The sequence below is a fragment of the Serratia sp. D1N4 genome (assembly GCF_054552755.1).
This window is the reverse complement of the sequence record NZ_CM137274.1, coordinates 2245615-2302561: the sequence shown is the minus strand read 5'-3', so window position 1 is coordinate 2302561 and position 56947 is coordinate 2245615. Positions and strand designations below refer to the sequence as shown.

Annotated in this window: 58 protein-coding genes and 1 riboswitch (2 of these 59 running past the window's edge); of the genes, 21 read left to right on the top strand and 37 right to left on the bottom strand. The window is 50.5% G+C overall.

Annotated elements, in window-relative coordinates; translation table 11 throughout:
- Both ACX1CU_RS09955 and ACX1CU_RS09950 read right to left on the bottom strand, forming a co-directional pair.
- Positions 1-459 carry the beginning of a fimbria/pilus outer membrane usher protein gene (locus ACX1CU_RS09955; protein WP_459402397.1) on the bottom strand. The gene continues 1593 nt to the left of window position 1, outside the view, so 459 of the gene's 2052 nt are visible here — the first part of the coding sequence; it begins with the start codon at positions 457-459; its stop codon lies off the left edge, out of view.
- Between the two features lie 132 nt (positions 460-591).
- Positions 592-1017 (bottom strand): hypothetical protein, encoded by a 426-nt coding sequence (locus tag ACX1CU_RS09950; protein WP_459402396.1) that lies wholly within the window; start codon positions 1015-1017, stop codon positions 592-594.
- Positions 1018-1646: 629 nt separating this feature from the next.
- Here ACX1CU_RS09950 and ACX1CU_RS09945 point away from each other — a divergent pair.
- The gene (locus ACX1CU_RS09945) at positions 1647-2171 is read left to right on the top strand and encodes an NlpC/P60 family protein (protein ID WP_459402395.1); all 525 of its coding nucleotides are present in this window, start codon (positions 1647-1649) and stop codon (positions 2169-2171) included.
- Between the two features lie 39 nt (positions 2172-2210).
- Here the strand turns inward: ACX1CU_RS09945 and ACX1CU_RS09940 are convergent, their stop codons facing one another.
- From ACX1CU_RS09940 to ACX1CU_RS09930, 3 genes are all read right to left on the bottom strand, one after another.
- Positions 2211-3251: an ABC transporter permease gene (locus tag ACX1CU_RS09940; RefSeq protein WP_459402394.1), complete on the bottom strand. Its 1041-nt coding sequence runs from the start codon at positions 3249-3251 to the stop codon at positions 2211-2213.
- Between the two features lie 17 nt (positions 3252-3268).
- Positions 3269-4753: a sugar ABC transporter ATP-binding protein gene (locus ACX1CU_RS09935; RefSeq protein WP_459402393.1), complete on the bottom strand. Its 1485-nt coding sequence runs from the start codon at positions 4751-4753 to the stop codon at positions 3269-3271.
- Positions 4754-4841: 88 nt separating this feature from the next.
- A complete protein-coding gene (locus ACX1CU_RS09930) occupies positions 4842-5771 on the bottom strand; it encodes a sugar ABC transporter substrate-binding protein (protein WP_459402392.1) in 930 nt (309 codons plus the stop codon).
- A gap of 498 nt (positions 5772-6269) precedes the next feature.
- On the opposite strand from ACX1CU_RS09930, the gene ACX1CU_RS09925 reads away from it, so the two are divergent.
- Both ACX1CU_RS09925 and ACX1CU_RS09920 read left to right on the top strand, forming a co-directional pair.
- Positions 6270-7112: a class I fructose-bisphosphate aldolase gene (locus tag ACX1CU_RS09925; RefSeq protein ID WP_459402391.1), complete on the top strand. Its 843-nt coding sequence runs from the start codon at positions 6270-6272 to the stop codon at positions 7110-7112.
- 110 nt (positions 7113-7222) lie between these two features.
- Positions 7223-7705: a RidA family protein gene (locus ACX1CU_RS09920; protein ID WP_459402390.1), complete on the top strand. Its 483-nt coding sequence runs from the start codon at positions 7223-7225 to the stop codon at positions 7703-7705.
- Positions 7706-7881: 176 nt separating this feature from the next.
- On the opposite strand, the gene ACX1CU_RS09915 is transcribed toward ACX1CU_RS09920, so the two are convergent.
- On the bottom strand, positions 7882-8265 hold the full coding sequence (locus tag ACX1CU_RS09915) for a hypothetical protein (protein ID WP_459402389.1): 384 nt from the start codon (positions 8263-8265) through the stop codon (positions 7882-7884).
- Between the two features lie 290 nt (positions 8266-8555).
- On the opposite strand from ACX1CU_RS09915, the gene ACX1CU_RS09910 reads away from it, so the two are divergent.
- Both ACX1CU_RS09910 and ACX1CU_RS09905 read left to right on the top strand, forming a co-directional pair.
- Positions 8556-8738, top strand: coding sequence for a hypothetical protein (locus tag ACX1CU_RS09910; RefSeq protein WP_459402388.1), 183 nt, complete (start codon positions 8556-8558; stop codon positions 8736-8738).
- A gap of 494 nt (positions 8739-9232) precedes the next feature.
- A complete protein-coding gene (locus tag ACX1CU_RS09905; RefSeq protein WP_459402387.1) occupies positions 9233-10042 on the top strand; it encodes a hypothetical protein in 810 nt (269 codons plus the stop codon).
- Between the two features lie 443 nt (positions 10043-10485).
- Here ACX1CU_RS09905 and ACX1CU_RS09900 read toward each other — a convergent pair whose 3' ends face one another.
- From ACX1CU_RS09900 to ftnA, 6 genes are all read right to left on the bottom strand, one after another.
- Entirely contained in the window at positions 10486-11067 is a 582-nt protein-coding gene (locus ACX1CU_RS09900) for a hypothetical protein (protein ID WP_459402386.1), read from the bottom strand.
- A 519-nt stretch (positions 11068-11586) separates the two neighbouring features.
- Entirely contained in the window at positions 11587-12039 is a 453-nt protein-coding gene (gene tolA / locus ACX1CU_RS09895) for a cell envelope integrity protein TolA (protein WP_459402385.1), read from the bottom strand.
- A 541-nt stretch (positions 12040-12580) separates the two neighbouring features.
- Positions 12581-12922, bottom strand: coding sequence for a YebY family protein (locus ACX1CU_RS09890; RefSeq protein ID WP_459402384.1), 342 nt, complete (start codon positions 12920-12922; stop codon positions 12581-12583).
- Positions 12923-12990: 68 nt separating this feature from the next.
- Complete coding sequence (gene copD / locus ACX1CU_RS09885) at positions 12991-13872, bottom strand: copper homeostasis membrane protein CopD (protein WP_459402383.1); 882 nt, start codon at positions 13870-13872, stop codon at positions 12991-12993.
- A 3-nt stretch (positions 13873-13875) separates the two neighbouring features.
- Positions 13876-14259 (bottom strand): CopC domain-containing protein YobA, encoded by a 384-nt coding sequence (gene yobA / locus ACX1CU_RS09880; protein WP_459402382.1) that lies wholly within the window; start codon positions 14257-14259, stop codon positions 13876-13878.
- A 270-nt stretch (positions 14260-14529) separates the two neighbouring features.
- Positions 14530-15048, bottom strand: a complete 519-nt coding sequence (ftnA, locus tag ACX1CU_RS09875) for a non-heme ferritin (RefSeq protein ID WP_459402381.1) — start codon at positions 15046-15048, stop codon at positions 14530-14532.
- 340 nt (positions 15049-15388) lie between these two features.
- On the opposite strand from ftnA, the gene ACX1CU_RS09870 reads away from it, so the two are divergent.
- Entirely contained in the window at positions 15389-15619 is a 231-nt protein-coding gene (locus ACX1CU_RS09870) for a DNA polymerase III subunit theta (protein ID WP_459402769.1), read from the top strand.
- A 34-nt stretch (positions 15620-15653) separates the two neighbouring features.
- Here ACX1CU_RS09870 and pip read toward each other — a convergent pair whose 3' ends face one another.
- Together pip and ACX1CU_RS09860 are read right to left on the bottom strand one after the other, a co-directional pair.
- Positions 15654-16607: a prolyl aminopeptidase gene (gene pip, locus ACX1CU_RS09865; RefSeq protein WP_459402380.1), complete on the bottom strand. Its 954-nt coding sequence runs from the start codon at positions 16605-16607 to the stop codon at positions 15654-15656.
- Positions 16608-16717: 110 nt separating this feature from the next.
- Positions 16718-17155 carry a TraR/DksA C4-type zinc finger protein gene (locus ACX1CU_RS09860; protein WP_459402379.1) on the bottom strand — a complete coding sequence of 146 codons (438 nt, stop codon included), beginning with the start codon at positions 17153-17155 and terminating at the stop codon, positions 16718-16720.
- A gap of 403 nt (positions 17156-17558) precedes the next feature.
- Here ACX1CU_RS09860 and exoX point away from each other — a divergent pair, with 403 nt between their 5' ends.
- Entirely contained in the window at positions 17559-18227 is a 669-nt protein-coding gene (exoX, locus tag ACX1CU_RS09855) for an exodeoxyribonuclease X (protein WP_459402378.1), read from the top strand.
- A 33-nt stretch (positions 18228-18260) separates the two neighbouring features.
- Here exoX and ACX1CU_RS09850 read toward each other — a convergent pair whose 3' ends face one another.
- From ACX1CU_RS09850 to dbpA, 5 genes are all read right to left on the bottom strand, one after another.
- Positions 18261-20294: a S9 family peptidase gene (locus tag ACX1CU_RS09850; protein WP_459402377.1), complete on the bottom strand. Its 2034-nt coding sequence runs from the start codon at positions 20292-20294 to the stop codon at positions 18261-18263.
- 71 nt (positions 20295-20365) lie between these two features.
- Positions 20366-21019, bottom strand: a complete 654-nt coding sequence (locus tag ACX1CU_RS09845; protein ID WP_459402376.1) for a tellurite resistance TerB family protein — start codon at positions 21017-21019, stop codon at positions 20366-20368.
- Positions 21020-21171: 152 nt separating this feature from the next.
- The gene (gene yqfB, locus ACX1CU_RS09840; protein ID WP_459402375.1) at positions 21172-21480 is read right to left on the bottom strand and encodes a N(4)-acetylcytidine aminohydrolase; all 309 of its coding nucleotides are present in this window, start codon (positions 21478-21480) and stop codon (positions 21172-21174) included.
- A 39-nt stretch (positions 21481-21519) separates the two neighbouring features.
- The gene (locus ACX1CU_RS09835; RefSeq protein ID WP_459402374.1) at positions 21520-21849 is read right to left on the bottom strand and encodes a YebG family protein; all 330 of its coding nucleotides are present in this window, start codon (positions 21847-21849) and stop codon (positions 21520-21522) included.
- 85 nt (positions 21850-21934) lie between these two features.
- Positions 21935-23317 (bottom strand): ATP-dependent RNA helicase DbpA, encoded by a 1383-nt coding sequence (dbpA, locus tag ACX1CU_RS09830; RefSeq protein ID WP_459402373.1) that lies wholly within the window; start codon positions 23315-23317, stop codon positions 21935-21937.
- A gap of 217 nt (positions 23318-23534) precedes the next feature.
- Between dbpA and purT the strand changes: the two genes are divergently transcribed.
- Positions 23535-24683: a formate-dependent phosphoribosylglycinamide formyltransferase gene (gene purT / locus ACX1CU_RS09825; protein ID WP_459402372.1), complete on the top strand. Its 1149-nt coding sequence runs from the start codon at positions 23535-23537 to the stop codon at positions 24681-24683.
- Between the two features lie 67 nt (positions 24684-24750).
- Here the strand turns inward: purT and ACX1CU_RS09820 are convergent, their stop codons facing one another.
- Both ACX1CU_RS09820 and ACX1CU_RS09815 read right to left on the bottom strand, forming a co-directional pair.
- The gene (locus ACX1CU_RS09820; protein ID WP_459402371.1) at positions 24751-24993 is read right to left on the bottom strand and encodes a YoaH family protein; all 243 of its coding nucleotides are present in this window, start codon (positions 24991-24993) and stop codon (positions 24751-24753) included.
- A gap of 63 nt (positions 24994-25056) precedes the next feature.
- Positions 25057-26064, bottom strand: a complete 1008-nt coding sequence (locus ACX1CU_RS09815) for a glycosyltransferase (RefSeq protein WP_459402370.1) — start codon at positions 26062-26064, stop codon at positions 25057-25059.
- Between the two features lie 424 nt (positions 26065-26488).
- Here ACX1CU_RS09815 and pabB point away from each other — a divergent pair, with 424 nt between their 5' ends.
- From pabB to ACX1CU_RS09795, 4 genes are all read left to right on the top strand, one after another.
- Positions 26489-27862 carry an aminodeoxychorismate synthase component 1 gene (gene pabB / locus ACX1CU_RS09810; RefSeq protein ID WP_459402369.1) on the top strand — a complete coding sequence of 458 codons (1374 nt, stop codon included), beginning with the start codon at positions 26489-26491 and terminating at the stop codon, positions 27860-27862.
- On the top strand, positions 27859-28437 hold the full coding sequence (locus tag ACX1CU_RS09805; protein WP_459402368.1) for a CoA pyrophosphatase: 579 nt from the start codon (positions 27859-27861) through the stop codon (positions 28435-28437). The genes pabB and ACX1CU_RS09805 overlap by 4 nt, the downstream gene beginning before the upstream one ends.
- A 511-nt stretch (positions 28438-28948) precedes the next feature.
- Entirely contained in the window at positions 28949-30313 is a 1365-nt protein-coding gene (sdaA, locus tag ACX1CU_RS09800) for an L-serine ammonia-lyase (RefSeq protein ID WP_459402367.1), read from the top strand.
- A 368-nt stretch (positions 30314-30681) separates the two neighbouring features.
- Positions 30682-32289: an EAL domain-containing protein gene (locus ACX1CU_RS09795; protein ID WP_459402366.1), complete on the top strand. Its 1608-nt coding sequence runs from the start codon at positions 30682-30684 to the stop codon at positions 32287-32289.
- Positions 32290-32296: 7 nt separating this feature from the next.
- Here the strand turns inward: ACX1CU_RS09795 and ACX1CU_RS09790 are convergent, their stop codons facing one another.
- Positions 32297-33841 (bottom strand): TerC family protein, encoded by a 1545-nt coding sequence (locus ACX1CU_RS09790; RefSeq protein WP_459402365.1) that lies wholly within the window; start codon positions 33839-33841, stop codon positions 32297-32299.
- Positions 33842-34409: 568 nt separating this feature from the next.
- Between ACX1CU_RS09790 and manX the strand changes: the two genes are divergently transcribed.
- The 5 genes from manX to mntP all read left to right on the top strand — a co-directional run bounded on the left by manX (position 34410) and on the right by mntP (position 38925).
- Positions 34410-35372, top strand: a complete 963-nt coding sequence (gene manX / locus ACX1CU_RS09785; protein ID WP_459402364.1) for a PTS mannose transporter subunit IIAB — start codon at positions 34410-34412, stop codon at positions 35370-35372.
- 55 nt (positions 35373-35427) lie between these two features.
- Positions 35428-36228 carry a PTS mannose/fructose/sorbose transporter subunit IIC gene (locus ACX1CU_RS09780; protein WP_459402363.1) on the top strand — a complete coding sequence of 267 codons (801 nt, stop codon included), beginning with the start codon at positions 35428-35430 and terminating at the stop codon, positions 36226-36228.
- Between the two features lie 15 nt (positions 36229-36243).
- Positions 36244-37086 carry a PTS mannose transporter subunit IID gene (locus ACX1CU_RS09775; protein ID WP_459402362.1) on the top strand — a complete coding sequence of 281 codons (843 nt, stop codon included), beginning with the start codon at positions 36244-36246 and terminating at the stop codon, positions 37084-37086.
- A 396-nt stretch (positions 37087-37482) separates the two neighbouring features.
- Positions 37483-37941, top strand: coding sequence for a DUF986 family protein (locus tag ACX1CU_RS09770; RefSeq protein WP_459402361.1), 459 nt, complete (start codon positions 37483-37485; stop codon positions 37939-37941).
- A 220-nt stretch (positions 37942-38161) separates the two neighbouring features.
- Positions 38162-38343: riboswitch (yybP-ykoY riboswitch) on the top strand.
- A 12-nt stretch (positions 38344-38355) separates the two neighbouring features.
- On the top strand, positions 38356-38925 hold the full coding sequence (gene mntP / locus ACX1CU_RS09765) for a manganese efflux pump MntP (protein ID WP_459402360.1): 570 nt from the start codon (positions 38356-38358) through the stop codon (positions 38923-38925).
- A 45-nt stretch (positions 38926-38970) separates the two neighbouring features.
- Here mntP and rlmA read toward each other — a convergent pair whose 3' ends face one another.
- Entirely contained in the window at positions 38971-39789 is an 819-nt protein-coding gene (gene rlmA, locus ACX1CU_RS09760) for a 23S rRNA (guanine(745)-N(1))-methyltransferase (protein ID WP_459402359.1), read from the bottom strand.
- Positions 39790-39937: 148 nt separating this feature from the next.
- On the opposite strand from rlmA, the gene ACX1CU_RS09755 reads away from it, so the two are divergent.
- On the top strand, positions 39938-40651 hold the full coding sequence (locus ACX1CU_RS09755; protein WP_459402358.1) for a polyphenol oxidase family protein: 714 nt from the start codon (positions 39938-39940) through the stop codon (positions 40649-40651).
- A gap of 66 nt (positions 40652-40717) precedes the next feature.
- Here the strand turns inward: ACX1CU_RS09755 and cspE are convergent, their stop codons facing one another.
- The 4 genes from cspE to ACX1CU_RS09735 all read right to left on the bottom strand — a co-directional run bounded on the left by cspE (position 40718) and on the right by ACX1CU_RS09735 (position 43336).
- The gene (cspE, locus tag ACX1CU_RS09750; protein WP_002221949.1) at positions 40718-40927 is read right to left on the bottom strand and encodes a transcription antiterminator/RNA stability regulator CspE; all 210 of its coding nucleotides are present in this window, start codon (positions 40925-40927) and stop codon (positions 40718-40720) included.
- A gap of 41 nt (positions 40928-40968) precedes the next feature.
- Positions 40969-41085 (bottom strand): DUF2627 domain-containing protein, encoded by a 117-nt coding sequence (locus ACX1CU_RS09745; RefSeq protein ID WP_002211058.1) that lies wholly within the window; start codon positions 41083-41085, stop codon positions 40969-40971.
- A 773-nt stretch (positions 41086-41858) separates the two neighbouring features.
- Positions 41859-42863: an MBL fold metallo-hydrolase gene (locus ACX1CU_RS09740; RefSeq protein ID WP_459402357.1), complete on the bottom strand. Its 1005-nt coding sequence runs from the start codon at positions 42861-42863 to the stop codon at positions 41859-41861.
- Positions 42864-43021: 158 nt separating this feature from the next.
- Entirely contained in the window at positions 43022-43336 is a 315-nt protein-coding gene (locus ACX1CU_RS09735; protein WP_459402356.1) for a phage protein NinX family protein, read from the bottom strand.
- A 96-nt stretch (positions 43337-43432) separates the two neighbouring features.
- Here ACX1CU_RS09735 and fos point away from each other — a divergent pair, with 96 nt between their 5' ends.
- The gene (gene fos, locus ACX1CU_RS09730; RefSeq protein WP_459402355.1) at positions 43433-43840 is read left to right on the top strand and encodes a fosfomycin resistance glutathione transferase; all 408 of its coding nucleotides are present in this window, start codon (positions 43433-43435) and stop codon (positions 43838-43840) included.
- A 60-nt stretch (positions 43841-43900) separates the two neighbouring features.
- On the opposite strand, the gene ACX1CU_RS09725 is transcribed toward fos, so the two are convergent.
- From ACX1CU_RS09725 to ACX1CU_RS09700, 6 genes are all read right to left on the bottom strand, one after another.
- Positions 43901-44176 carry a YebO family protein gene (locus tag ACX1CU_RS09725; RefSeq protein WP_459402354.1) on the bottom strand — a complete coding sequence of 92 codons (276 nt, stop codon included), beginning with the start codon at positions 44174-44176 and terminating at the stop codon, positions 43901-43903.
- Between the two features lie 330 nt (positions 44177-44506).
- The gene (locus ACX1CU_RS09720; protein ID WP_459402353.1) at positions 44507-44746 is read right to left on the bottom strand and encodes a DUF2766 family protein; all 240 of its coding nucleotides are present in this window, start codon (positions 44744-44746) and stop codon (positions 44507-44509) included.
- Positions 44747-44792: 46 nt separating this feature from the next.
- Positions 44793-45092: a chaperone modulator CbpM gene (cbpM, locus tag ACX1CU_RS09715; protein ID WP_459402352.1), complete on the bottom strand. Its 300-nt coding sequence runs from the start codon at positions 45090-45092 to the stop codon at positions 44793-44795.
- Positions 45092-46006: a curved DNA-binding protein gene (cbpA, locus tag ACX1CU_RS09710; RefSeq protein ID WP_459402351.1), complete on the bottom strand. Its 915-nt coding sequence runs from the start codon at positions 46004-46006 to the stop codon at positions 45092-45094. Before cbpA ends, cbpM begins: the two co-directional genes overlap by 1 nt.
- Positions 46007-46663: 657 nt before the next feature.
- Positions 46664-47641 (bottom strand): diguanylate cyclase, encoded by a 978-nt coding sequence (locus ACX1CU_RS09705; RefSeq protein ID WP_459402350.1) that lies wholly within the window; start codon positions 47639-47641, stop codon positions 46664-46666.
- The gene (locus ACX1CU_RS09700; RefSeq protein WP_459402349.1) at positions 47628-52205 is read right to left on the bottom strand and encodes a CHASE domain-containing protein; all 4578 of its coding nucleotides are present in this window, start codon (positions 52203-52205) and stop codon (positions 47628-47630) included. The genes ACX1CU_RS09705 and ACX1CU_RS09700 overlap by 14 nt, the downstream gene beginning before the upstream one ends.
- A 305-nt stretch (positions 52206-52510) precedes the next feature.
- Here ACX1CU_RS09700 and ACX1CU_RS09695 point away from each other — a divergent pair, with 305 nt between their 5' ends.
- A complete protein-coding gene (locus ACX1CU_RS09695; RefSeq protein WP_459402348.1) occupies positions 52511-52897 on the top strand; it encodes a helix-turn-helix domain-containing protein in 387 nt (128 codons plus the stop codon).
- 8 nt (positions 52898-52905) lie between these two features.
- Here ACX1CU_RS09695 and ACX1CU_RS09690 read toward each other — a convergent pair whose 3' ends face one another.
- The gene (locus tag ACX1CU_RS09690; RefSeq protein WP_459402347.1) at positions 52906-53268 is read right to left on the bottom strand and encodes a DUF1304 domain-containing protein; all 363 of its coding nucleotides are present in this window, start codon (positions 53266-53268) and stop codon (positions 52906-52908) included.
- A 474-nt stretch (positions 53269-53742) separates the two neighbouring features.
- Here ACX1CU_RS09690 and ACX1CU_RS09685 point away from each other — a divergent pair, with 474 nt between their 5' ends.
- The gene (locus ACX1CU_RS09685) at positions 53743-53922 is read left to right on the top strand and encodes a YdfD/YebW family protein (RefSeq protein WP_459402346.1); all 180 of its coding nucleotides are present in this window, start codon (positions 53743-53745) and stop codon (positions 53920-53922) included.
- A gap of 112 nt (positions 53923-54034) precedes the next feature.
- Here ACX1CU_RS09685 and ACX1CU_RS09680 read toward each other — a convergent pair whose 3' ends face one another.
- From ACX1CU_RS09680 to astB, 3 genes are all read right to left on the bottom strand, one after another.
- Positions 54035-55132: a porin gene (locus ACX1CU_RS09680; protein WP_459402768.1), complete on the bottom strand. Its 1098-nt coding sequence runs from the start codon at positions 55130-55132 to the stop codon at positions 54035-54037.
- 577 nt (positions 55133-55709) lie between these two features.
- Positions 55710-56693, bottom strand: a complete 984-nt coding sequence (gene astE / locus ACX1CU_RS09675; RefSeq protein ID WP_459402345.1) for a succinylglutamate desuccinylase — start codon at positions 56691-56693, stop codon at positions 55710-55712.
- An 11-nt stretch (positions 56694-56704) separates the two neighbouring features.
- Positions 56705-56947 carry the end of an N-succinylarginine dihydrolase gene (gene astB / locus ACX1CU_RS09670; RefSeq protein ID WP_459402344.1) on the bottom strand. Its footprint extends 1098 nt past the window's final position, so the window shows 243 of its 1341 coding nt (coding positions 1099-1341); the start codon falls outside the window, past its right edge; its stop codon occupies positions 56705-56707.

Genomic DNA, 56947 nt, shown 5'->3' with positions numbered 1-56947 from the left:
ACTGTAGTGACCGCTGTGTCGCAACATCCAGCCACTTAGGTTTGCCCCTGAGTCGAGCTGGTAATTCTCGCTGATGCGATTTTGATTATTGCTCTGCTCCTGTGACCGGTCGAGTTCATAGTTGATAAATGCAGCATCAATGCCTTGATCAATTTCATTATGTTGATGTTCCTCCTGAATTTTTCGGATCACCACCAAATTTAACTGACTGAATTGATCAATGCTAAACCCTGCGTCACTCAATTCGGTGAATGTGGTACAACTACGGTCCTTGGCAACCAGGTTTTTCAGGCCGGTAATGTTTTGCAGCGCGGTGTTGGCAATACAACCATCACCTTCGAGCGTGGTGAGAGTCGTTTTCCCCTGAGGCTCCAGCTCAAAGATCAGATTAACAATTTGTGAGGGAGTTGCAGATGCTGGGAGACTACAGAATACGAGCGTGATAAGTAAAGCCTTCACCCTAAATCCCTTTTTAATGCACGAAACCACCTTTTCGCCATCTGCCTAAATATTATTGACTGGCAAGGTAATAAAAGAGAACGAAGCTCCGCTAGGCTCTTCGTTCTCTGGCAATTAAATCACACCAAAGGTTTATTTAATGTAAGGTTTAATAATGGCAAGCTTGCTGGTACGAGTCTGGTTGATCTGGATAATTTTTTTATTATCTTGATCAAGCGTGTAATAACTACTCCACAACTTCATCCCTGTATTATCAAATCCTTTATCGAGATAAGGTTGAACTTTTTTCATCAGAACAGCCAACTCTTTCTCGTTAGATTGAATTGACGCATTATCGATAACCATTGCTTTTTCTGCTGCATTAACCGACATGGTACAGGTACCGCCGGGTACAACCAATACGTCTTTATTCTTTGCCGACACTGAAGCAGATGTCAGCGTATTAACGCAACTATTCAGGTTACTATCAGCCCACTCATAGCCACCCACGGCTGTTTTGGCCGCCGCGTTCATAGCAAAACCAGCAGCAATCAACGTCAATACTAATTTGAGTTTCATATCACACTATTCCATGTAGTTTAAATAAAAAACAGAGAAAACTCTCCGATCTGACAACCAATGACAGATTTTATAATAATAAAAGACTAATTTGCGTATATTAAAACATTAACTTTACGTGTCAATATACGATTTTAATTTATATTGCTAACTAATTTTTATATTGTATAGATCTACTCTATAACGCCGAATAGCCACACCAAAAAAATGATTAATCATTGCATCACCACTTAAGAAAACAGCTTAGGATTAATCTATAATTTGATGTATTAAATAAACAAACAACATTATTTCACTCTAAGATTCGAATTATTCCTACCATAAGCCAAGAAACTTCCTTTACTACACGAATGGGCTCTTTTTCCCAATATATATTCCTGGTCAATAACATGAATGCGATTTTCCTGAATATTCTCTGCGCCCCTTAGCTGAAAACCCGTCGATACTAAAAGACGATGTTGATAAAAACCTCTGAAAAATACAATAATAACAATTAGTTGAAACTTTAAGATTAAAAAATAACCATTTTTTGGTTTATTTTTGCGCTGTTTTTGTGTAGAGTCTCCCCATTCACAGGTTCCCTAACGGGAGTTAGCCCTACAAACAGCTACTTAACTTCAGATGTAACCATGCTAAAGATTTTTACTCCGTTGATTTTTGTTTTGACCTCGTTATTCACTTTCTCTGCCGCAGCAAGTACCAGCACCAAGTCGGATTTTTTTAATTCATCGTTTGCTCGTGAAAGCAACCCTGCAAAATCAGGGCATAACGACACGCAACGACTTAAAAAAATCCTGACTCATTATGATGAATGGGAAGGCGTAAGCTACAAGTTCGGCGGCAACTCACGCAAAGGGATTGATTGCTCTGCCTATATGCAGCGCATTTTTGCCGATGAGTTTTCACTCAGCTTGCCAAGAAGCTCGCACGAGCAGAGCAAGTTAGGTTCACACGTTGCCAAAGACGATCTTGCTACTGGTGATTTAGTGTTTTTTAAAACCTCTGCGCGCGAACGCCATGTTGGCGTGTACATCGGGGACGGCAAGTTCCTTCATGCCTCCACCAAAGTGGGCGTTACGGTTTCAGAATTAGATAATCAGTACTGGAAGACAAAATACGTTCAGGCACGGCGCCTCAATCATGCCGAAGCCTGAGTTCACTCTGCCGCCGGTTAAACCGGCGGCAGATAGTGGTTACGCTTTCTTGCGGTTACGGCGCATATCAATGGCGACTGCGGCCACAATGATGATGCCTTTGATGATGTCCTGAATGTAGGAATCCACGCCGATAAAGGTGAAACCGCTTTTGATCAGGCCAAGGATCACCGCCCCAATCAGGGTGCCGGTAATACGCCCCACGCCGCCCATCAGGCTGCTGCCACCAATCACCGCCGCCGCGATGGCATCCAGCTCATAAGAAACCCCCATGCTTGACTGCCCGCTGCTGACGCGTGCCGCCAGCACCACGCCAGCCAACCCCGCCAACCCACCCGCAATGGTATAGACCGTCACTAGGTATTTATTGACGTTGATGCCCGAAACTCTGGCCGACGTCATATTGCCGCCGATGGCATAAACATATTTACCGTAGCGGGTATGCTTCAGCGCAATATGGAAGATCACCGCGATCACCAGGAAAATAATCACCGGCATGGCACCCTGACCGATCGCTGTGAAACCATCAGACAGAAAACTGACCGGGTTACCCTTGGTGTAATACTGCGCCAGACCACGTGCCGACACCATCATCCCCAGCGTGGCGATAAACGGCGGAATGCCGGTGCGAGTGATCAGGAAACCGTTGATAAAACCACAGAGAATGCCGACGCCGATCCCGGCACCAATCGGGATAGCGGCAGGCAGATCGAGCAAAGCAGGATACATCGGGGAAATACTGTCTGAGGTTTGCGCCAGGCTGGCTGCTACCACCGCCGTCAGGGCAATCAGCGAGCCGGAAGACAGATCGATACCGGTAGTAATAATGACCTGGGTCACGCCCACCGCAATAATACCGATGATCGCCACCTGCAACACAATCAGCAGCAACCGGTTGGGGTTCATCAGAAAGGATTGGTCGCGTACGGTCCAACCAAGAATTTCGAAAATCAGCGCAATACCGATCATCACGACGAAAATGCCGGTGTCTTTCGGCATCTTGCCGCTCAAACCGGAAAGCAAAGTGGTTTTATGCGGCGGTGCCGCCGTGAACGTTTTTTCCAGATTTGCGTTACTCATTGTGGTCCACCTTTAGGTTATTCCGAGGCCAGCGCCATGATTTTTTCCTGATCGGCTTCGTCTTTATCCAAAATCCCGGTGATTCGCCCAGCGTGCATCACCATGACACGATCGCTCATGCCAAGAATTTCCGGCAACTCCGACGAAACCAAAATAATGGCTACGCCACGGTTCGCCAGTTCACTGATCAGCCGATATATTTCTGCCTTTGCCCCCACATCAATACCGCGCGTGGGCTCATCGAGGATCAATATTTTCGGCTGTGCCAACAGCCAGCGGGCAATTAATACCTTCTGCTGATTACCGCCGCTGAGATTATTAATAATCTGATCCATGGTCGGGGTTTTAATATTGAGTTTCTTAATCTGGTCCATACAGTCTTGCGCCATTTGCACGTGGCTGACAAAACCGTTTTTCCCAATATATTCGGAGAGGTTGACAATACTCATGTTCTCGACCACTGACAGCACCAGAAACAACCCGGACTTTTTGCGATCCTCAGTGAGAAAAGCCAGCCCCTGTTCGATGGCTTTTGACGGCGAATCTATTTTCACCGGCTGGCCTTCAATCAAGATTTGGCCTGCCTCTGCCGGGTGCATACCGAACAGGCTTTCCATCACTTCGCTGCGGCCTGCCCCCACCAGCCCGGCAACGCCCAGAATCTCACCGCGTTTGAGGTTAAAAGAGATATCCTGGAACCACCCGGCACGGCGCAAGCCTTCAACGCGCAGCACCTCTTCGCCGATGTTGTTATTGAATTTGGGGAACATTTGGGTTAATTCGCGGCCGACCATCATGGTGATCAGCGATTGCTTGGTCAGGTTTTCGGTTTTATCGCTGGTGATAAAGGTGCCGTCACGAAAGATGCTGACTTCATCGGTAATCGCAAAGATTTCATCCATCTTGTGACTGATGTAAATAATCCCTTTGCCCTGCTCTCGCAGTTCACGAATAATCGCAAACAGATGTACCACTTCACCTTCGGTTAATGCCGAGGTCGGTTCATCCATAATCAATACGTCGGCGTTATAAGAAACCGCTTTGGCAATTTCCACCATCTGCTGGCTGGCAATGCTCAAATCACCCACCATGGTTTCCGGCGCTAACTTAATATTCAGCCGCAGCAGCAGTTCGCGGGTTTTTTGATTAAGCTCGCCGTGATTCACAAAACCCCATCGGGCGGGCTCGCGCCCCAGCCAAATATTTTCTGCCACCGTCATATGCGGCACTAAATTGAGTTCCTGATGGATCATCGAAATCCCCGAGTGCAGCGCCTCCAGCGTATCGCTGAAAGTGATCGGCTGGCCTTTGATTTTGATAATGCCAGCGTCAGGACGATAAATACCAATCAGGCATTTCATCAGCGTCGATTTACCGGCACCGTTTTCACCCATTAATGCATGCACGCTGCCCGGTTTGATTTTAATGGAAACGTTATCCAACGCTTTAACACCGGGGAACTGTTTACTGATGCCCTCAGCCTCAAGTACATAGGGATGCATACCGCTTACCTCCGCCTTTATACCCAACACATCCGTACCTGATTTACCACTGCAATCAGGTACGAAGGGAAAATTCAGGAGCTAACCTTTATTTGTTGTTTTTACCAGCAAATTGCTGATAGTTGGCTTCGGTAATCAGTTGATAAGGGATCATCACGCTGCTTTCGACCTTTTCGCCTTTCACCAATTGGATGGCGGTTTGTACCGCGCCCTCACCCTGGCCTTTGGCATCCTGGAAGATGCTGAGGCTGAGATCGCCTTTCTTGATAAACTCCAGCGCATCCGGTGTGCCATCTATGCCGGCCACCAATACGCCGCTTTTTTTCGCCTGTTTCAGCGCCAGAATGGCTCCAATCGCCATTTCATCGTTGTTGGAAGCAATGGCATCAATCTGCTGACCGGAAAGGATCCAATCCGTGGTCACGTCCACCGCCTCTTTACGGAAGAACTTGGCCGTCTGTTTATCGACGATATGAATGCCTGGATATTGTGCTACCACTTCCTCAACGCCGCGAGTCCGATCGCGGGTGGCTTCGCTGGAAAGCTCCCCCAGCAGGATCATCACATTGCCTTTGCCGTTCATCAACTTGGCCAGTTCTTCCATTTGCAACTTTCCGGCCAGCTTGGAATCTGATCCCACATAGGCCATACCGGCAGGCAATGCGGCTTCGGGGCGTCGGTTAATAAACACCAACGGGATTTTGGCGTTTTCCGCCAGCTTGATCATCGGTTTCACCCCTTGGGTATCCACCGGGGTGAGGATGATGGCATCCACACCCTGGCTGACAAAGTTCTCCACCTGCTGGATCTGTTGAGCGATATCCCCTTTGGCATCTTCAAACTGGCCGCTGACGTTACCGGTTTCTTTCATTTTGCTTTGCATTGCCTGGCGCAAAATGGTGAGGAAGTTGTCATCAAAATGCGCCATCGATACGCCGATTTTAATGTCTTTAGCAAACACGCTGACTGGCAACATACACATCAACACCGAGGTGACGATCAATTTCTTCAGCTTCATGTTCTGTACCCTTTAATCGTTAGAATGAGAGGCCTGCTGATTTAGCAGTCAATGAAAAATATTTTTTACATTCAAACAACAATCTACCCGTACTTCTCTTTTTTAAACGGTAAATCACTGCATTTATCACCGTGAAAAGGAGGAGTTCGAACGCTTAGATGACACATAAAAATAGATTAAAAACAATATATTGAAGTTTAATCCCCGATCTAGCCTTAGTGCCCAACACGAAAATCAAATATTTATTTCATAATTTAGATTATTGAAATTTTTTAACCCAAACAAGCGAAACATGCATTTTGGTATCGGCGGGTAACAAAAACATGACATGGATCTAACAAATGACGACAAACGCATCCTATTCCCTGCGATCGCTTGATAGGTGCCGCCTGCTTCTTGCGTTAAATATGCGAACCTGAGCGCAATTAACGCATCCCACCTGTCGTAATCGCCACCGCTCGGTAATACTGAAATAACCACAGCATCAGGAGTATTGGCATGCAATTGAGCAGTAAAGTACGGATGAACCGCCTGTTTAATCAGGGAAAATGTCTGGATGTGGCGATCGACCACGGCATTGCTAACGAGCCTGATTTCTTGATTGGGCTGGAAGATATTGAACAAGTGATGCACAACCTGATTGCGGCCCAACCGGACGCCATTCAGGTCAACTATGGCCAGGCCGATCTGCTGCAGAGCATCCCTTTGCGTAACAAACCGGCGCTGGTGATGCGCACCGACATTGGCAACGCCTATAACGCCGCACGCCACCGTGAAATGTGGGCGGTGTTGCACAACCCGGAAGCACCCATTCTGGCCGCATTGCAGATGGACGCCGCCGCCGTGGTGGTGAATCTGTACATGATCCCCAATGAGCCCGGCATTTTCCGCCAGTGCGTAGAGAATATCGGCCGCCTGCGCCACGCCTGCGAGCGCTACGCCATGCCGCTGATGATCGAACCGCTGGTGATGGCCCCTGCGGGCTTGGGGGCTGCCTACAGTTCACTGGGGGATATCGAGAAAATGGTGCCGCTGGTCCGGTTGGCGCGGGAGTTGGGGGCGGATATCATCAAAGCCGATCCCACCGAGCGAGTGCAAGATTTCCACCGCATTGTGGAGGCGGCGCGCTGCCCAACGCTGGTACGCGGCGGTGGCAAAGGGGAATTGAGCGCGGTGCTGGAAAAATCCGCCACACTGATGGCCCAAGGTGCCAGCGGGATGGTGTATGGCCGCAATGTTTATCAGCACAGCAATCCGTCACGGGTGGTCAGCGCACTGATGGCGATCGTCCATCAAGGTGCCAGCGGCAAGCAGGCATTGGAGATTTATCGGCAGGGTTGATGCATTGAATGGGTGTGCGCAGAATTTCACTGACGTACACCTTCTTCTTATGGCCGGGTAAGTGCCAGTTTAAGACAACACGTTAGCGTACTCTTACCTTTTTAGGGGATATGATGAGCATTAAAGACCGTTTGTTACAACTAAATATTGAGTTACCGCAACCTTGGACTTTACCTCCAGGGATAAAGATTCCAGCGGTGTTTGTACGTGTACATAACCAACGCGTTCTCGTATCTGGTCACGTACCGATTGATCAACAGGGCCAAATTATTGGGCCATTTGGTAAGGTAGGTGATGCTATTTCACTTGAAGAAGCACAAACGGCAGCACATTTAACCATGCTGTCTATATTTGCCAGCCTTCAAAGAGAATTAGGCAACTTGGATCGTATTGCCGCTTGGGTCAGGGTCTCTGGCATGGTGAATTCCTCACAAAACTTTGTAGATTTTCCGAAAGTAATCAACCCTGCATCTCAACTCATTGAGGATGTTTTTGGAACGGAGATAGGTTCTCATTCTCGAATTGCTATTGGTGTCGCAGGTCTCCCATGGAATGTCCCAGTAGAGATTGAAGCGGAGCTGGAATTATTGTGATCTAACTTTGGAAATAATCCGCTAATCAGTTTAAAACATTAATTACCTCATTCCCTACTGGATAAAATAAAAAATGCACACTGTCAACTAATAGAGAATCAATGCTACACAGACAACAAAAAGCCCACAATAACTGGGCTTGGATACAGTGATTGAGATAGCAGGATCTATAACCTTTAATCAGCCCATCCTGTCTTGGTTTCGAGAGGTGACTCAACGATGGTGTACTTCTCAACCACGTCACCATTAAAAGTAATAGTAAGATCTTTTTGGGTGCCCTTCATCCCGTTATGGAATAAACCATAGAATGGGATGTAGGACTCCCCAGTGACCGTAGCTTCAACGTATTCATATATCCAGATTTCATTCTTGCTATCGGTAAAACTAACGTTATCCGGAGTACCCAGCATTCCTTTGATTTCAGTCTTCGTTGTTACACCCTCTTTAATCTTACTTTTTATGCTCGTTTGGGTTTCTTTATGTAGGTTTTCGTTACCAGCTGAAGATACGCAACCAGTCAGTAGCGATGCTAGCAGTACAGCGGCAAAAATCTTTTTCATTTCATCCCTTCCCATAGACAAGTAACAACTCATTACATGGTAGCAGAGCACAGAAGCAGGGCAATGAACATTCGCACCCTTTTCCCATTATCTCTTTCCAGCGCCGAACGTCATCTTCCATTACCTGGTCGTACTCTTCGCGGATGAGGAGTATACCGAATGCCCACACTGCAGATGCTCTGTGATGCAATAAAAGCCCTGGATTATGCCGAGGATCTTGTTTATTGATTTACTTGCGTGCCATCAAAAATGGATTGATATTGAACTTACCAACAAGAAAGGAAACTCTCATGACTAAAGCATCATTCATAAGGGGCTGGTTCATGTTTACAACCCTCTATACCTGCACCACTCTAGGTAATCAAATAGGTGACAACTACTTAGATGGTGCCAAGTGGCCTTGGTTCATCGGCGTTGTGCTCATGAGCACTATCATTTGGATTACCAGCCCAAAATTAAAAGAACTGAAGTAACCATGACAGACCGTGCTCGTTGAGTGCCATCTGTCATGGTGGTCATATTGGGAATACAAGAAAAAACCTGATTTCAGCCAATTCTTATTGACCGACTTGATTTAAATTGAAACTGGTATAAATTTATGTCGCGGGCTCAACAATGTGCTTAACATCGTTGCCGGTGGTTGCACCAAGCTCGCATACTCATTTCCCTGCATTATCCCGCTGCCACTTAATCAACCCATCGATACGAGAGGCACATACATCCAGTTCCCCCTGCCTCACCTGCAACGGCATAACTGCATCACCAAGCGTTTGCTGGTAAATGTCGTTTGCTCACATTGTTGGAACAGCACAGCTGGCAGTCACTTGCGCGTAGTGGGCCTAATAAGCGGCGAATAACGCAGCAATGTGTGCGAATGGCCCTGGCCCGAAAAGGCCCCCCAACGTTGGGTTACAAAAGCAACAACAATTTCTTTAAGATACAAGCAAAATAATTATCGGTGAACAGAATGAAACAAGCGAAAAGGTTTGGCCAATCATGCGTGATGACCTGGTGTAGGCAAGGAGTATTCGGGATCCTGGGGCTGGTACTGAGTACGGCATCTGTTTATGGGCAACAGGATCTTCTCCCCGTAAAATATCAGCCTGTAGTGCACTCTTTTATCGATGCGGCAAAAAATAAGGATCATCAGGCCATTGTCAACCGGATCGCCTACCCTTTAAAGCGAGAATATCCTCTTGCGGCAATCAGCGGGCCACAGGAGATGCTTGCACGCTTTGATGAGGTATTTGATAGCACCCTTCTCGACACCATTGCACAATCTCGTGCCGAACAAGATTGGCAGGCGATGGGATGGCGCGGCATTATGTTGGGTAGCGGTAAGATATGGATGGATTACGATGGTAATATTATTGCCGTCAATTATCAGGCAGCGCTTGAAGCCAAGCTAGCCAGCGAACTGATCGCCAAACAAAAAAATGCCCTGCACCCAAGCCTGAAAGAGTATCAACGTCCCGTGCTGATGTGGCAGACCGAAAAATTTACTATTCGCATCGATCAGTTGAACAATGGCAAGTATCGCTATGCCTCTTGGGCCAAGGGAAATTCGATCGGTGATAAACCAGATCTGGTGCTGAAAAATGGCGAGGTAAAATTCGATGGCAGTGGTGGCAATCACACATTTCAATTTCAAAGCGGCCCTTACCAATATGAATGCCAGGTGACGGTGGTAGGCACCAGTGATAGTCCGCCGGGTGTGCTGATGGTTTATAAAAATGGGGCATTAGTCGTGGATCAGCCAGTGCTCAAAGTACAATAGTCTTAATGCGGCAGAGCCCTTATTTGCACCAGCCCTAATTTTAGGGGGTGTCCCTTAACTGTCAGGGTGACCAGGCAAGCTCTGCTGATAGTTTTGCTTGCGCATTGCGCACCAGCCTCAGAAGGTTGCTATGTAATGCTAATAAAAAACTGCCCGTAGACGGTCGCATGAGCCAGAAATCACCTGATTATCCTTTTCCACAAAAATACCACCCGCCATCTTTAAATTGAGGTGTGACAGTGAGCTCATGAACATTATTTTTTAATTTTAATGCCTCGCAATTTCTGATGTTCGCCTTACAATAATCCATCTCACTTTTAGATGAAAACATCCTTAACTCGCCATAATCAGTGACTAACGGACACAGGCCAGTGTGAGAAACAGCCTAAAACAGGTTGCTTACAAAAATTATATACTTACTCATTAAATAGCCAAGGTTACTGTTATGGCGTAAAACATTTATCTGCCATGAAATCAAGAAGTTTAACCTCATTAATCAATAGACTTTCAGGAGCCTTTTGTAGAATATTTTCTTTGCTGTCACTTCTTATAAAGAATAGGGTAGAACCTGAAAAGTAGAATGGTGTGATAAGGTAAATAAAAACTCCCTCGTTGTACAAACCTATATACTTAGTGCCAAAAATTGTGTTTTTCTCAGCAATGACGGCATATTTCTTTGCAAGCACAGAACTGCCCAAGCCGAAAGAGTCTTTTCTGAATTTCAGTTGCAATGCAACCAAATTCTTACTTTCATCAAATAGTACTAAAACTTTGTCGAGATCTTCAGGGACGATATCCTTACGCACATCGTCGTTCAGGTTAGGAGTTAATAGGTAAATATTACCCTTCAGAACTTTATTAAAACCTACTTTTACTGATCTAGGATGTATTTTTTTAAACGCATCCTCTGTTGTTTCGCCAAACTTTATCGTAATTGTGCCTGTCTTGGCCGCACCTGCATCAGGACAAAATAGACAACTTAACAATGAGAACAAAAGTAGGCTTAGAATGAATTTGGTACCCACAATCGCTCCCCCCATGAAGACTTTAATTGGCCTTGAAATTATTAAATAAAAAACAATCATATAGCAATGTTTTTTTGCGGGATTTTTAACGCCTGTGTTACCAACGCATAAAATTAGATTTTCACAGTATCATACTGCACTCTTTCATTAGGCATGGGGATAAAGGGGGAAGGAAAGAAAGTTTCTGACCGCTGCCCCTCCCGATGTTTAACCCTAAAAAACATCACGAAGCCGGTACGGGGCAGCGTTAACTGCTATATAGTGGCGATTTTGGGGATTTCAACAGCCGATATCGCTATTTACCACTTGAAGTGGTTAATGAGCGTTTTATGAACTCCAACTTTGCTGTTTGTCGCCTGAGTTCTAAAATCCGTAACACATTATAAACCTCTTCCTTGGCGATCCCCTCCCCTAAAAGCATGGTGAGATCATCAAGAAATAGTGTGGCTTCTTCTTTGCTAATGTCACGTCCTTGTACTTATCGTAGCTAAACAATCACATTCAACCCCGATGCTTTTATCATTCAGTCGCTACAGGGCGAAAATCCAGTAAGGCATTTTTAAAAGCACTATAAACAGCTTGTGAAGGGGGTTTAGGAAAGCTCGTATTTGTTGTTGCTTTTATAGCTGCGCGACAAAGTGCAGGATCTCCATCTACAGCCTGAACATCCAAAAGCATCCCATCCGGAGCTAGCTTGATTCTTAAATCGCATTGCTTACCAGCATATGAATTGGCATCGTAAAAATTGCTTTGAATAGCGGTTTGGATCTGCGTAACGTACTTACTAATCTCCTCGTCAGGCTGCGGGGGTGTTTTGCCGTTGAGGGGGAGAAAAAGATCATCGACACCATCTCCCGATAGCCGGGTTTTAATCGCAGAATCTGTCTTCACACACCCTGCTAACAACGATGTGGCAATTACTAATGCCAATGTTAGCAAGCCTTTTTCAAATCCTAGATAGCCCCTCTTCATGCCCTGTTCCTTATGGAGTATTTGCAGCAAAGAATAATAAACTAACAGAAAAAGATTCAAGAGGTTAGAGCGATTTTTTGATATTTAATGAGTTTTGCCTGTTTCGGCCAACAGCGAACTACATTGAGAAGGGAAAGGAATTTGCGATGAAATTACTGGGGCATAAATCGGTGAAAATGACGGACAAGTATCTCGATACGAGGGGGAAGGAGTACGTAATGTTGTAAAAGACCGAATATCAAAATTCGTGGAAATTTCGTGTATTTTCGTGGAATTTATTTTTTATCCTTATAAATCAGTGACATAAAAAAAGACCGAATACGATTCCTATATTCGGTCTAGGGAAATGGCTCTTGGGAGAGAGCCGTGCGCTAAAAGTTGGCATTTGTGCAGGGCTTACTCAGCCATGCACTTTAAGAGTAGCTGAACATGCTACTTTTGCCAGCCAGCCGCACGGTAAGTGATAATTTCATGTAGAAATTAATTACGTAAATTTCACTCACTTCGTCAACCCTTTCATAACCCGTTGGTAGATAAGCGCTTAGTCAGCACAGAGCTTTTCTGCTCTTGCGTGAAAAATTTCAACGCTCATTTTCTTACCTGGGTTATTGGCATCATCCAGCAAGAGCACATCCAAAGGCTGAGCACGTTGCTGCCCTGCTTTCACTTGGGCCTGCGCCGCATCATTCAGCGGATACTGCATCAGGGTGCTGTTGTTGAGCACAAACAGCGCATTGCCCTTGCGGCATTGCAGCGTCACTTCCTCTTTGGTAAACGCCCACTGGTTTCCGTATTCCAGCTTAGTGACGTTAACCAGTTTATCCGCCGCCAATGTGCCGGTCGCCATCGCCAGCAGTGCGATGCCAAGAATTACAGATTTCATGATATTGCCTTATGTTGCGATTTGATTCGATTTTCCCGCAAGTCAGGGGCTCCCGGCAAGCTGCATTGTCATACCGGCGCATAGGTTGCAAACAAACTGACCAACAACAGGACTGCGGCCCCCAACACCACTTCACACCAGCAGGCCATGACTAACCCACGTTGTGCCAGCGTGGACGTGCTATGCATCGTTGGCACGATAACGTAACGGTTGACCAGCGCCACCAAAACCATCAGAGCCACCAACGCGATTTTAAGCAATAACAGACGCTGATAGGCCGAATCAACGTTCAACGGCCAATGACCAAGGATCATCAGGCTATTAACGATGCCGGTGAGGATCACCAGCGCTACGGCCACATGGCCCCAGCGGGAAAAGCGGATTAGCGTCGCCAGCGCATCGCTGCGCCACTGTGGCTGTGACAGGTAACGCAGGCAAACCAGCAGCGGTAACAAACAACCAAACCAATAGCTCGCTGCCAGCAGATGCAACGCATGGTTAAAACGGTGCGCAAGGCCCAGAGCACCATCGTGCATCGCGGCATGACCGATAAACGCCATACTGATTAGCAACAAGACCGAGCATCCGGTGAGCACATTGGCACGTTTAGGATCGGGCAAACGCAGCGCCAGTAAAGCCAACAACGCCACCGCCAAATGCCAGCGCCAGGCTTCACCAAACGTAGTACCTAGCACCACCCACCAGATTGCCAACTGCCAGGTATCGCCCCAACCTTCCCCCATTAGCCCAGCCTGTACCGCCAGCATCAACAGCGCGGTAAGCGCAGCGAACCAGGTCGATACCAGCAACAGCGGATGTAAATCGCGGGTAATGAGCGGAGAGAAACGCTGCGGCGACAGTAAGGCGGTGAACAGGCTGATGCCAAACATCAGCATCACCGCCGCAAAGTGCGCAAAGCGACACAGAGTAAAAAGAGTCGCCAGAGTCATCGGTCAGTTTACGGTAAAGCTGTATTGGCCTTTGGTTTTGTGGCCATCGACTGAAACGACATGCCAGCTGACGTTATATTTCCCCGCCGTCAGCTCCGTTTCAATCGGCACGTTGATCTGCGTGCTGTTATTCGGCTCCAGGCTCAATTTGCCGGTTTTCACTACCTTTTGCTCAGGGCCGGTTACTTTCACACCGCTGAAGCTTGGTTCGATACCTTCAGAGAAATTCAGCGTCAGCATTTTCGGAGCCGAACTGACAGTGGTATCTGCCGCAGGAGTCTGCACTTTAAGGTGGGCATGCGCCAGAGCCTGCTGGGAGGAAAGCCCGACAAACAGCACGAAAATGGTAGAAAGCAGGCGATAGGATGAACGAATTTTAGCGATCACAGAGGAATCCCTTTTATCATAATGAAGGTGATAAGAGGCGGGCCGTTAACCGGAGCGATGTTTCCGCAGCCTCACCCCACCACAATGATTGCGCTGCGGTTTTAGCAACGTATCGCGTTGAATCATAACGGTGGTGAATCAGCAAGTCGAGTACATCACTGGTATTTTGCTGTTTAGCAGCACGTATCGCTGAAAAACCATGATAAACACAGGGTATAAAAAACCGCGTGCTGTGAAGAACAGAACACGCGGTTTTTCAAAAAACTATCCTCAAGCCTGGCCGTTGCCGCCTGCGGAGGCTGGACCCATTTTCTTCAAATCTTTATCCACGAAGAACAGTGCCTTACCGCTGTTGCCCACCAGCGCCAACTTATCCAGCACGGATTTGAACAGTTTTTCTTCTTCGTGCTGCTCAGCAACATACCACTGTAGGAAGTGGAAAGTAGAGTAATCGCGGGTGGTCATTGCTACATGCGCCAACTCATTGATTTCACGAGTAATCAGCTGCTCATGCTCATAAGTTTGTTGGAAAACGTCAGCCAGCGATTCAAATTCTACCGGTGGTGCCGCAATACTGCCTAACAAAGGTAATGCGCCAGTGTCGCTCAGGTAATCAAACAGACGTTGCATGTGCTGCATCTCTTCCTGAGAATGCTCTTTCAGGAACCCGGCTGCGCCCTCAAAGCCTTTATCACTACACCAGGCGCTCATCTGCAGGTACAGATTTGCAGAATATAATTCCAGATTAAGTTGTTCATTCAGCTTTTTTATCATTTCTTGCGCTAGCATGATGATTCCTTTTATTTTTCGAGAAGATAAAATTGATTCGCCTGCATTATGCCCTGATTAAAACAAAATAAAAACCCTTGATTAACGCCCCTTTCACTATGAATTTTATTTATTTTTTCATGATGTTAAATAACCCTTCAGAGTAGTGGGTAATATGGTGAGAATACCCCCTTAATTTTATATTCCCTTGTAAGGAGAATGGTTACTATTTGATAAAAAATAATATCTTCCATACTGCTGAAAATAAAATAGCGATTTATGCCTGCTTCAGGCTTGCCAAGTGACCAAGGGTGAATTACCTTCTGCGCTGATTCAATGCAACAACCTGAAGGAAAATACCATGGGTTACAATCTGGCAGAGCTTTCCAAAGATGAGATGGACAAAGTGAACGTTGATCTCGCCGCCTCGGGTGTGGCGTTCAAAGAACGCTACAACATGCCGGTGATCCCTGAGATGTTAGAGCGGGAACAGCCCGCACATCTGCGGGATTACTTCCGTGAACGTGTGGCGCATTATCGTGCTGAATCGCACAAGTTCTCCCGCCTGCCGTATGAGCCTAAAGTGAAGTAGAAAAGCCCACCGATATGGCAGGCTTCCTGGTCAGCTACTTGCCAGCAAAGCGATCGGTAGCCAACATCAAGCGGTGTAGAATACCCGGTTCATCCGTTGCATGCCCAGCACCTTCGACAATATGCAGTTCTGCCTCTGGCCAGGCTTTCGCCAGATCCCAGGCATTTTGTAGCTGGCAGGCCATATCGTAGCGGCCATGGACAATGACCGCCGGGATATGGCGGATCAAGGATACGTTTTTCAGCAGTTGGTCATCACTGTCGAGAAAACCCAGATGGGTAAAGTAGTGATTTTCGATACGGGCGAAGGCCAGCGCAAAATTATCCTCACCGAAAGAAGCCGACGCACCATTCGGCAAAAGCGTGACCGTTTCACCTTCCCACACGCTCCACAGTTTAGCGGCTTCGAGCTGTACCTGGAGATCTGGCGACGTCAAACGCTGGCGATAAGCGGTGATAACGTCTTTCCGCTCTTCTTCTGACAGAATAGACAACACGCGCTCCCATTTATCGGGGAAGAAACGTGAAGCGCCATCCTGGTAATACCAACTGAGCTCCTGCTTGCGCAGCGTGAATATGCCACGCAACACCATCTCACTGACGGATTGCGGATGTGTTTGTGCATAAGCCAACGCCAGTGTGGATCCCCAAGAGCCGCCGAACACCAGCCATTGTTCCACGCCGATCATCTTCCGCAGCCGTTCGATATCTGCGACCAGATGCCAGGTGGTGTTGTTGTCCAGGCTGGCATGCGGCTTGGAACGGCCACAGCCGCGTTGATCGAACAGCAGCACCTGATAGCGCTCAGGGTCGAACAACTGTCGATGGTAGGGAGCAATCCCACCACCAGGGCCACCGTGGAGAAATACGGCAGGTTTGCCGTTTGGATTACCACTCAGTTCCCAGTAGATCCGGTGACCATCCCCGGTGTCCAGCCAACCGCTATCATAAGCTGATAATGGCGGGTACAAACCTCGTAATTGTTCCATGGCGCTTCCGTCTCTGTGAGTCATTCATTCATCAAAGCCGAAGCCGCGCATCAGGTCAACGTCAAAACAAGAAAATACTTAATTACACCAACATATTAGCGGGAATTTGCTTAAAATGACGTCGATTTACTTTTGCGCAAATGCGGTTCACGCATCTCTTGTGCCGTTTTAGCCTCAATACCCAACTCCGCCGTCGGGCGTAATAACAAGCGCCCCAAACCGATTGGTTCCCCCGTTTCCAGGCAGTAGCCGTAGTCACCATTTTCCAGCCGCGCTAATGCGGCGGTCATCTTCGGTAACAGGCGGCTTTCTCGATCCAACTGACGGAACAGCAACCGCAGATCTTCTTCACGCGCAGCTTTATCAGCCTCATCACCACTCACGTCACCGCTATCGATATCTCGCTTCAGCACGTCAATGTGCTGCCAGAGTTTTTGTTGTTCTTCCAGCAAACGCTGACGGAAAAACGCCCGCTGCTCAGCATTCATGTAATCAGATTCCGGCATCGCTAGCAGTTGCTGCTCGCTTAACAACGTCATTACAGTCATGGATATCTCCGATATGCATTTTTGTTATATTGTAACAGTTTTAGCTTATGGAATGTTAGTAATTAATAATCATTGGATTAACAACGCGTTAATGTCAGTTCACTCTTTGCTGCTTGCATATGATTGCCGTTATGGGGTTAATAGGACAGCAACCGACCCAACCATAGGTAACTGAGAGGCCATAATGAGTAAGGGAATGGATAGCAAGAAAAATGCAAAGAAGAAGCCGTTAAAAACCCCAGCAGAAAAACGTGCCGGTAAGCGTGCCAAGAAAGATCAACCCTCTGGTGAATAAGCGTACTTCCAAGCATAGTTAAACCCGCCGAGGCGGGTTTTTTGTTGTCTGAAAACACCAGTGTCACGTATCGTTATGCTAAAACAAGAGACTGTCACCGAGAAGAACATGAGCTTACGTGTAATAGATACCGAAACCTGCGGGTTGGATGGCGGCGTGGTGGAAGTGGCCTCTGTCGATGTGATCGATGGGCGTATCACCAACCCGATGAGCGACCTGATCAGCCCCGATCGACCGATTGGCCTGGATGCCATGGCCATTCACCATATCACCGAACAGATGGTTGAAGGCAAGCCACGCATCGCAGTGGCAATTGGTCGCTATCAGGGCAGTGAATATTATGTGGCGCACAATGCGGCGTTCGATCGCGGAGTATTGCCAGAAATGAATGGTGCCTGGATCTGTACCGTCAAGCTGGCGCGAACGCTCTACCCGGACATCAAATATGGCAACCAATACCTGCGCTATGCCCTGAACCTGGATGTCCAACTGCCGCAGGACACCACGCTCTACCCACATCGAGCACTGTATGACTGCTACGTGACCGCCGCACTGCTGCAACGCATTATGCGGGACTCAGGCTGGACGCCAGAGCAGATGGTGCAGATCACCGAACAACCGGTGTTGCTGAAAAAATTCAAATTCGGTAAGTATCGCGGCCAAGAGATTGAACGTGTGGCGCAGGACGATCCTGGCTATCTGCGTTGGATGCTGAAATCCATCGACGATCTCAGCCCGGATATGAAACATACGCTGAAGTATTATCTGATCGGATAACAACGCGGGCAGCTTGCACCGCCCGCGTTTTTACTACTCAGCCAGCGAAAGAATAAACGCATACTCCAACGCTATATCCTCATAGGCTTTAAAGCGGCCGGATTTACCACCGTGGCCTGCATCCATATCGGTATGCAGCAGCAGCTGATGATCGTCAGTCTTAAGTTCGCGCAGCTTCGCCACCCATTTGGCTGGTTCCCAGTATTGCACCTGTGAATCATGCAACCCGGTTGTCACCAGCATATGCGGGTAATCCTGCGCTTTCACCTGATCGTAAGGGCTGTACTGCTTGATATAGTCGTAGTAAGCCTTGTCGTTCGGGTTACCCCATTCATCATACTCACCGGTCGTCAGCGGGATCGTCTCATCCAGCATAGTAGTGACTACGTCAACAAACGGCACCTGCGCGACCACGCCATGGTACAACTGCGGTGCCTGATTGATGATAGCTCCCATCAATAGCCCCCCAGCACTGCCCCCCATGGCAAACACGCGTTGGTTATCGCCATAGCCTTGTGCCACCAGCGTTTCGGTCACGTCGATAAAGTCGTTGAAGGTATTCTGCTTTTTAAACAATTTACCGTCTTCATACCACAGCTGGCCTAGATCAGCACCGCCGCGAATGTGTGCCAGAGCGAAAACAAAACCACGATCCAGCAGGCTAAGGCGGCTAGCACTGAACGCCGGATCCATGCTGCTGCCGTACGAACCATAAGCGTAAACCAATAGCGGATTCGCGCCGTGAGCAAAACGATCGGGACGGTAAACCAGCGATACCGGTACCTCAACGCCGTCACGCGCCTTCACCCACACCCGCTCGCTGCGATAATTTTCCGCAGTGAAGTTTTTCACTTCCTGCTGCTTGAGTTGTACGCGCTCACCGCTGTCCAGATTCAATTCATACAGCGTGCTGGGGGTCGTCATTGAAGAGTAGCCATAGCGCAGCAGGGCAGTTTCTGGCTGCGGGTTGTACGCCAGCCAGGTGACATAGGTTGGATCGTCGAAGGCAATGCTCTTGTCTTCACCCGTGCGCCAATGGATTTGGCGTAACTGCGTCAGGCCAGCAATACGCTCCTCCACCACCAGCCAGTCGCGGAACAGACTGAATCCCTCCAGCATCACCTCGGCTCGTGGCGCGATCAGCGCCTGCCATTGCACCTCATCGGCTTGCTCGCTCTGGTAAAGACCAAAGTTCTTGCCGTCTTTATTAGAGCGAATGTAAAAATGCTGATGATAATGGTCGACGGCATATTCGTGATCTTTACGGCGCGGTACAAACATCTGCGGGGTGCTATCGGCATTATCCGCATCCAACAGCAGAATTTCCGATGTCGTGGTGCTGCTGAGATGGATCAGGATAAAACGCTCTGAGGTGGTTTTTTCCAGGCTGACGTAGAAGGTATCATCCTGTTCTTCATAGACCAGCACGTCTTGCTGCGGATCGCTGCCAACCACGTGTCGATAGACCTGATATGGCAGCAGCGTTTTAGCATGTTTGCGGACGTAATAGACGGTAGAGGAATCGTTCACCCACTCGAAATTGCCGGACGTGTTCTCCAGCACTTCTTCAAGCCAGCTATTATCATGCAGGTTTTTAAAACGAATATCGTACTGACGACGTGACAGGAAATCCTCCGCCACCGCCAGGCGCTGGTTGTCGGGACTTACCTCCAACCCACCCAGCGTGTAAAATTCGTGCCCTTCGGCCCGCAGATTACCATCGATCAAGGTGCTCCACTGTTCACTTGCCGCTTCTGGCTGGCGTACATAGAGCGCATATTCATTACCAGGCTCGTAACGGGTCTGATAGCGAAAACCGCGCTTAACGTATGGCACGGAATGTTCCTGCTGCGGGATACGCGCCACCATCTCCTGATACAGCGTTTCACGCAGCGCCTGCTGCGGCTTCAACTGTGCATCAGTGTAGGCATTTTCTGCCTGTAAGTAGTTCAGTACCTGGGGATCTGTGCGATCGTCATCACGCAACCAGTAATAGTCATCTATACGAGTGTCACCGTGAGTGGTGATCGGATAAGGACGTTTTTCTGCCTTAGGGGGTGTCATCATTGCTAAATCATCCGCTTACCTTGATTAAGGCAAGAGTGACACGATCCCCACCAGATTAACAAGCCGCAGGGCTACGCCAAATCGCGTTTTTTCTCGTGAACGTCACTTTCGATGCCCTGCTTGACATCAGCCGGAATTTTCAGCGATTGTGCCAAAGCATCAAGGTAGCTGCGCTCCATAAAGTGATCGACATCAATCACCATGCAGCTCAGGTAATACACTTCTAACGCTTCATCTTCATTTTTCACGCTTTGCGCGATGAGATCGGGATTCAGCGGTTGGTCGATGGCTTGCTGCACCCAACTTTGAGCCTCATCCCCCACCTGCAGTTGCTCCAGGCTATGGTCGATAGCTTGCTTTTCTTCTGCGTCAATGTGGCCGTCGCTTTTGGCGGCAAACACCAGCGCTTGTACCAGCCGTTTAGCACGCAAATCCGCTGGCGTGCTCTGCAAGCCAAACTGCGCCTCTTCCTGGTGCGTTTCTTTGACGCGCTGCTTGTATTTGTTCCACAGCACGGCGCCTAACGCGGCACTGCCACCGATAATCAACGCATTTTTACCAAACTTGCCCACCATCTTGCGGGAAGACTTGTTGGCTAATAGAACGCCTACCAGACCGCCCAGCGCGGTCGGGGCCAGTAATTTACCAATGCCTTCCGTACCGCCCATTGAGCTGGCTTTGTCACCGAGCATGGATTGAATCTGTTGCATCCAGTTATTTTTCATTGTCTACCTCTGAATAGGTGAAATTCAGGCGTGCGGGCGCGTACAGGCCAGATCGCCGATCAATCTTCAGATTAAGGGATTATTTGTCAATAAATGTATGAAAGATGCAAATCTGTGTCGCAGAGCCATTAAATACTCAGCCAGGCAAGGAATTAACGTTTACTGAAGGCAATCACAAACAGCTCATCCAGCCCTGGATAGATCTGTTTGATCACCTGTTTCAGTTCGCTCAGCGTCATATTCTCCTGCTGGGCATGCGCTTCGGTCAACGCCCCTAAACGAATCGGCGTGACCGATTGCACTTCAATAAAGCAGAAAAATACGCCATCTTCATTACGGCTCACGCGCAACACCTCACCGGGCTGGAAATGGGACTCACTGGCATCCCGAATGGTGATGGTTTTGCGCCCGGCCATAATGTCTTGCTCAAAGCGGCTGAAAAAGGTTATTTCACGGACCATTCCACTTCCTTGTTCATCATGAGGCGGTTGCATGACTGATTATGCAGCCTGCTGTTCTGACTCGGAGGTGGATTCTTCTTTCAGGATAGCGACCGGTTTTTCAGCTTTGGCTTTAGCCGGCTTTTTCACTGTTTCCTGTGGCGCTGCACCACGCAGGATCTGCGCCAACGCGTCTTTATTCTCTGCCAGGAAGAAGCTCAGCCCTTCACGCTGTTCATCTTCAAGGGTAATCGGTGCCTGTTGCAGCCACTCACCGAGGCTGTCGGCCAGATCCAGCATTTTGTCGTAGGCATCGGCATCTTTCTTGTTAGCGAAAGTCATTTTTTCCTCACCGTTTCTTACTACTACATATTTCACTTCAACAGCCATTTGCGCATTCCTCAAAGGTTAGAATACTGTAATTTCATACAGTATAATATCATATCGAGCAGGAGCGCAAGCGCTCCGCCGTTTATTATTTCAGCAGCCGCGCTTTGCAGCTTTTGCCTTTGATTTTGCCCTGCTGAAGCTGTTGCAGCGCCTTGCGTGCGCTGGCCTTGCGGATCGCCACGTAAGCATGCACCGGGAACATATCTATTTTGCCTACATCCGCTGCCGTCAGCCCGGCATCGCCGGTCAGCGCACCGAGAATATCGCCAGGGCGGATTTTCGCCTTGCGGCCGCCATCGATACACAAGGTGACCATTTCAGCCTCCAACGAGGCACTTGACGCACCGCTCAGCTCTGAAACCGGCACCCAGTTGGCGGTTATTTGCAGATACTCTTCGATCGCATGTACGCGCGCCATTTCCTGTGGCGTACACAGGCTGATGGCCAGCCCGCTCAAACCAGCACGGCCAGTACGGCCAATGCGGTGTACGTGCACTTCCGGGTCAAAGGCCAGTTCGTAGTTCACCACCAGTTCCAGATCTTTGATATCCAGACCACGGGCCGCGACGTCGGTCGCTACCAGTACGCGGCAACTGCGGTTGGCGAAACGCACTAATACCTGATCGCGATCGCGCTGTTCAAGATCGCCATGCAGCGCCAGCACGCTGATGCCGCGCGCTTCCAGCGCTTCAAACACGCTCTGGCAGTCACGCTTGGTGTTGCAGAACACCACGCAGGAAGCGGGTTGATAATGGCGGATCGCCGCCACCAGCACTGCCGGGCGTTGATCGCGCGTGGTTTCATAGAAACGCTGTTCGATGGTGGTGGGCTCATCCCCTTCATCCACTTCGACATTCAGCGGTTCACGCTGCACGCGGGCGCTGATGCGCTCAATGCCTGCCGGATAGGTAGCGGAAAACAGCAATGTCTGGCGTTGCGGCGGCGTATAGCCGATCACATCGTCGATATCATCGGCAAAGCCCATGTCCAGCATGCGATCGGCCTCATCCAGCACCAACACCTTCAAGTCGTCCAGAACTAGCGTTTTTTTACGCAGATGCTCCTGGATGCGCCCCGGTGTCCCTACCACGATATGCGGCGCATGCACCAATGAATCGAGCTGTGGCCCTACCGGTTGGCCGCCGCACAGGGTCAGGATTTTGATATTCTGGGTGAAACGTGCCAAACGGCGCAGCTCTTTGCTGACCTGATCGGCCAGCTCACGCGTCGGGCACAGGATCAGCGCCTGAGCCGCCACTTGGGCAACGTTGATTTTATCCAGCAGACCGATACCGAACGCCGCCGTCTTGCCGCTGCCGGTTTTCGCTTTGGCACGAACGTCCTGCCCTTTCAGGATAGCGGGCAGCGCTGCGGCCTGTACCGGCGTCATTTCGGCATACCCCAGTTCGTTGAGGTTGGCCAACTGTTCGGCTGGCAGCGGCAGGGAAGAAAAGGAAACTGTGCTCACGGCAATAACTCTTATAGCAAGTGGAAAGGCGGCGCGCCCGTGGGCTGGCACCGAATCAGGCGCAGATGATAACAGAGTTAGTGTGGATTCCGGATTTCAGCGGTAAAAAAACTGTTCCCAGCGGCAGGTTTCCGGGCCTTGTTATCTCACCCTCTGCACACGCAATCGTTTTCGTATATAATGCGCGCCTGTTATCAGACCGTATTGGTACGAAACTATGTTGACTATTGGAACCGCCCTACGCCCATCCGCCACCCGCGTTATGCTGCTCGGCTCAGGCGAGTTAGGCAAAGAAGTTGCCATTGAATGCCAGCGTTTAGGGCTGGAAGTGATTGCTGTCGATCGGTACAAAGACGCTCCTGCCATGCATGTGGCCCATCGCAGCCATGTGATCAATATGCTGGATGGTCAGGCGTTGAAAGCGGTAATTGAGCTGGAGCGCCCTGATTATATCGTGCCGGAAATTGAAGCCATCGCTACCAGCATGCTGGTCGAGTTGGAACAGCAAGGGCACAACGTGGTGCCCTGCGCCGAAGCTACGCGCCTGACCATGAACCGCGAAGGTATCCGCCGCCTGGCGGCAGAAACGCTGGGTTTGCCAACCTCAAGTTATCGCTTTGCCGACAGCGGAGAGGGCTTCCGTGCGGCGGTGGCCGAAATTGGCTATCCATGCATCATCAAGCCGGTAATGAGTTCGTCTGGCAAAGGGCAAAGCCTGATCCGCAGCGAGCAACAGCTTGGCAGCGCATGGGAATACGCCCAGCAAGGCGGCCGCGCCGGTGGTGGCCGGGTGATCGTGGAAGGACTAGTGAAATTTGATTTCGAGATCACTTTGCTGACCATCAATGCCGTTGATGGCATGCACTTCTGTGCCCCGATCGGCCATCGTCAGGAAGACGGCGACTACCGTGAATCCTGGCAACCGCAGCAGATGTCTGAGTTGGCATTAAGCCGTGCGCAGGCGATTGCAGAAAATGTGGTTAACGCATTGGGGGGCTTTGGTTTATTTGGCGTCGAGCTGTTTGTCTGTGGTGATGAGGTCATTTTCAGTGAAGTGTCACCGCGCCCGCACGATACCGGCATGGTTACGCTGATCTCACAGGATCTGTCCGAGTTCGCACTGCACGTACGTGCTTTCCTTGGGTTGCCAATCGGTAGCATCCGCCAGTTCGGGCCTTCGGCTTCAGCGGTGATCCTGCCGGAATTGAGCAGCGAAAACCTGCGCTTCAGTGGGTTGGATCGGGCGTTAAGCGGCCATAATCAGGTACGTTTATTCGGCAAGCCGGACATCAGCGGCAAACGCCGTCTGGGTGTAGCACTGGCCACAGCACAACACGTTGATCAGGCGGTAGAATTGGCTAAATAGGCAGCTGCCGCAGTGACAGTTCAAGGCTGATAACCTTGGGGGTTCGGCATGCCGAACCCCGGTAATCTCAATAATTCTCGTCGTCTTCAGCGTCGTCTTCCAGATACTCGGTCGGCTCTTCCTGCGGTTCTTCCTCTTCATCATCATCGAACAGGGCTGTCACCCGATCCCCTTGATGTTTTTCGCGGATTTCCTGTGCGACGCGCGCGATGGCTTCACCACTGCTCATGCCCTGCGCCATCAGATGATGGATACGTTCAGCAGCTTCCTGCTGTTCTTGATGACTCAGTGACGGCATACCTGCAAGCATGTGTTTCTCCCCAGCAAAATGGACGTGGATTATACGCCTTAAAACCGTGGAACCCTACGCCTGTTATTCTGGGGCCCGCAACGGGCAACGGCTGTTGCTCCGCCACTGCTTCAGACGATGTCGCCACAACATGACCTGCCATATCTGTTTGATACCGCGCATGTTGGCGATCATGGCTTGATCGATACCACGCCGATAGAATTCTTCAGTGATCTGCTGCTGTGCCTGTAACTCAGGTTCGCGGCGAATGCTGTGGCAGATCCCCAACGCCTCGCGAGTGATTTGCCAGTGAAATGCCGAGCAAAGCGGGATTTTCTGGCCGTAGCGCTGATTCAACGCCACCAGCATCTCCACGATCTGCATGTAATGACGCTGGTATTCAACGTTGGCCTGCCCGGTGCGGCGGCGATTGCTAATCGACCGATCGTGAACCCGCTGGCGATACAGTGGTTTACTGAGGTATTTCACCCGCTGGGCGTTAAACATCACTTCGGTAGTCCAGGGAATGTCCTGGTGATGCAGACCCGGTTCAAAATAGAGCTGATGCTGCCTGATAAAATCAAGACGGTAAACCGCCAGCCACACCACGTGAATAAAACGTCGGGATTTCAGCGCCTTTTCCAGCCATTGGCTGCCGCTGATAACCGCAGTGTCTTTCAATCGCTGCTGGGGAATGATCGGCTGCAACTCATCATTACTGGCGAAATAACGTTCGCCATTGCACTGCATCACATCTAATTGATGCCGTTCCGCCTGTGCAATCAGCGTTGAATACATTTCTGGCGCCAATAAGTCATCAGCATCAGGAAATGCGACATATTTCCCACGCGCGACGGCCAATCCGGCGTTACGCGCACTGGATACGCCTGCATTAGCTTGATCGATCACGCTAATGTGCTGATGCTGAGCGGCATAACGGTGAGCAATATCTCCTGAACCATCGGTAGAGCCATCGTTCACAATAATCACTTCAAGCTGTTGTTCCTGCTGCGCAAGCAGAGACTCCAGAAAAGGGATGAACAGTTCCCCAACATTATGCAGAGGGACAATAACACTCAGTTTTAATGACATATACGGCTCTTTGCTGGCAGAAGTAAAAGTGTTTAATTATTTTAATAAATTCAGGGTGCTGCTTTGCTGCAAGGCAATGAACTACAAGACTGACTGGGTGATTTTATTGAGTAATTTTGATATCCACAATCCATGTTCAGAATTAAATAACATATCGCCTCAGAAATATGGCAATAAAGAAATAATAACCATTCGTAATTAATAATAGAATGTTATTATATGTTCGCAAGTTTAGGTAACACTATGATCTCTATTTGCTAGCATCAAGGCTTCTTGCGTTTTTACATTTAGAAGAGGTGTAAAAGTCGCAAAAAATACTTGGCTTACTTTTCGCCTGGAGCCATGTGGGCTGCGCCCGCGCGTAGAATATGGCAGAATAACCAGCCAAAACCGCCATTCCTGTCAGCCAGGTCGATTGAAACCCATGAGTGCAACCGCCCCAAACCTTAAATCTTTGCCCTATGCCCGTGAATCACTGCTGGAGCTGTTTGCTCCATTGGCGCAGCAGCCCTGGGCTATGTTGCTACACTCCGGGTTTGCCGAGCACTCCCATAATCGCTTTGATATTCTGGTCGCCGAACCGCGTATCACTTTAACCACTCGTGGCTCAAACACCGAAGTTTGCCATGGCGCTGAGAGCAAGAGCTCATCAGAAGATCCGTTCCTGCTGTTGCAACAGCAACTGGAGGCGCTACACCTACGCCCGAGGCCGAATACGGACCTCCCCTTTCAGGGCGGTGCCTTAGGGCTGTTCGGTTACGATTTAGGGCGGCGAGTAGAAACACTGCCGCAGTGGGCTCAGGCAGATATTGCCCTGCCGGATATGGCGGTTGGTATTTATGACTGGGCGTTGATTGCCGATCATCAGCAGCAGACCTTAACGCTGCTCAGCTATGGCGATGTTGAACAGCGCTGGCGCTGGCTTAGCCAGCAACAGACCCCGTCTTGTACGCCTTTTGCCCTGACCGGCAACTGGCAGGCGAATATGACGCGCCAGCAATATGGTGAGAAATTTCGCCGTATCCAGGAATACCTACGCAGCGGTGACTGTTACCAAATCAATCTGGCACAGCGCTTTTCCGCGCCTTATCAAGGCGACAAATGGCAGGCTTTCTGCCAATTGAACGCCAGCAACCGTGCACCGTTCTCTGCTTTTCTGCGGCTGCCGCAAAATAGCGTGCTGAGCGTTTCGCCGGAGCGTTTTCTGTGGCTGGAGAATCAGCGGATCCAGACCCGGCCGATAAAAGGCACGCTGCCACGCTTGGCCGATGCGGCGGAAGATGCTGCGCAGGCAGAGAAATTGGCTAACTCAGCGAAAGATCGCGCTGAAAACCTGATGATTGTCGATCTGCTGCGCAATGATATCGGCCGCGTGGCGCAACCGGGTAGCGTGCGCGTACCCGAGCTGTTTGTGGTTGAGCCGTTCCCGGCGGTGCATCACCTGGTCAGTACCATCACCGCGGTGCTTCCCACCACCACGCCAGCCACCGAACTGCTGCGTGCCTGTTTCCCTGGCGGTTCCATCACCGGAGCCCCCAAAGTACGCGCCATGGCGATCATCGAAGAGTTGGAGCCACAGCGGCGTAATGCCTATTGCGGCAGCATTGGCTATATCAGTACCTGCGGTACCATGGATACCAACATCACTATCCGGACGCTGACCACCGAAAACGGCCGCATCTATTGTTCCGCAGGCGGTGGCATCGTTGCCGACAGCCAGGAACAGGCGGAATATCAGGAAACCTTTGATAAGGTAGGCCACATCTTGCCACAGTTGGGGGAGTTTACCGTTTCGTGAAATATCCGGACCATTCGGCGTCACTGGCCGCTTTCATCAGCCGTTTTCAATTGCAGCTGCCACAGGCCACCCAGGCCTCGCATAACGTGCGCCCGGCTGCGGTACTCATCCCGATTATCTGCCGGCCGGAACCGACCTTGCTGCTCACCCGCCGGGCTGATTCATTGCGTAAACACGCAGGCCAGGTGGCCTTCCCCGGGGGCAAAACCGATGCCGAAGATGGCTCAGCGATCGTGACAGCCTTACGTGAAGCGCAGGAAGAAGTAGCGATCCCGCCGCAGGCAGTGCACATACTGGGGCAACTGGCTCCGCTCGACAGCAACACCGGTTTTCAAGTCACGCCGATCGTTGGCCTGCTTCCGCCAGATATCGAATTCTATGCCAATGCCGACGAAGTGGCAGAGGTGTTTGAAATGCCGCTGCACGAAGCACTGACGCTATCACGCTATTACCCGCTGGATATTCACCGCAACGGCCATTCACACCGGCTCTACCTTTCCTGGTATCAAAACCAGTTTGTTTGGGGGCTAACCGCCGCCATCATCCGTCGTCTGGCGCAGCAAGTAAGCATTTAAGACCGCCAACTTCTGTGACTAATTTCACAATTTAGTGTTTATCTCTTACAGTTTTCACCTGTAAAGCGATCGCTATCACTTCATGGCCATTTTTTTTCAACTACTGTTCACCGCATCAGTCTTTTAAAAAAACCGTAAATACTCTCTTATGCCTTATGAAATACCTGTAAAATACCAACACCCGGAATAAACCACTAATACCATAGGGTTTAAACCCAGGAGCAACGCCACAGTCAGTTGCTGTAAAAAAGCTACCTGAGCCTAATGCCGGTCAGTTAAGCGCAAAACCGCATAATCATGCGCAATTGCTAAAGGAGTCGCCCCCTCTCCCCGTGGGAGAGGGCCGGGGTGAGGGGCTTGTAGTGCGATGATCATCCCCTCACCCTAACCCTCTCCCCAAGGGAGAGGGAATTGGTTAGCCTTAACTGACAAGCATTAGCCCCGAGCCTGATTTCCTGCACAGCTTAAACTGCCGCAGCCATAACAATATGCCTCTTTAAGGAGTTCTAGCGTGATTAGCGTTTTCGACATGTTTAAGATCGGCATCGGCCCGTCCAGCTCTCATACGGTTGGACCGATGAAAGCCGGCAAACAGTTTGTCGACGATCTGGTAAACGAAGGCCTGATGCCTTCAGTCACGCGTGTTGCCGTTGATGTATACGGCTCACTCTCATTGACCGGTAAAGGTCACCATACCGACATTGCCATCATCCTCGGCCTGGCGGGTAATGTGCCAGCGACGGTCGATATTGACAGTATTCCCGGTTTTATTCGTGACGTTGAACAGCGCCAACGCCTGATGCTGGCCAGCGGCCTGCATGAAGTCGATTTCCCGCGCGACGGCGGCATGGTATTCCGCAGTGATAATCTGCCGCTGCACGAAAACGGTATGCAGATCCATGCCTTCGCCGCAGACCAACAGATTTACAGCAAGACCTATTATTCCCTCGGCGGTGGTTTTATCGTTGACGAAGAGCACTTCGGTAAAGCCGACAGCAGCGAGGTCAGCGTGCCTTATCCGTTCCGTTCGGCCAGTGAAATGCTCGAACATTGCCACACCACCGGCCTTTCTCTGTCTGGTCTGGTGATGCAGAACGAACTGGCGCTGCACAGCAAGCAGGAGATCGAAAGCTACTTTGGCAACGTCTGGCAAACCATGCGTGCCTGTATCGATCGTGGTTTGAATACCGAAGGAGTGCTGCCAGGGCCACTGCGCGTGCCGCGTCGTGCTTCGGCATTGCGCCGTATGCTGGTCTCTTCAGACAAACTGTCCAACGATCCAATGAACGTGATCGATTGGGTGAACATGTTTGCGCTGGCGGTTAACGAGGAAAACGCCGCCGGTGGCCGAGTGGTCACGGCTCCTACCAACGGTGCCTGTGGTATCGTGCCCGCCGTGCTGGCCTACTACGATCACTTTATCGAATCCGTCAGCCCGGACATTTACATCCGCTATTTTATGTCCACCGGTGCCATCGGGACGCTGTATAAAATGAATGCGTCCATCTCTGGTGCCGAAGTGGGTTGCCAAGGGGAAGTGGGCGTTGCCTGTTCTATGGCCGCCGCGGGCCTGGCCGAACTGTTGGGTGGCAGCCCGGAACAGGTGTGCATCGCCGCAGAGATCGGCATGGAGCATAACCTGGGCCTGACCTGCGATCCGGTTGCTGGCCAAGTTCAGGTGCCGTGCATTGAGCGCAATGCCATCGCTGCCGTGAAAGCCATCAACTCGGCACGCATGGCGCTGCGCCGCACCAGTGAGCCCCGCGTTTCACTGGATAAAGTGATCGAAACCATGTACGAAACCGGCAAAGACATGAACGCTAAATACCGTGAAACCTCTCGTGGTGGTTTGGCAATCAAAGTCCAGTGTGATTAATTCAACCGCCCCGCCTTCCCGGCGGGTTCAGACTACTGACAAAACCCGTTATTAGGGGGAGCGTGCCGAAGGGGTCGTAGCGGCGTAAGCCGCCGGAGTGCCCCTCGGTGCGCTAGACCCGGGTATCTCGGGTTCACAAGCCACTTTGTCATCAACCTCGCCCCGCCTTCCCGGCAGGGGTTTTCTTGGTGCCAAATAAACCCTTTCCTGCCTTTCATTCTTCCCTCGGTTAACCCACTGACCTGCGCTTTATTGCAGATACGTGAAACTATTTGCTGAGCTACCATTAAGTTTCTACGGCGACAGACTAGAATTACCTCTTATTACAGCGTTAAGGCGTAGAGTGGCACTGAACAAGGATTTACCCGATGTTGATGACCCAGCTTGCCGCATCGAAATACCGCTATTACCGTTGGCTGCTGGCCTGTGCGGTTGGGTTGGTTATTTTTTTGATTTCAATGTATATCCGTTATTATCAGGAAATTCGCATCACTGAACAGAACCGGCAGGTTTTAACCACCCAAATCATCACCAAACTGAATAGGCTACTGCTACCGGCACAACAGCAGGCCGAACGCACCATGCCGCTGGTTGGGCAACCCTGTGAGCCGATAATGCCGACGCTGCGTTTTCGGGCAGCTCAGAATCAGGCCCTGCGCTCGCTGCTTTTGGTTCAGAACGGTGATATTTATTGTTCAAGCCTGTTTGGCCCACGTAATTATGTGTTTTCGATTATCTTCCCTGAGATGAATAATGAGGGTGTGCAACTGGCCCTGCGCCCTTCCCTGGCGGTCGCCAAAGGTGTGCCTACGCTGGTGATGTGGACACCGCAGGACAACAGCGCTACCAACGGCGTGCTGCACGTATTCAATATTGAACTGCTGGCCAATTTTCTGCTTGAGCCACAGGAGCCTTACGCTCATCGGGTGGTGCTTAACGTTGGCAACTACAGCCTGATGTACGGTCAGCGTGAAATTATTCTCGGCAGTACGCAGTCTGAAGGCCTGCAATATACGGCGAAATCAGATAAGTATCCCTTCTCTCTTTCACTGTTTGGCCCTAGCGCCAGTACGCTGGCTCTGGATGCCTTGCCGCGCCATATCCCATTCGCCTTGATGCTCAGCCTGCTGGCCGCTTATGTGGTGTATCTGGTTACCGCCAACCGCATGAGCCTGTCTTACTACATCGGCCACGCCATTACTCATCGTGAATTCCGCGTCTACTGCCAGCCGATCATCAAGAGCGACAATGGCCGCTGCATCGGTGTCGAAACGCTGCTGCGCTGGAAGAATAAACGTCAGGGCTGGATTTCACCGGATGTGTTTATTCCCTTGGCCGAGCAACACGATCTGATTATCGTGCTCACCCGCTATCTGATGACCACCGTGGTTGAAAACCTCAGCCTGTTCCCGCAGCGCCCCTCGTTTTATATCAGCATTAACGTCGCCGCCGAGCATTTCAACACCGTCAGTATTATTGATGATATTCGTCGCATCTGGTTGCCAGCAAACCCGATGCCCTCAATGATGCTGGAATTGACCGAGCGCACGGCGCTGTCGGAAATTCAGCATGAACAGATTAAGTCGCTCAAAGAGATGGGCATCATGCTGGCGATCGACGATTTCGGTACGGGTCACAGTTCACTAAGCTATCTGAAGAACCTGAGCCCGGACGTGTTGAAGATCGATCAAAGCTTTACCGCAGCCATTGGTACCGACGCGGTGAACGCCACCGTTACCGACACTATTATCACGCTGGCACAACGCCTGAAGATCAAGATGGTAGCTGAAGGGGTAGAAACCGAGGAACAGGCCGACTATCTGCGCTCCCGTAACGTCAATGCACTACAGGGTTATTACTTTGCCAAACCAATGCCGATCAAGGTGTTTCCGGTGTGGTTACAGCAATATGAAATCCGGCAGCAGGAAATGCACAACAAGCGGCAGCATCGGCCGGAGGAGAACCCTCCGGCCTGAATCATTACTAATGTTGTTCGTAGTCTGGCTTCACCTTGGTGATACCCACCAGCTCAATGCGGTAGTCAGATACCTCAAGGATTTCGAAACGCAGCGCGTTCAGTTCCACCACCTCTCCAACTTCCGGCATCTGGCCGTAATGGGAGAGCAGGAAACCCGCCAGCGAAGCATAATCCTCCGTCGGGCTGACCAGATTGTCGCAGTCCAACGCCTGTTCCAACGAGTGCAAATCCGCTCCGCCTTTCACCAGCAGGCGATCGCCTTCAGCGATAATGTCCGGCGTTTCGTCCTCGTCGGGGAACTCTCCGGCGATCGCTTCCAGCACGTCCAACGGTGTAATCAGCCCTTGCACCACGCCGAACTCATTGGTCACTACCACCAGGCGGCCTTTGGCACGGCGTAATACCGCCAACAGCTTGAGTACGTCCATGGTTTCCGGCACCACCATCGGCGGCGTGCGGGCGGCAAACTCAGCGATGTCCACGCCCCGATCCAGAGCAACCAGCAAATCTTTGGCTCGCACTACGCCAACGATCTCATCCAGTTCGTCACGGCACACCGGGAACAGGCTATGCGGGGTATCCAGCAGTTGCTCACGCACCTCTTCACGGGAACGTTCACAGTCCACCCAGGAGATTTCGGTACGCGGCGTCATCACGCTGCGCAAGGTGCGGGAAGCCAGCGTCAGCACGCCGCTGATCATATAGCGCTCTTCTTCAGCAAAGGTCTGATTCACTTCACGCGTTGCCGCTTCGTCCGGTTGCTGCTGCGCCCGCTCTTGCCCCATCAGGCGCATGATGGCTTGCGCCGTGCGTTCGCGCATCGGGCGACGCGCCTCATGCTTGATGAAGTTACGACGTGCAATCTGGTTAAACAGCTCGATCAGGATCGAGAAGCCAATCGCAGCGTACAGATAGCCTTTCGGAATATGCAGACCGAAACCTTCAGCAATCAGGCTCAGGCCAATCATCAGCAGGAAGCTCAGACAGAGCACCACGATGGTCGGGTGGGCGTTCACGAAACTCGTTAACGGTTTTGACGCCAGCAGCATCACCGCCATGGCAATCACTACCGCCGCCATCATGATCGGCAGATCGTTCACCATCCCCACGGCGGTGATCACCGCATCAAGGGAGAACACGGCATCGAGAATAACGATCTGTACCACCACCACCCAGAACTTGGCGTAACCGCGGTTAAGCCCGCCTTGGTGGCCTTGCCCTTCTAGCCGTTCATGCAGCTCCATAGTGGCCTTGAACAACAGGAAGACACCACCAAACAGCAGGATCAAATCACGGCCGGAGAAACTGAATTCTGCCACGCTGAAAAGCGGCGTGGTCAACGTCACCATCCACGAAATCACCGACAATAGGCCAAGGCGCATCACCAGCGCCAATGACAGGCCAAGAATACGGGCTTTATCCCGCTGTTTGGGCGGCAGCTTGTCGGCCAGAATGGCAATAAACACCAGGTTGTCGATACCCAGTACAATTTCCAGCACCACTAAGGTCAATAACCCAGCCCAAATAGAGGGGTCCATTAATATTTCCATATCAGACTCCAGAAGAAAGACAGGTTTGCCGAGCGGTGCTCAAGCGTGACAAAGCATACGCAGAGGCTGCGCAAGCAAGGATCATGGTGGAATAGAATTGCAGAACCGGGAAAAAGCCGACGGGCCGTGTGACATCTATAACGCCAGCAGGTGGCGGGTGTAGCGTTGAAAAACAGTAACTTCGGTGACAGTCCATAGGGAGGGCTGAGGCCCTTCACTCCTTAGTAATAAAATAAGCAGGCACTCTAGCAGGAAATTTTTCTGTGGAAAAGTAGCTTCTTTTACTTTACGCCTCGTTTTGTAACATCTCTGCTGTTTAATCCCTCAAACCAACACCCGTGATAATTCGATCGGCCAATAGCAGAGCGATATCACAAAATTTATTTTTTCACTCACTAAAATAAATTAACACTAAGGTGAATTAACGTGTACAGGTTGATGAAACTGCGCGGAAATGTTTAGTACCCCCCCTTTTCTACCATGATGTATCTGCACCACGGAAATCTACTGCCAGGATGGTAACGAGAAAGGCGCGATCTGTGCCTTAAGTTCAACGAGGAGGTAGCGAGTGGCAATAGCTATTATCATCGGCACACACGGGACCGCAGCGGAGCAATTGCTGAAAACCACAGAAATGCTATTGGGCGATCAGGATAACGTTGCCTATATAGATTTTGTCCCCGGTGAAAACGCCGAAACGCTAATCGAAAAGTACAATGGGAAAATCAGCGAGCTCGACACCAGCGATGGCGTCCTGTTTCTGGTCGATACCTGGGGCGGCAGCCCGTTTAATGCGGCCAGCCGCATCGCTGTTGATAAACAACATTATGAGGTGATCACCGGGGTTAATATTCCGATGCTGGTCGAAACCTTTATGGCACGTGATGATAACCCCGGCTTCGACGACCTGGTCGCGCTGGCTCTGGAAACCGGCCGTGAAGGCGTAAAGGCGCTAAAGAAACCGGTAACAGAGAACCTGAAACCCGCCGTTCCCCCTCCGATAAAAACCGCCGCTCCACAAGCTCCTCTCGGCCCTGGCGATCGCATGAAAATTGGCTTGGCACGCATTGATGACCGTTTGATTCACGGCCAGGTTGCCACCCGTTGGACCAAGGAGACCAACGTCAGCCGTATCATCGTGGTCAGTGATGAAGTGGCTGCCGATCACGTGCGGAAAACCCTGCTGACGCAGGTGGCGCCGCCAGGCGTTACCGCGCACGTGGTCGATGTGGCAAAAGCCATTCGCGTCTGGAACAACCCAAAATATGCCGGTGATCGCGTGATGCTGCTGTTCACCAACCCCACCGATGTCTGGCGTTTGGTGGAAGGTGGCGTGGAGATTAAGTCGGTCAATATCGGTGGTATGGCGTTCCGTCAGGGTAAGACCCAGGTGAATAACGCGGTGTCCCTCGACGCAAAAGACATCGAGGCGTTTAATAAATTAAACGAGCGCGGTATTGAACTGGAAGTGCGTAAGGTTTCGTCCGACAGCCAGTTAAAAATGATGGATCTGATTAGCAAACTCAATTAATGGCCTGTGCCGTTGATTATTTTATTTAAAGCTTTTTGGTCATAGGAGAAGTGCAATGGAGATTACCACTCTTCAGATTGTGCTGATATTTATCGTTGCCTGTATTGCCGGGATGGGTTCCGTGCTGGATGAATTCCAGTTCCACCGTCCATTAGTCGCTTGTACGCTGATTGGCTTTGTTCTTGGCGACATGAAAACCGGTATCATCATCGGCGGTACGCTGGAGATGATTGCCCTGGGTTGGATGAATATCGGCGCCGCAGTAGCACCGGATGCGGCATTGGCATCCATCATTTCCACCATTCTGGTGATTGCCGGTGGGCAAAACATCGGTGCTGGTATCGCACTGGCCATTCCGCTGGCGGCGGCAGGCCAGGTATTAACCATTATCGTCCGTACCTTGACCGTCGCCTTCCAGCACGCCGCTGACAGCGCGGCGGAGCGCGGCAGCCTGCGGGGTATCACCTGGATCCACATTTCTGCTCTGCTGTTACAAGCCATGCGTATCGCCATTCCGGCGGTGATCGTGGCGATCTCGGTCGGCACCGCTGGCGTTCATGCGTTGCTGAACTCGATCCCGGAAGTGGTCACCAGCGGTTTGAACATCGCCGGTGGCATGATCGTGGTAGTCGGTTACGCGATGGTCATCAATATGATGCGTGCCGGTTACCTGATGCCATTCTTCTACCTGGGCTTCGTTACCGCAGCTTTCACCGATTTTAACCTGGTTGCGCTCGGCGTGATTGGCGTGGTGATGGCCGTGCTCTATATCCAGCTCAGCCCTAAATACAACAAGTCTCAGGTGGTTCAGGCCGGCCCGGCCAATGCCAACGACCTTGATAACGAACTGGACTAGGAATAGGTGAAAGAAATGGTTGATACAACAACACAAAAGAAACTGACACCTGCCGATATTCGTGGCGTATTCATCCGCTCGAACCTATTCCAGGGGTCATGGAACTTTGAACGTATGCAGGCGCTGGGTTTCTGCTTCTCGATGGTACCGGTGATCCGCCGCCTGTATCCGGAAAACAACGACGATCGCAAACAGGCGATCAAACGCCACCTCGAGTTCTTCAACACCCAACCGTTCGTCGCCGCACCGGTGCTCGGCGTGACCATGGCAATGGAGGAGCAGCGTGCCAATGGAGCCCCGATTGACGATGCGGCGATTAACGGCATCAAGGTGGGCCTGATGGGGCCGCTGGCAGGCGTGGGCGATCCGATCTTCTGGGGTACCGTGCGCCCGGTATTTGCTGCACTGGGGGCGGGGATCGCCATGAGCGGCAGCCTGCTCGGCCCGATCCTGTTCTTCGTGCTGTTTAACCTGGTGCGCCTGCTGACCCGTTATTACGGTGTGGCCTACGGCTATCGCAAAGGGGTCGATATCGTTAACGATATGGGTGGTGGTTTCCTGCAAAAACTGACGGAAGGAGCGTCCATTCTCGGCCTGTTTGTCATGGGGGCCTTGGTTAACAAATGGACGCACGTGAATATTCCGCTGGTGGTGTCGAAGATCACTGACCAGACCGGGCAAACCAAGATCACCACGGTGCAAACCATCCTCGACCAGTTGATGCCGGGCCTGGTGCCGCTGCTGCTGACCTTTGGCTGTATGTGGCTGCTGCGCAAGAAGGTTAATGCGCTGTGGATCATCATCGGCTTCTTCGCCATCGGTATTTTTGGCTATTGGATCGGTCTGCTGGGGCTATAATCGCGTTAACAAGCGAGGACAAAAATCTAAAGGCTAACCAGTCCCCTCTCCTTCGGGGCTGTCTCTTATACACATCTCAAATTGCGGTCAAATAGCCGCAATTTGAGAAACATAGCAGGCTGATTTTAAAGATAATTTTTTCGAGCGGAAAATTGACAGGCTTAAAATAATTACATTAAAAAACAGCAAGATGCCGAGTTGTGTATAAGAGACAGCCTTCGGGGAGAGGGTTAGGGTGAGGGGAAGATCACTCTACTACAAGCCCCTCACCCCGGCCCTCTCCCACAGGGAGAGGGGGCGTTACCTTTGGCATTATGCCGCATGGTTATGCCTCTGTTCGCTTAACTGACCAGCATTAGAGGCAAAACCCCCGGTTTTTATTTATGGAGTGGTGAGATGTCGCTGACCGACGGTGTATTACTGATTTTTATTGTGCTGATGCTGCTGTATGCGCTGTACGACGAATTCGGCATGAACCTGCTGAAGGGTAAAACCCTGCTGAAGGTTCAGTTAAAACGCCGCAATCGGCTTGACTGCCTGATTTTTGTCGGCCTGCTTGCCATCCTGATTTACCGCAACCTCACCACGCAAGGCGCGCTATTAACCACTTATCTGCTTATTTCGCTGGCGTTAATTGCCGTCTATATTTCCTATATTCGCTGGCCCAAGCTGTTGTTTAAAGCGCAAGGTTTCTTTTATGCCAACACTTTTATTGAATACTCCCGCATCAGATCAATGAATTTATCTGAAGACGGTATTCTGGTTATCGATTTAGAGCAGCGCAGATTATTGATCCAGGTCACACAATTAGACGACCTGGAGAGAATTTATCATTTTCTTGTTGAGAATCAGTAACAAAAGAGTTTTTCTGTTTTTTTATCAATTTAACTGCGGGCCGCATCACTGGATAATTTATCAGCAATGCTTCTGATTCGCTGTTTATTATTCCCGCATATTTTGATGCAGCTATCGCCGTTATTTGTTCCTTTCCGCCTCAAGTGAAAATAGTTCTCAGTTCCATCAAGTTACCCCATCAATTTAAAGGTTGTCCCCGCTAAAAATATTATGGTAAGGTTGCGCCGTCATTGGGGAGTAGCCGGTTTCTGGGTAGTAAATACCAGAAACGCCCGTATCAACATACTCGTTTCGCAACTCGAAACGTGGTGCGGGTAGCCGAAATAGGTTGGCGAGACCATAGACACGTAACTCCGTCGTATGGTTGGGGGTGGGTTACGTGTATATGGAGCCGCCCGGCCGAGGCTATTTAACATGAACCTGTCAGCAACTCTCATTCTTGCATTTGGTATGTCTATGGACGCATTTGCCGCATCAATCGGTAAAGGCGCTACCCTGCATAAACCACGTTTCCGCGAAGCTCTCCGCACCGGTCTGATCTTTGGCGTCGTTGAAGCTATTACCCCGTTGATCGGCTGGGCTATCGGGCTGTTCGCCAGCCAATACATCATGGAGTGGGACCACTGGGTAGCCTTCGGCCTGCTGTTTATTCTGGGCGCACGCATGATCGTGGAAGGCACAAAGAACCAGCCACACGAAGAACAAAAAGTAAAACGCCATGGATTCTGGATATTAGTGGCTACCGCTATCGCCACCAGCCTGGATGCGATGGCCATCGGCGTCGGCCTGGCCTTCCTGCAGGTCAATATCGTTCATACTGCCATGGCGATCGGTTGTGCCACCATGATTATGGCCACGCTGGGGATGATGATTGGCCGCTATATCGGCCCTCTGCTGGGCAAACGTGCTGAAATTCTTGGCGGGGTGGTGCTGATTGGCATTGGGGTGAATATCCTGCTTGAGCACTTGGGCTATCTTGCCTGACATCTTCCTAAACAGAAAAACCTGCCTCGGCAGGTTTTTCTGTTTCTAGCGGCAACGGCGATACAAGCGGATAGCAAAGTCTGTTTCACAGGCAAAAGCCGCGGTTGCTGCCAATTGTTGCTGCACCTGCGGCGAAGCGCGCCAGGCAAACGGCGTCATCTGCAACAGATTAGCCGCCTGCGCACCGGGCAGCGTCATCGGATAGGCCAATGTCTCGATGATTTCACAGGTAAATCCCTCAAGCTGCTCGTCGTTTTCCGCATGCAACTGCACATCCTGATACACCTGTTGTTTTAGCTGGTAAAGATGGCGCGGCCCAGGTGACACCGTCACAACTACCCCTCCTGGCTTCACCACCCGTGCTAATTCCTCGGCTTTACAGGGTGCATAAATGCGCAATACTGCGTCGAGTGACGCATCAGCAAACGGCAGACGATGGCTGGAAGCCACACAGAATGACACCGCAGGATAACGCTTGGCGGCTGAACGGATCGCCACTTTTGCCACATCCAGACCATGCACGGCCAATGCCCGCTTCTGCGATAAGCGCGCCGCCACCGCAGCGGTGTAGTAACCTTCCCCACAGCCAATATCCAACAACGCTTCCGCTTCATCAGGCAATGCCGCATCTAACAACTCCGCGATCCGCTGTTGCAATGGCTGGTAATAACCACCGTCCAGAAACGCACGGCGTGCCTGCATCATCTCGGCACTGTCACCAGGCTGCTTTGAGCGCTTATGCTGCACCGGCATTAAATTGACGTAACCTTCTTTGGCACGATCGAACTGATGATTATTTTCGCAACGCCATTGCTGGCTGGCATGATGCAACGGTTGGTGGCACAGGGGGCACTGATAGGACATGGCTTGGATTCCAGAGAGATACGGCGCGGCTAGTCTAAAGAAGGGCTCTGTGCGATGCAAGGCGGATGCTCTCCGCTACCGCTAGCCAACGGCTAAAAAAGCTGGCTACACTGGTGCCTATCATCCCGTTGTAGGTAAAAGACGTTCTATGACCGACACCTCCCCGCTCCTCAGTGCCGTTCCCGGCATCAAGCATGGCTTTGGCACTAAAGGTGCCCTGCTGCCGGAACTGCTATTGCCCTATCACGCCACGCTGCCAGAAAAGAAACAGGTACACGGCATACGTATTGTTGATATTTATCATCCTGCCCAAGCGTGCGGCGAAGCCGATGGTTTCTTTACCCGTGAACCGGGGATTCTGATCAGCGTGCTGACCGCAGATTGCCTGCCGGTGATTTTCAGCCGTCATGACGGCAGCGCTGTCGCTGCGGTGCACGCGGGCTGGCGCGGATTACTGGACGGCATTCTTGAGCAGATGGCACGGCATATCAACCGTAAGGACAACACCGCAAACTGGGTAGCTTCCATCGGCCCCGCAGCGGGATCGTGCTGCTATGAGGTCAATGAGGAATTGGTAGCGCGCTTTCAGCAGGCTTTGGCTCTGCCGCCTGACTTGATCAGCCCACGGCATCGTCATCTGGATCTGGCGGCTATTGCCGAAAACCAGCTCCAAGCCCTAGGGTTTGCCGCGGTCGATCGCGCCGGCAGCTGCACCATTTGCACGCAGAACCGCGACCCACGGCTGCCACAGCGCTTTAAATACACCAGTTATCGCCGTAACAGCCACCGCCGGGCGCAGGATCCCAGTCATCCGGGGATCAAAGGGCGTAATCAGTATTCCGGCATTATCATCACTGGCTGAAGGCGAGCAAATCGCAGAAACGAAAAAACCCGCACAAAGGCGGGTTTTTTGTACAGCTGACGCTGATTAGATAGCAGTAACGTTTACTGCAGATGGGCCTTTCTGGCCATCTTGGATTTCGAACTCAACATTCTGGCCTTCAGCCAGGGTTTTGAAGCCGTTACCCTGGATTGCAGAGAAGTGTACGAACACATCTTTGCTGCCGTCAGCTGGGGTGATGAAACCGAAACCTTTAGACTCGTTGAACCACTTAACTTGACCTTTGATCTTTGCCATCTTGAGTATTTCCTTTGGATTGTTTAAACCGCCCGGAGGCGTTACATAGACAAACTAGAGTCGTTACTGCTTGAGGCACTAAGATAAGGATCGGCAGAGAAGCGGTATTCAACGCTAACGTCTTTACTCAGAACTTCTTTACTGAAAATGCCACACATATACAGAACTGTACCTCGTTTTACCCAGATGCGTTATCACATACTCTGTAAACGATGGCAAGCCATTTTTAATCACTGATCGACCTGTCGCACATATTTGAAACGGTCGGCCGCACCAATAGCCTAAATACGGTAAAAGAGGTTGAAGCCTTGGCTACTTTCTGCTTTGTAAACGAGCTGGGCTGAACTCCGCGTGCTGCCTGAATTTTAACAATTCTTTCAAGCTGGCGACGAATGTTTTTGACAACATATAAGCGTCTGAGCATCGCAAAAGCGTAAAAATTTTTGAATCTTTATGGAATTTTATATGCAAGATTTGAATATCGATGAACGGGTGGCAAAACGGCGCATCGATCTGAATTTTTGCTGCCAAGCCTGCCACAGCAGGAAGCGATCGTCTCCTAACCGTTAGAGGTTGCATTTGTTATACCTTTTTGTGCAACATAAAGCTGCGGTTTACTGCTGCATAAATAAGCACCACCGGGAATTATGCACCAATAAAGGGCAGCTCGCTAAAATAGCCGTGGCCATCAGGCGGTAAATATTCGGAGTTAGCCTAGTCAAGGGCAAATAAATAAATAAAAGTATTCTCTGATAACAAAATATTTATTTTTAACCATGATTAAGCAAATGGGCCAATAAATTTCACCCCCACTTCTGGCTTTGTTTTTTACCCATTTCAACCACTATCAGCCTCATTGACCACCTAAAAGCCCTCCCCCACCAAAGCCCGCACGGTGCGGAATACCAGGTAGCACTGAACGCGCAGAGCTTTACTCATGAGAAGTATCATCAAGATCAATACGTGCACCAATTTTTAACGGATGAAATCGATGCTGCATAATTCCCGCAGCGTTTAATGCCAAACTTAATTGCTGCGGAGGCTCATCCAAAGACTCATCGGCCAATTCAAAAACACCCCAATGAATAGGAATAACCCGCGGTGCATTTAATTGCTGATAAAGCATTACCGACTGCTGCGGGTCCATATGCTGTTCCTGCATGAACCATCTTGGTGCGTAGGCACCGATCGGTAATGCAGCAATATCAAATGGCCCCAGGCGAGTGCCAATCTCGACCAATTTCTCAGAATAACCACTGTCACCGGTAAAATAAAAACGCAGCGCAGGATGATGGATCACCCAACCACACCACAGCGAACGGTTGCGATCCCAAGGGGTACGCATGCTCCAATGGCGCGCAGGCGTGGCATGAAACGTCATATCATCCAGCGTCAGGCTTTCCCACCAGTCCAATTCGACCACTCGCTTGGCCGGATGATGGCTGAACCAGCGCTTGAGCCCCAGCGGCACCACGAAGGTGATCTCGCGGAAACGCTTGGTCAGTTCCCTGATGGTGCAGCGATCCAGATGGTCGTAATGATTATGAGAGATCAGCACCACATCCACTGCGGGCAGTTGTTGCACCGTCAACGGAGGGGGGGTTTTACGTTTCGGGCCATAAAAACTCAGCGGTGAGGCTCGGTTTGATAAAACCGGATCGATCAGGACATAACGCCCGCCCAGGCGCAGCAACAGCGAAGCATGGCCCAACCACCAAACGCTGTCCTGGTTGCCACTGAGATCGGCAGCCTGCCACCAGCTTTCGGTGAACTGCTCATAACCCGCCTGCGGTGGTTTGGGCAAGCCGAGCTTTTTACGCTCCTCCTGCCAGCGCCTCAAATCCCCCTCTTTATGCAGCGTCGGTTCAGGATTACGAAACCCCTGCGGCGTATGATGGGCTTTGCTCGCATCGTAATAACGATTGGTGATCTTCATTCCCTACCTCTCCCTGCCCCCAAGTAGTACAAGATAGCTCGCCTGTGGCTTATGACCAGTATGATAAACATCTGGCCTTTTTGCCTATCCTATTGGCATATAAATTGATTTACCGGGGCAAATAACAGAAAGGTGATGAGAAAACAGCCAACTTCACGTCAGTACGCCACCTCTTGCGTCTGCTGGCTCAGCAGAAAACAGATCATAGCGGCTCGCAGTGGGCTGCTGCTTCCCGCTTGCCATGCCCCGCGTTGGGTGGTGATACTGGCCTGCCACTGCGGATGATTATCCTGGCTGATGGCGTTGAGGCTAATGTTATTGGCGCAGATAATCGGCCAGGCATCGGCAGGGTTCTTGCAATAGTCTTTACCTTTTACCCCACCGTAAGGGTACCATTTCTCCGGGTTTTCCCCGGTGATTAGCGCAATACTGCGGTTTACTTCGGCGTCACTTTCTTCATACCATTTAATCATTGGCGATAACCCTCTTTCTTATAGTTAACGCTACATTACGATGCTGATACGACAGATTTATGACAACTGGCTACACGCTTAAGGATATTCCTCATCATGCTATCTGGCCTTAACCACCTGACCCTCGCCGTCAGCGATCTTGATCGCAGCTTTGCTTTTTATGTCGATACGCTGGGCTTTAGCCCTAAAGCCCGTTGGGCACAGGGAGCCTATCTGACGCTGGGTGAACTGTGGCTATGCCTGTCGCTGGATGGCGCTCGCGTAGAGCAACCCAGGCACGACTATACCCATTATGCTTTCAGCATCGCACCCGAGGATTTTGCCGCCTTTGCCGCGCGCTTACGCGCAAATAAGGTGGAAGAGTGGAAAAGTAACCGTAGCGAGGGAGAATCACTCTATTTTCTCGATCCCGATCGACACGCGCTGGAAATCCACTGCGGCGATCTGACCAGCCGTTTAGCGGCCTGTCGCGAGAAACCCTATGCGGGTATGGTGTTTTACTGAGGGTGGAATGGTGAGAAGGTGCGATTGATTCTTTACCTTCTCACAAAATCAGTCTTGAGCTTAACGCTCTGGGATAAACCCTTTGAAACCCAGCGCCGGGCCGAGATCGTCGTCATCGCTCGGCTCTTGCTCTCCGCGTGCGTTTTTCACCAGCGTTTTCAGCAACGCCGTTTGCTGGCGCTGCTGCTCGGCAATCTCCTGTAGCAGGCGAATCTGCTCATCGGCACGCACGCTGGCGCGGTTCACCAGGAACCACACCCACAAGCCAAGCAACACGGATAATATGACAACGGCAATGGAAATCAGGCCGGACGGCCCATAACCTAAATCGTACATGAACAACCCTATCTACTGCATAAACCAAGCCGCTATCTTACCACTCCCGGTCAAGCCAAGTGCAGGTTTGCCAGAAATTGTTATTACGCCATGTTACAAGAATGGCGATGGCTTAAAACCGCCGCCATGCGGTAATGCCGGTCAGTTAAGCGCAAAACTGCATAATCATGCGCAATGGCTAAAGGAGTCGCCCCCTCTCCCTGTGGGAGAGGGCCGGGGTGAGGGGCTTGTAGTGCGGTGTTCGTCCCCTCACCCTAACCCTCTCCCCAAGGGAGAGGGAACTGGTTAGCCTTAACTGGCAAGCATTACCGCCATGCGGCGGTTCACAAGTTACTCGCGGTTAAACTTCATCTCAATCAGCGCGATCGCTTTTTCAATCGCCCGCTTGGTGACGGGATCGGCCCCCGCTGGATGGGTGGAAAAATCAATACTCTTCAGTTGGCTGGCCATCTTGTCCCGTACTTCCGTCGGCGCGATAACGTCGATCACGTCCAGGATCTGTTTGATAACCAGTTGGCAGGCAACCAGATCAGAAACCAGCTCCTGATCGTTGCTCAGCATGTCAGACATAATAACTTCCTTCTTGATTCAGATGCCGCATAGTACAACATGTCTATCACTCAATAAAACGCTCCAGGCGATGGCGCAACTGGCTATTTTCTTTGCGTAACTGCTCAATCTCCTCCAACAGCGTCAAGGCCACAGCGATTCCTGGCCAGTCCAGCGCCAGTTCGTGCTGTAGGCGTTGGGCGCGATTGAACGCCGCTAGCGCACCATCGTCGAACAGCCAATCGGCCGCCTCAGGATCCCGCGGCTCAATTACCCCCAACCCCACCACCTCGCTCAATTCGGCTTCGGTCACTCCGGTATGCAGGCAGAACTCAGTCACGGTAAAGGTTATCTGTAACTTGGCCATTATGCTTTACTCCATGCAGTACGGGGATCGAAGGCGGCATTAGCCTCAGCCAGTTGTTGCCAGAGTGCTGCCTGCTTCTCATCCGGTTTAGACGGCATAACAATCTTGATCACCGCATACAAATTGCCGGTCTCTTTCTTGCTGACCAGACCTTTGCCCTTAATTCGCAGCCGCTGGCCGGCCTGGCTGCCCGCAGGAATGGTGAGCAGAATGTTATCCGCCAAAGTGGGCAGCGAGACTTTTGCCCCTAGCGCAGCCTCCCAAGGTGCCAGCGGAACCATAATCTCCAGATCGTGCCCGATCACTTCAAACAGTGGATGTGGAGCAAGCTTAATGATCAGATACAGGTCACCATTCGCACCGCCATCAGTACCAGGAACCCCTTGGCCCTTAACGCGGATACGTTCGCCATCCGCTACTCCCGCAGGAATTTTTACGTTAAGGGTTTTGGGGATTTCTTTTTCGACCAGACCAAAAATGTTGTATACCGGCACCTTATAGCTCAGTGATCGGGTTTGTTCACTCAGGGTTTCCTCCAGGAACATCGCCACGCCGAGTTCCACATCCTGCCCACGCGCAGCACGCCGCTGCTGCCGACCCTGCGCGCCGCGACCAAACATCGACGTAAAGATATCGGAGAAATCTTCAGCATTGCCACTCTCTGTGCGGCGCGTCTGCCGACCAAAGCCAGGATCGTTACGGTGCTGAAGCATTTGGTCATACTCCGCACGTCGTTCGTTGTCTTTGAGCACTTCATAGGCTTCAGCAACATCTTTAAAACGGGCTTCCGCATCAGCTTCGGTGCTGACATCCGGATGGAATTTCCGTGCCAAGCGGCGGTAAGCGGTCTTGATTGCTTTAATGTCATCTGAAGGTTTAACCCCTAAAATGGCATAGTAATCCTTGATTTCCATAACCTTATGATCTCATTTTTATCGGTAACCGGTGAAAGTGGACACGCTGATTTAACGGCTTGGCAACCTGGAACCGGCTCAATACGCCGATCAACCTCTCAACAATCAGGCTCCCAAAGCGCACAACCAGGCCAAGTATACTGCCAAAGTCAGAATGACGACTGCCGAACTGGAAACCGATCATCATGCTGAGAGCGACACCAGAGGCAAAAGGGTTATTGAGCTTGTGGCATGGCTGGTCGTTTCGGGCGGGTAAATGATGATGACAGGGCACCTTACCTGGAACCCGCCATCATTGAGTTGCATTAATACCGATAAGTGGGTTGATTACCTGATTTCACTGATCGTCACCTCCCACACCTTCCGCGTTATTGACCATCATCACTGGCGCAGCCATAAAGGCAGCGACGCCCACGATGACAAAAAGAGTAATAATCACTGTTATTAACATGCGATCACCCCATCAATATGACGTTGTTACGGTTGGCTCTCTGTTTCGGCTAAGAACTTCTCGGACCTGGACCACTCGGGTTGTCGGTTGCGGGTAATTTCAGATTAGCTGGTTTTTCCGGATGATGACAAGTCATCCGGTAAAGCTTTTTTCTTAGATAGGGGTAAAAAGGCGAGTATTGCAGGCCAGCGCATTCCGTTGGTTAATCAGCTTGCTTCAGAACCAGTATCTTCTAACCAGGTTCCGCAGGTTTGATTTTTGCCCTTTCTCTTCGCCTGATACAGTTGCGCATCCGCCAGCAGCAAGAAATTGGCCAGCACACCGGTGCTTTCGGCACTTCGACAACAGACTCCCAGGCTGATACTGACAAAGGGCGATACCGAGGAGTCGCCATGAGGGATCTTCTGCTCAATCAGCTGTAATCTTATTGATTCCGCCACCGCCATCGCACCACCCAATTCGGTATTGGGCAGCAGACAGGCAAATTCTTCACCACCGTAGCGGGCAACCAGATCGGTAGCGCGCTTCAAAGCATGGCGGATAGTTTTCGCCACACGACGCAAACAGTCATCCCCAGCCAAATGGCCATACAAATCGTTATATTTCTTGAAAAAATCGACATCAATGATAATCAGGCTAAGCGGTGTCTGGTGACGATTGGCCAGTTTCCACTCCTGATCCAGCCGCTCATCAAAATAGCGCCGGTTATGTACTTCGGTTAAACCATCCAAATAGACTAATTGACGTAACAGGTCAGACTGCGCCTTCAGCAACAGATGGGTACGCACTCGCGCTCTGACCGTGTTTCTGTTGATTGGCTTACTGATAAAATCCACCGCACCTTCATCAAAACAGCGAGTTTCAGTCTCCTCGTCAATATGGGCCGTGACAAAGATAATGGGGATATCCTTGGTTTCAGGCAGAGCCTTGAGCTTGGCACAAACCTCATAGCCACTGATGTCCGGCATTTCAATATCCAGCAAAATCAGATCCGGCTTCTGCTTAATACAGACATCCAGCGCCTGTTTACCATTGGTTGCCATACAAACCTGATGATCGGTAGAGAACGCTTGGTATAACACCTGAATATTGATCGGGTGATCGTCGACAATCAGCAGCTTTGGCTTATCTAAACTCGGTAAAAACACGACGGCATCTTGGTCAAGCGAGTTATTTATCGTCATTACTTTCATTCCTTTGAATTAAACAGCCGTCCAGTAACGCTTGAGCTATCTGGATGGCCAGCGCAAAGTCTAATTGGTTAATCGCGTGACTCAGCGGAGAAAATGCCTCACCTACTTGGTGGCCAAAAGTCGCCTGTAATTGATTCATTGCTTCCAGTGCTGCCATATCTGAATTTTGTAACAGCAATATCAGCGCGTTCAGATCCGAGCCAAGAGAATCTGTCTTCCCGTTCCCTGCTGAATCCGCATCAGCAGCCTTACCTTGCAGCATTTGGCTCAATTCTACCATCCCGAGCTGCACGGACCGGGCCTGATCTTTTATGTCACTCAGCAAGCTCGCTATCGTCTCTGGATCGGGTATTGATGCACCGCTCAATAATGTCTCCCCCTTGCCGGCATGTTGCGACAAATGCGTTGCGCCAAGCTGCGCTGCCAGCCCCTTTACAGTGTGCAACAGACGCGATGCGGAGCGCCAGTCCTGCTGCGCGACCAGCGTATCGAGTTGTTCAGGGAAATCAGCCAGTTCAGCCCCAAACAGCGAGATCATTTTCTGCAGCAGCGGAATGTCCCCACCCAATCGATTGAGGGCCGACTCCAGTTCAATACCTGCCACCGCTGCCGCCTCTTTCCATTCCACTAATAGCGGTGAAAGCGTCTCTTTATGTGTGGCAATCGCTATCTCAGGCTGTTTGCTATATTTCCGTACCACACGGATCAGATTATTCAGGTCGAAGGGTTTACCAATATGATCGTTCATCCCTGCCGCCAAACAGGCATCGCGATCGGAAGCCATCGCATTGGCGGTCATGGCAATAATAGGTAAATCCACCAGCCCCAGCGTGCTACGAATATACTGCGTAGCGCTTAACCCATCCATGACGGGCATCTGCAAATCCATCAACACCACATCAAAGACGGAGGCGTTATCCTGCAGGATATCAATCGCCTCCTGGCCATGGTTGGCAATCTGCACAATAGCCCCTTCATCCTCCAACAATTCGCGGGCAATCTGCTGGTTGTTCACGTTATCTTCGACCACCAACAGCCTGATACCGGGCAATTGTTCCGAAGGGGCCGCCAGTCTAGGCGGCGAATTATCGGGCTGTTTGCCTTCGCTTAGCGCATCGGTCACTGAATCCAGCAGCATAGAAGCCGTAATAGGTTTGACCAGATAACCATCAAGCAACGCCTGATCTTCCTCGCTGCGCTGTAACAGCATTTCGCGATCGTGGGCGGTGATCATAACAATCATCGGCGCAACCCCTTCCGGCATGAGTTCGCGTACAGACTTACTGGTCTGCCAGCCGTCCAATCCCGGCATTTGCCAGTCAATGAATAGCGCACCGTAGGTAATACCTTGCTCGCGTTGCTGCTGCATCAGTTGCAACGCTTCGCTGCCACTGTTGGCCACATCAACGGTCCATTTTAACGATTCACCCATGCGCTTAATCAGATCGCAGGCCGTCGGGTTGTCATCAACCACCAAGACGCGTAGATAATTTAATGCATGGGCCCTGACCGCCAATGGCTCAGGCACCTCACTCACAATCGATGAACGAGCAGGAACAGGCAGCGTAAGGGTGAAATGGAACAGACTGCCATGACCAAGCTGACTTTCTAACTCCAGTGTCCCGCCCATTAAGGCCACAAAGCGCTGGCTGATCACCAGCCCCAATCCCGAACCGCCGAAACGGCGGGTGATAGAGGCTTCCGCTTGGGTAAACCCACTGAAAATACGTTCCTGATGTTCAGGAGCGATCCCAATCCCGGTATCGCGAACGCCGAAATGCAAGGTCACCTGATCACTGTCTTGCTGAACAACCTTAATGAACAGTATCACCTCCCCCTGTTCGGTAAATTTCAGCGCGTTGCCACCCAGATTGATTAATATCTGTTGCAGCCGCATGCTGTCACCCACGACAAATGAGGGTAAGCGCGGCTCAATATCAAACAGGACCTCAACGTTTTTAACTCTCAGGTTACTGGATAGAATGACGGACAGATCCCGCAGCATGGTATGAATATCAAACGGGATGCATTCCAGAACCATTTTGCCCGATTCAATTTTCGAGAAATCCAGGATGTCATTCAGCAACCGCAGCAGCGTACGGGCTGCCGCTTCAATTTTGATGGCATAGTCAGCTTGTTTATTGTTGAGCCCGGTTTTCCTTAATAGGGTCATCATCCCCAGAACGGCATTCATTGGCGTACGTAATTCATGGCTCATAGTCGCCAGAAATGCCGATTTGGCATGATTCGCTGCCTCTGCCGCTTGCCTGGCTGCCCGAAGGATATTCTCATCCTCATACTGTTGGGTGACATCACGATTTATCCCCATCATTGAGACAGGACGGCCATTCTCATCCCGTTCTACCATTCCGCTTGATTGAATAAACCGGACTTGGTTATTGATCACAATGCGGAAATTCTGGCGGTAAACACTTTCACTTTCCAATGCCGCCTTCACGGCATGTGTAACCTCTTGACGATCGTCTGGATGCAGCAGGCTATACCAATGCTCCTGAGGAATAGGCGCATGACATAGCTCCGCGGGCAGCGCATAAATATCATTCATGCGCTCATCAAAAGAGAAGGTTTTATCTGGAATATTCCAGAACCAGATCCCCAACTCCGCCACATCAGCGGCCCGGATCAATTGGTTACGGGCAATAGTCAGGCTAGCTTGCTGATTTTTGTTGGCGGTAATATCAATCTGGATGGAGATATAGCGGTCGATCTCGCCTGCACTATTTTTAAACGGCGCAATGGTGGTATCCACCCAATAAATGCGCCCATCCTTCGCTTTGTTACAAATTTCGCCCCGCCAAGAGGTTCCGCTGGCGATATCTTTCCACATCGCTTGCCAAAACTCAGCGGGATGAGTATGCGAGTCTAATAATCGATAATTCTGGCCAATCAACTCTTCCCGTTGATAACCACTGATTTTACAGAATGCGTCATTAACCTCAGTAATTAACCCATTACTATCAGCGGAAGAAATGATGCCATGCAAATTAAGGGTGCTGAGCAACGCGTTATTTTCACGTAAAGCGGCCTCAAGGCGCATATAAGTGGCTTTACGCTCACTGATGTCCGATTCAATGGCCATAAACCCGATAGGTTCATTCTGATCGTTGTAGCGCGGTTGAATTTCTAATTCAATCCAGTATTCCTGGCCCGATTTAGACCGGTTGATGATTTCACCATTAAACGCTTCGCCGGCATCCAATGCGGCTTTCATTGCCGCAGCAACCTTTTTATCGGTACTCGCACATTGCAGTAATCGCCCTGGGGACTGACCAAGAACTTCGGTTTTACTGTAGCCCGTAATGCGTTCAAAACCCTCGTTAACCCACAGGATACGCCGCTCAACATCTGTAATGATCACCGCATTGGAGGTGTTTTTAGCCACCAGCGCCAAACGTTCGAGATCTGCCGTCATATTACGTGCCAGCATTTCTGCACGATAGCGCCCGTTTATCTGTTGCCGCAGCAATAACGCCAGGGCGGAACTGAGCAACAAACCAAAAGCAAACAATAACCACGGAGCGTAACGTTCCGTCAGTGCCTCAAAGGAAGGGGTACTGGTTACCCGCAGGGTCATCTCGCGCCCTGGCAGCGTCAAGGTATTTATCTGGCGGAATGTTCTGGCATTTATGACCTGATCGCTATGCTCTTCTTTTGGCATAAAATCTGGTTTTTGGCTGCCATCAGCATCAAAAACCAAATGTTGTGCAAAGAGGTCGCGCGTGCCGTTAAATAGCTCGATATCCACTCGCCTATTGGTGAACTCTGGAATATCACGTAGCAGATCGGCAATCACGATAGGCGAATAGAGCAGCCCCACCAACGACGCCTGCCTCTCCGCAGGCGTAACAGGGTTGGTACCATAAGCATAAACCGGTACAAACAGCAAAACGCCGGGCGTTTTACGGCTATCCTGCACTAAATTAAGGGTGCCAGACAGCGTGGGTTGGCCGGTATTAATCGCCGATAGAATAGCCGCACGCCGGACAGATTCAGAGCCAACGTCAAGCCCTTCCGCACCATGATTATCTTCAGCCGGCTCAATATATTTAATGATATACAGATCGTCATAATGCTTATCATCAAGCTGGTGGACAGTAAATTCCGGGGCACCATCCGCTCTGACCTGCGCAAGAAACGCCTCCAGATGGTTACGTTGTACCCGTTGAATAAAACCAAACCCTCGTACCCCTGGGAACTCAACCGACAGGTCATGGGATGCGACATAAGCACGAAACTGTTCACGATTTAAGTCGTTATTGGTGGCATAGGCACCTTTCGCGCCATTCAGGCCGTATACCGGTTGAGAAAAACGCCTGACAATCTCACCAGAAATCCGCTCAACGTTGCGTTGAAATTCAGCCTTGGCATTAAGTTCAATCTCATTATAAAGCTGCCAGGCCCCAACGCCTGAAAGGATCACGCCAACGATAAATAACAATACCGGCAAGAGATTAACCTGCTGTGACAAATAGTTATCCCAGAAGGAGAAGACTTTCCGGGTGCGAGTACTTTCATTTGACCGTGGAGGTGCCATATAGCGTCACATTCCCTATAAACAGCAATAGCTCAAGCATAGCCGTATTACTATGTGATTCAAGGTGGTGCAGACGCTTTGTTTAACGGAAGTGATAACCCTGCACAGGGCTGTAGCGGCTGGAATGGCACGGGCAATCGACTATCGGTGGTGACAACCTCAAATCTCTGGGTTAGGCTAGGTGCGTTTACCAACGTCTTTTAGTCTAGGTTAAACCGATAAGTTCTGTAAAATCATAGCATTAGCAGAGTATCCGCGAGCATTCAGGATTTATAAATTTAACAATAAATCAATAGGTAAGTGTATTGATACAAGAACACCACCTCTCATTAGTCTGCGCCCTCAGTAAATGGGTTGAAACTCACCTCGGGCGAGTGATCCACTTGGAAGAACTGGCTGAGTATTCAGGCTACTCTCTGTGGCATATGCAGAAGCTGTTTAAAGAAGCGACAGGGATCTCGCTGGGCAAATATATTCGTGAACGCCGTCTTGCCGGAGCGGTGTACCAACTGCGCAGCAGTGAAGCTTCCATTTTTGACATCGCGCTGGATTTTGGCTTTGGTTCCCAGTCGCATTTCACTTACATGTTCAGAAAACGTTTCGATATCACTCCGTATGATTTCCGCCAGGATCTGAGCGTGGATCTGCATATTGAGCCACCCTTGCACGTCATTCATCAGAAAATGGCCTGAACCACGCCTCAGGCGCGATAATACGCCACCAATAATGCCAGTATGGCCACCAGTGCTGGCAATGCCTGAACCCAGAGGATTTTGCGGCTGGCGGTCAAACCGCCGAAAACGCCCGCGACCAGCACACAGCCCAGAAAAAACTGTTGGGTAGGCACATCCTGCCGCCACATTCCCCACAGCAAGCCAGCGGCAAGAAAACCGTTATACAGCCCTTGGTTTGCCGCCAATACTCGCGTGGCGGCGGCAAACTCTGCCGTTGTGCCAAAAGCACGCCTTCCCGCTGGCGTTTGCCAGAGAAAGACCTCCAGAACAAGAATGTAAATATGTAAGAGCGCAACGAAGAGAATCAGTATGGCGGCAATAAGTATCATATTTTATCGGCTTATTCTTAGGCATGAATATAAAGTATAAACTTGCTCTCTGACCTGCCTATGCCAAGGCGTAAAAAAATCCGCCGAAGCGGATTTTTAATTAACTATTTAGGGTTAGTTTAGCATCACCGAAACCAACGCAGCAATTGAAAGCCAGAATAGCGCCGTTGCAATCACAATATGATATAGCCTTGTACGAGAGAGTAATTGGTTCATAGCAACCTCACAACGTCAACGAGCCGACAGACCAAATTCACCCATTAAGATCAACCTTAGTTCAGCATGGTTTTTTTTATTTGCGGCAGATCACTTTTTCACTAAATGATAATCTTTCAGCAAAAAAGATCTTTTAACCAGGCAAAACTCTTTCGCTACCTATATTTAGCTATAACGCCAAAGTGGATTGCCACAGCAAATGGGTCATAGCCTAAACTGACAGTATAAAAGCGTTAACGAAGAGGATGCGATAGCGTTATGTACGCATTAGTGATGTTCGTTTGCTATCTGGATGGTGGCTGTGCCGATATTGTGGTTGATGTCTTGCGTGATGAGCAGCAATGCCTGCTGGTGATGAAAGAGCAGCGGCTGCGCCATGCCGGTTGTTATCCGATTGAGGATTTTATCGACGGCCTGTGGTTACCCGCCAGCGAGTAAAAACGAAAAAGGCAGAGTTCGCACTCTGCCTTTTGACCACTTCCCGACACAGGAATGGGGTAGACAGATGCAGGTGCGAGCTACGCGCCCTCCTGCATCTGGAGATAAACGCTTAGAAACGATAGGTCAAGCTGGTCGCAACGATGTTGTCGTTGTTCAGCCCCAGCTTATTGCTGTCGTCGTTCAACTGGTTGATTTTGTAATCAACGTAGGTGTACATATTTTTGTTGAAGTAATAGGTCGCACCGATTTCAACATAGTTCGCCAGATCGGCATCACCAATCCCTTCGATGTCTTTGCCTTTGGATTGCACATAAGCCAGAGAAGGACGCAGGCCGTTTTCGAACTGGTATTGCGCGACGATTTCAATGTTCTGGGTCTTTTTAGCCACGCCTTTTACACCGTTAAAGGTGATTGGGGTCATATTACGGGTTTCTGCGTACATGGTGGCCAGATAGAGCTGATTAGCATCGTATTTCAACCCGGTCGTCCAAGCTGAAGCGCTGCCATCGCCCTTACCGTAGAAAGCATTTTTCTGCGCTTCAGTACGATTGGAATCAGAATAGGCTGCCGCTACCGCAATACCGCTGCCGCCGATGTCCTGATAAACCGCTGACAGACCGTAGCCGTCACCGTTCTGGCGGTGCAGGTCGCGGCCTTCGTTTTTACCCTGATACTGCAGCGCTACGTTCAAGCCATCCACCAAACCGAAGAAATCACGGTTACGGTAGGTCGCCAGGCCGGTAGAACGACCGTTCATGAAGTTGTCGGTTCTGGTGTAAGAATCACCACCGAACTCTGGCAGCATATCGGTAAAGGATTCAACATCGTACACGACGCCGTAGTTACGACCGTAATCGAATGAACCGTAGTCTTTGAGCTTCAGGCCCGCAAAGCCCAGACGGGTTTTGCTGCCCTCGTTCGCATCGATGCCTTCGCTTTTGTCGGCTTGATATTGGTATTCCCACTGGCCATAACCGGTCAGTTGGTCGTTAACCTGCGTTTCGCCTTTGAAACCCAGACGCACGTAAGAGCGGTCGCCATCTTCTTTGCTTTGGCTATTGCTGTTAGTGATAAAGAGATGTTTGGCGTTAACACGGCCATACAGATCGAGTTTATTGCCATCTTTATTGTAGATTTCTGCCGCATTGACCATTGAGGTAACGGTACCGAGGGCGACCGCCAGAGCGAGTACACTGCGTTTCATAATTTCTTTTCCTAGATATTAATTAAAATCTGCCCGTCACGCCCAATTTATGGTTTGGGCTGTGATCTTTATCGTTGTGTATTTTATGAAGGCTCCTAATTAAGAGCCATGTGACATTATCATCATGAATAAAAACTTAAAATCAAAAAGTTCATAAAATAACGGCTGGAAACCATGTTTATTTGTAACAAAACATGAACAGAAGTGGTAGGCGTAACCAGCTGATTAAATTTAATATTTTTAAAATTTTTGATAGATTAACAGGTGAAACCGTTCATCTATGAGCAGAAAAGTTTCATTTTGTTTGATTTTTACCCGCCGAGCAACGGCCTCAATCTTGGCAGGATGGCTCATCGAGTTGCCTATTTCACATTTCTGCATATCTAAATCGAGTTAAGTGATTCAACCCATTTAGCCTTCATTTATGAGTCCTTTTATCTTGGACAGTGCAAGAAATAACTTAGGTTAGCGAATAAGCAGCCATTCGATGTCAGAGTCATCAAATAAAATACTCGGTTGTCTCGCAGAAAATAATCGTCGCGCCACAGGTTCTTTTCAACCTGCGGCGCTGAGGAAGGGATCAGAACAGGGTACTACGCGGGATTTCAATCAGCATCATGCCAGCACGCAATCCTAGAGCCACGCTGGGATTCGGGAACAATATCCACTCTTGGTCATGCTGCACCCGGTATATCTCGCCAGGTTGTTCACACAACAAGGTTCCCCGCGCCAATGCGGTAAAGTTAGCCGTGTCATGACTCAAATGCAGCTTAAATGCTTCACTGCGCTTAATCAGTGATTGCTCCACGCGGAATACACGCACGGGAGCCTGCGCTCGTGGCGGCAACGGCTCGGCGCTGATAAACGCCCGTAGAGCCTGATGAATACCCGCAAACTGCTGTAGGTCGTTGCTGCCAAACGGCCGTGCCTTTCCCAGCTCCAATGTGCAACTGGCAGCCTGCCATTGTTCACTGGAGAAATGGCTGAAAGTGCCCCCCGGAGCCTGATGGATCACCACGGCATCTAACGCCGCCGCATCCAGCAGCGCCAGCATTTCCGCGCTGTATGGCCGCTTTTGAAACGGCAACAGGCCAAAGCGCGGTAAATACGATTCGCGGATCGCCGTATGCAAATCAAAGTGAAAGCGTGCGGCACTTTCTCCGGCAAAGAAGGCACCGATCGCCTGCTCCAGCCACTGCGCCCGCATGGTTTCCTCACTTGATTCAAACTGACCATAGCGGCCACCAAACATGCGGTTCATATCGCTGCTCAGATAGCGCTTGCCAGCGCGCATCGCAGGTGGGTTGCCTAACACCACCAGCAAACGCACCGCCAACGATCGGGTGCCCGCGAGTATTTCACCCAAACATTGGTTAAGTAATTCGATGGGTGCCGTTTCATTACCGTGGATACCGGCAGAAATCACCACAGCACATTGATAACCGTGCAGCGGGCAGATCTCCAGCAGCCCTTCCCCCAGCCACTGCCAACGCAACGTCGCATTTTCACCACAGGGTTGCAGCGGTTCTTCCCCCGCCAACGTCAGCGCCAATAAGTCGATCATGATTGCTCCGGTTATTGCTGGAACGGGTAAACAGAACCCAAGCCGAGGATCGATGTCAGAGCATCCAATGCATCGCGCCCTTCACGCAGCAACTGGGGATCGGCCAGATCGCCCTGCGTCAGGCGATCGCGATAATAGCGATCAACCCACTGGTTTAGGGTGGTAAACAGCGCGTCATTCATCATCACCCGTGGGTTGACTGCCCGCAGTTCCTGCTCATTCATCGCCACCCGCAGCCGCAGGCAAGCCGGGCC

What these genes read in the sequence shown, in the direction of transcription:
- ACX1CU_RS09950 (WP_459402396.1), bottom strand. Translation starts at nt 1,017, where the DNA reads ATGAAACTCAAATTAGTATTGACGTTGATTGCTGCTGGTTTTGCTATG.
- ACX1CU_RS09945 (WP_459402395.1), top strand. Translation starts at nt 1,647, where the DNA reads ATGCTAAAGATTTTTACTCCGTTGATTTTTGTTTTGACCTCGTTATTC.
- ACX1CU_RS09940 (WP_459402394.1), bottom strand. Translation starts at nt 3,251, where the DNA reads ATGAGTAACGCAAATCTGGAAAAAACGTTCACGGCGGCACCGCCGCAT.
- ACX1CU_RS09935 (WP_459402393.1), bottom strand. Translation starts at nt 4,753, where the DNA reads ATGCATCCCTATGTACTTGAGGCTGAGGGCATCAGTAAACAGTTCCCC.
- ACX1CU_RS09930 (WP_459402392.1), bottom strand. Translation starts at nt 5,771, where the DNA reads ATGAAGCTGAAGAAATTGATCGTCACCTCGGTGTTGATGTGTATGTTG.
- ACX1CU_RS09925 (WP_459402391.1), top strand. Translation starts at nt 6,270, where the DNA reads ATGCAATTGAGCAGTAAAGTACGGATGAACCGCCTGTTTAATCAGGGA.
- ACX1CU_RS09920 (WP_459402390.1), top strand. Translation starts at nt 7,223, where the DNA reads ATGATGAGCATTAAAGACCGTTTGTTACAACTAAATATTGAGTTACCG.
- ACX1CU_RS09915 (WP_459402389.1), bottom strand. Translation starts at nt 8,265, where the DNA reads ATGAAAAAGATTTTTGCCGCTGTACTGCTAGCATCGCTACTGACTGGT.
- ACX1CU_RS09910 (WP_459402388.1), top strand. Translation starts at nt 8,556, where the DNA reads ATGACTAAAGCATCATTCATAAGGGGCTGGTTCATGTTTACAACCCTC.
- ACX1CU_RS09905 (WP_459402387.1), top strand. Translation starts at nt 9,233, where the DNA reads ATGAAACAAGCGAAAAGGTTTGGCCAATCATGCGTGATGACCTGGTGT.
- tolA (WP_459402385.1), bottom strand. Translation starts at nt 12,039, where the DNA reads ATGAAGAGGGGCTATCTAGGATTTGAAAAAGGCTTGCTAACATTGGCA.
- ACX1CU_RS09890 (WP_459402384.1), bottom strand. Translation starts at nt 12,922, where the DNA reads ATGAAATCTGTAATTCTTGGCATCGCACTGCTGGCGATGGCGACCGGC.
- copD (WP_459402383.1), bottom strand. Translation starts at nt 13,872, where the DNA reads ATGACTCTGGCGACTCTTTTTACTCTGTGTCGCTTTGCGCACTTTGCG.
- ftnA (WP_459402381.1), bottom strand. Translation starts at nt 15,048, where the DNA reads ATGCTAGCGCAAGAAATGATAAAAAAGCTGAATGAACAACTTAATCTG.
- ACX1CU_RS09870 (WP_459402769.1), top strand. Translation starts at nt 15,389, where the DNA reads ATGGGTTACAATCTGGCAGAGCTTTCCAAAGATGAGATGGACAAAGTG.
- pip (WP_459402380.1), bottom strand. Translation starts at nt 16,607, where the DNA reads ATGGAACAATTACGAGGTTTGTACCCGCCATTATCAGCTTATGATAGC.
- ACX1CU_RS09860 (WP_459402379.1), bottom strand. Translation starts at nt 17,155, where the DNA reads ATGACTGTAATGACGTTGTTAAGCGAGCAGCAACTGCTAGCGATGCCG.
- exoX (WP_459402378.1), top strand. Translation starts at nt 17,559, where the DNA reads ATGAGCTTACGTGTAATAGATACCGAAACCTGCGGGTTGGATGGCGGC.
- ACX1CU_RS09850 (WP_459402377.1), bottom strand. Translation starts at nt 20,294, where the DNA reads ATGATGACACCCCCTAAGGCAGAAAAACGTCCTTATCCGATCACCACT.
- ACX1CU_RS09845 (WP_459402376.1), bottom strand. Translation starts at nt 21,019, where the DNA reads ATGAAAAATAACTGGATGCAACAGATTCAATCCATGCTCGGTGACAAA.
- yqfB (WP_459402375.1), bottom strand. Translation starts at nt 21,480, where the DNA reads ATGGTCCGTGAAATAACCTTTTTCAGCCGCTTTGAGCAAGACATTATG.
- ACX1CU_RS09835 (WP_459402374.1), bottom strand. Translation starts at nt 21,849, where the DNA reads ATGGCTGTTGAAGTGAAATATGTAGTAGTAAGAAACGGTGAGGAAAAA.
- purT (WP_459402372.1), top strand. Translation starts at nt 23,535, where the DNA reads ATGTTGACTATTGGAACCGCCCTACGCCCATCCGCCACCCGCGTTATG.
- ACX1CU_RS09820 (WP_459402371.1), bottom strand. Translation starts at nt 24,993, where the DNA reads ATGCTTGCAGGTATGCCGTCACTGAGTCATCAAGAACAGCAGGAAGCT.
- ACX1CU_RS09815 (WP_459402370.1), bottom strand. Translation starts at nt 26,064, where the DNA reads ATGTCATTAAAACTGAGTGTTATTGTCCCTCTGCATAATGTTGGGGAA.
- pabB (WP_459402369.1), top strand. Translation starts at nt 26,489, where the DNA reads ATGAGTGCAACCGCCCCAAACCTTAAATCTTTGCCCTATGCCCGTGAA.
- ACX1CU_RS09795 (WP_459402366.1), top strand. Translation starts at nt 30,682, where the DNA reads ATGTTGATGACCCAGCTTGCCGCATCGAAATACCGCTATTACCGTTGG.
- ACX1CU_RS09790 (WP_459402365.1), bottom strand. Translation starts at nt 33,841, where the DNA reads ATGGAAATATTAATGGACCCCTCTATTTGGGCTGGGTTATTGACCTTA.
- ACX1CU_RS09780 (WP_459402363.1), top strand. Translation starts at nt 35,428, where the DNA reads ATGGAGATTACCACTCTTCAGATTGTGCTGATATTTATCGTTGCCTGT.
- ACX1CU_RS09775 (WP_459402362.1), top strand. Translation starts at nt 36,244, where the DNA reads ATGGTTGATACAACAACACAAAAGAAACTGACACCTGCCGATATTCGT.
- ACX1CU_RS09770 (WP_459402361.1), top strand. Translation starts at nt 37,483, where the DNA reads ATGTCGCTGACCGACGGTGTATTACTGATTTTTATTGTGCTGATGCTG.
- mntP (WP_459402360.1), top strand. Translation starts at nt 38,356, where the DNA reads ATGAACCTGTCAGCAACTCTCATTCTTGCATTTGGTATGTCTATGGAC.
- rlmA (WP_459402359.1), bottom strand. Translation starts at nt 39,789, where the DNA reads ATGTCCTATCAGTGCCCCCTGTGCCACCAACCGTTGCATCATGCCAGC.
- ACX1CU_RS09755 (WP_459402358.1), top strand. Translation starts at nt 39,938, where the DNA reads ATGACCGACACCTCCCCGCTCCTCAGTGCCGTTCCCGGCATCAAGCAT.
- cspE (WP_002221949.1), bottom strand. Translation starts at nt 40,927, where the DNA reads ATGGCAAAGATCAAAGGTCAAGTTAAGTGGTTCAACGAGTCTAAAGGT.
- ACX1CU_RS09745 (WP_002211058.1), bottom strand. Translation starts at nt 41,085, where the DNA reads ATGTGTGGCATTTTCAGTAAAGAAGTTCTGAGTAAAGACGTTAGCGTT.
- ACX1CU_RS09740 (WP_459402357.1), bottom strand. Translation starts at nt 42,863, where the DNA reads ATGAAGATCACCAATCGTTATTACGATGCGAGCAAAGCCCATCATACG.
- ACX1CU_RS09735 (WP_459402356.1), bottom strand. Translation starts at nt 43,336, where the DNA reads ATGATTAAATGGTATGAAGAAAGTGACGCCGAAGTAAACCGCAGTATT.
- fos (WP_459402355.1), top strand. Translation starts at nt 43,433, where the DNA reads ATGCTATCTGGCCTTAACCACCTGACCCTCGCCGTCAGCGATCTTGAT.
- ACX1CU_RS09725 (WP_459402354.1), bottom strand. Translation starts at nt 44,176, where the DNA reads ATGTACGATTTAGGTTATGGGCCGTCCGGCCTGATTTCCATTGCCGTT.
- ACX1CU_RS09720 (WP_459402353.1), bottom strand. Translation starts at nt 44,746, where the DNA reads ATGTCTGACATGCTGAGCAACGATCAGGAGCTGGTTTCTGATCTGGTT.
- cbpM (WP_459402352.1), bottom strand. Translation starts at nt 45,092, where the DNA reads ATGGCCAAGTTACAGATAACCTTTACCGTGACTGAGTTCTGCCTGCAT.
- cbpA (WP_459402351.1), bottom strand. Translation starts at nt 46,006, where the DNA reads ATGGAAATCAAGGATTACTATGCCATTTTAGGGGTTAAACCTTCAGAT.
- ACX1CU_RS09705 (WP_459402350.1), bottom strand. Translation starts at nt 47,641, where the DNA reads ATGACGATAAATAACTCGCTTGACCAAGATGCCGTCGTGTTTTTACCG.
- ACX1CU_RS09700 (WP_459402349.1), bottom strand. Translation starts at nt 52,205, where the DNA reads ATGGCACCTCCACGGTCAAATGAAAGTACTCGCACCCGGAAAGTCTTC.
- ACX1CU_RS09690 (WP_459402347.1), bottom strand. Translation starts at nt 53,268, where the DNA reads ATGATACTTATTGCCGCCATACTGATTCTCTTCGTTGCGCTCTTACAT.
- ACX1CU_RS09685 (WP_459402346.1), top strand. Translation starts at nt 53,743, where the DNA reads ATGTACGCATTAGTGATGTTCGTTTGCTATCTGGATGGTGGCTGTGCC.
- astE (WP_459402345.1), bottom strand. Translation starts at nt 56,693, where the DNA reads ATGATCGACTTATTGGCGCTGACGTTGGCGGGGGAAGAACCGCTGCAA.